Raw genomic sequence first — 55,262 nt, forward strand, 5'->3', positions numbered from 1 at the left:
CCGACGCGGACGAAGAGCAGAGCGAGGACCCGCAGCACGTCGCCACCCGCCTCCTCGCCCGAGCCATGCAGCTGGGGCACGAGAAGGACGACTCGCCGTGGCTGCACAGCTCGACGGTGAAGGGGCAGATGAAGCGGATGGACCCGTCCTTCAGCGAGAAGGCCCTCGGATACCGCTCCTTCAGCGACTTCATCAAGTCGCGGGGCGACCTCGTCGAGCTGGACGACAGCTCGACAGCCCAGATGCTGCGACTCGCACCGACCCGTCCGCGCCGCGCGCGGCACAGCGGCCGGGCGACGGACCCCGTCTCCGCCCGCTGAGGGGCCGGGCCGGCCGGTGAAGCGGCCGGCCGGTGAAGCGGCCGGCCGGTGAAGCGACCGGTCGCTCGGCCTGTGTTGAGCCGGCGCACAGCCTGCGGGAGTTGACTGCGAGCATGGCGAGCCAGAAGACAGCACGACAGTGGCGAGCGACCCGCTGGGGCGGGCCGGAGACGTGGGAGTTCGCGGAGATCGAGCTCCCGGAACCCCGCCAGGGCGAGGTGACGATCGAGGTGCGTGCCGCCGGCGTCAATCCGGCGGACTACAAGCATGTGTCCGCACCGCGGGAGGGCCTCGAACTCCCGGTCCCGATCGGCTACGAGGTGGCCGGCGTCCTCTCCGCCATCGGTCCGGATACCGAGATCGCATCCGGCGGCGGAACCGTCGGCGACGCGGTCGTCGCGTTCCGCATCCAGGGCGGCTATGCCACGTCCGTCACCGTTCCGGCGAAGGACGTCTTCGCCAAACCCGCCCGGCTCGCCGACGAGGAGGCCGCGAACCTCCTGCTCGTCGGCACGACGGCCGCCCAGATGCTCGACGTGACCGGCGTGCGCGCGGGCGAGACCATCCTGGTTCACGGGGCCTCCGGCGCGGTCGGTGTCAGCATCCTGCAGCAGGCGGTCGAGATCGGCGCCCGCGTGATCGGGACGGCGAGCGAGGCCAGCTTCGCCCGGGTGCGGCGCTTCGGCGGCCTGCCGATCGCCTACGGACCGGGACTCGCCGAGCGGGCGACCGAGGCCGCACAGGGCCCGATCGCGGCGGCGCTCGACACGGTCGGCACCGAGGAGGCCGTCGATGTCTCGCTCGAACTCGTCCCCGACCGGAACCGGATCGTGACGATCGTGGCCGCCCGGCGGGCGGAGGAGGAAGGATTCCACGCCGTCTTCGGCGCGCAGCCGGAGAGCCAGGCGTTCCGCGACTCGGTGCGCGGGAGCCTGCTCGAGCTGGCCGGAAGCGGCCGCCTCCAGGTCCCGGTGGCGCGGACCTACCCGCTCGCCGAGGCGCCGAAGGCCCTCGCGTTCCTGAAGGAGGGTCACCCGGGCGGCAAGCTCGCGCTGCTGCCCTGATCGCGGCGGGGCGGTCGATTCAGGCCGTCGGCTCGGCCGGCCGCGCTCAGCCGGCCGGCTTCGTCGCCTTCCCGTCGAGCCACAGCGTCGAGGACTCGTCCCGGTGGACGCCGTCCGTTCCGACGAATTTCGTGTCGATCTCGGGACCCTTGGTGATCACGTGCACCATCGCCATCCCGTGGCCGCGCCCGAGCCCGTAGTCGTCCTTCAGCCAGGCGAGGATCTCGCCCGCCTTCGTGCCCGGCCCGAAGCCGCGCTCCCCCGCCTCCGCGACGAGTTCGCGCGGCGTCTTGCCGGTCTTGTCCTCGACGGCGTCGAGGTATGCCTGGAACGACATGTCAGTCCCCTCTCTCGCTGTGGTCGGCGACCGCCTCGGCCTCCGCCTCGGAGACGATCACCATGCCCCCGGTCCGCTGACTGGTCCGCAACAGGGCGTCCATCCAGCGCTCATTGAGTCGCGGCGGCCGGCTGCCGCTGAACACGAAGGCCAAGGGGATGTCGCGGCTGATCCAGAGGCTCACCCGGCCCCCGCCCAACTCGGCCGGGATCTGCCAGTTCAGCAGGAAGCTCTCGTGGCGCCGCAGCTTCGTGACCACCGCGATCTTGATGTGCGCCAGGGTGCGGTCGTCGAACTCGTACTGCTGGGGGGCGGTGCCGTAGATGAGCCGGCCCACGTCAGGCCCCCTCGCGGCGCTTTCCGTTCCTCGTCCTGCTCGCCCGGTAGGTCCCCTCCGGGACCTCCTCGCGGATCTCCGCGCGCAGATCGTCCTCCAGCATCAGACCGGAGTTGCTGTTGGCCCGCTCGCCGAGCAGGGTCAGCCAGTCGCGGTTCAGCTCCGGCAGCTCCGTGCCGGCGAACACGAACTGCAGCGAGATGGACGGGTCGAGCCAGATCGAGCGGAGCACGCCGTCCGACCCGGCCGTGCGATCCGTCCAGATGAGAAGGAATCCCTCCCGGCGCCGCAGCTTCGTCTGGACGACCGCCTGGAGGTGGGCGAGCACACGGTCGTCGAACGTGAACCCGTCTGCCCCGTCGTAGATCAAGGTTCCCACGCGAGTCCTTCCTCTCGGGATCACTTTCTCCGAACCACCGCGCGCCGTCAAGTCGGGGGTGCGGGAACCGCCGTACAGTCCGGTCATGGACGCACTCACGCGAACCATCAAAGCGGCTCTCCTCTACGAGGACGGCCGGACCCTCGACAGCGTCGTGGTCGTGCCCCTGATCGGCGGATGCCCGCCCGGGGAGATCCGCGTCGCCACCCTGTTCGCCGGAGCCCTCGCCTACGACGTGTACGAGCTGGCCGACGAGGAGCAGTACTCGTCGATGCCCGCCTACCCCTACCGCGCCACCGTCCCCGTGACGACGGACGACCTCGCCGACTGACCGCTCCCGCCGGCGCGGCCGGGTAGCGTGGATGGAGTGACCCCCTCCGACGATTCGGCGCGCCCGCGCCCGCGCCCGCGCACAGGAGCGGCCGTCGCCGCACTCAGCCTCGGCACCCTGCTGAACCCGCTCAACTCGTCGATGATCGCCGTCGCCCTCGTGCCGCTGCAGCACGACTTCGAGGTGGGCGTGACGGCCGTGACCTGGGTCATCACGTCGTTCTATCTGGCCTCGGCCGCCGGCCAACCGCTGATGGGCCGGCTCGGCGACCGGTTCGGCCCGCGCCGCCTGTTCCTGTTCGGGATGCTCGTGGTCGTGCTCGCGTGCGTGCTCACGCCGTTCTCGGGATCCCTCGCCGCGGTCTGCGTCGGCCGGGTGGCGCTGGCGGTGGGGACGGCGACCGCGTTCCCGTCGGCGATCGCCCTGCTGCGGCCCCTCGCGGCCACCTCCGGGGTCGGGACGCCCCGGCTGCTCGGCCGCATCCAGATCGCCAACACCTCGGGCGCCGCCATCGGGCCGGTGCTCGGCGGCGCGCTGATCACGTTCCTCGGCTGGCAGTCGATCTTCTGGGTGAACGTCCCCCTGGCGCTGATCGCGTTCGCCGGCGTGTGGTTCTTCGCCCCGCGCACGGCGGAGAAGCAGGAGCGCACCCCGCTGGCGCGCACCCTGGCCGAGTCCGACATCCCCGGCATCCTGCTGTTCGTCGCCACGCTGACGTCGCTGCTGATCTTCCTCCTCGACCTGCACCCGCAGCCGCTCTGGTGGCTGCTGCCGGTGTGCGCGGTCGCGGCCGTCCTGTTCGTCTGGCGGGAGCTGCGCACGGCGCACCCGTTCCTCGACCTGCGGCTGCTCGCGGCGAACCGGCGGCTGATGCTGGTCTACCTCAGCTTCGCGATCTTCAACGTCGTGTACTACTCCGCCTTCTTCGGGCTCCCGCAGTACCTGCAGACCCACGGCGGCTACAGCGCGGGGGTCGCCGGGCTGCTGATGTTCCCGCTCGCGGCGGTGACGATCGTCGTCACGCCGCTCGCCGCGCGCGCCATCGAGTCCGTGGGCCTGCGGCCGACGCTGATCGCCGGCGCGGTCGCCCTCGTCGTCGGCGCCGCCCTGCTCGCCGTCGCCGCCGCGACCACCGCGCCCTGGGTGGTGCTGCTGCTCACGGCGGCGCTCGGCATCCCCTACTGCGTGGTCAGCATCGGGATGAATCAGGCGCTCTACTCGGCCGCCCGGCCGGAGGACAGCGGTGTCGCCGCCGGGATCTTCCAGACCTCGCGCTACGTCGGCGCGATCGTCGCGACCACGGTGCTCGGGCTGCTGTTCAGCGGAGGTGCGACCGGGAGCAGCTGGCTGGCCGCCGTCGCGGTCGCGACCGCTCTCGCGGTGGTGCACCTGGCGCTGCTGGTGTTCGTGCGACCCGGGAGGACGCGGCCGCAGGGCGCGTCGGAGCCGGCCGCCGGGTGAGGGCGGTCGCCGGCGGCGTCAGGCGACGAGAGCGGTCCCCGGCGGGGCGGCGCGTCGTGGCGTCGCCGTGGCCTTCCGGCACAGCGGATTCCGGCATCCGACCGACACCGTCACCACCGTCCAGGCCCCGCGTGACGTCGGCACCAGCCGTCGTTCCGCGGAGATCGGCTCTCCGCACACTCTGCACACCCGTGAGTCCGCGACCATCGTGATCACCCCATCCGACCCGTGGCACCCGCTTCGCCACTTCCATGGTGCGCCCGGCGACGGGCGGAAACAAGATCCGCCGTGAGCGCCGGAGCCTGTGGATGTGCGTATTTCCGTCCACAGCGCCGGCTCTCGCCCGATTCTCCACAGGTCACGACGCCGGCCGCCCTCCTCGGGCCGGGACGGGTAGCGTCGAGTGCATGCAGATCGACGTCCCCACCACGGTCGGCCCCGGCCGCCTGACCGTCTCCCCGGCCGAGGATCCGGCAGCGGTGCTCTGGCTCGGCCACGGTGCCGGCGGAGGCATCGACGCCGTCGACCTGGGCGCCCTGGCGGCCCGGCTCCCCGCCGAGCGCATCACCGTCGTACGTTACGAACAGCCGTGGCGCGTGGCGGGCAAACGCGTCGCGGCACGGCCGGCGACGCTCGACGTCGCGTGGGAGGAGACCGCGCCGCGGGTTCGCGAGCTCGCCGGCGACCTCCCGCTGGTCGTGGGCGGCAGGAGCGCCGGCGCGCGCGTCGCCTGCCGCACGGCCGCGGCGCTCGACGCACGGGCGGTCGTCTGCCTCGCCTTTCCGCTGCACCCGCCCGGCACGCCGGAGCGGTCGCGGCTCGACGAACTCCTCGCACCGGTCGTCCCCGTGCTCGTCGTGCAAGGCGGAAGCGATCCGTTCGGTTCAGCGTCCGTGATCGCCGCCGAGGTCGGCGCAGCCGAGGTCGGCGCAGCCGAGGTCGGCGCAGCCGAGGTCGGCGCCGCGGAGGTCGGCGCATCCGGGCCGGGCGCCTCCGGCCGCATCCGCGTCGTCGAGGTCCCGGGCGCCGATCACGGTATGCGGGTGCCGAAGGCCTCCGTGATCGGGGCGGCTGGCGTGCGCGACCTCATCGTCTCGACGGTCGCGGAGTTCGTCCGCGCCGTCGTGTGAACGGTCGATATGGCTAGAACTCGCCCTTGATCACGAAATACGAGCCGCGGATCGTGCCGGCTAGGCGCGACTTCTGCCGGGCGAATTTGAAGGACGACAGCTCCTCCGGAACGTCCATCCCGTCCGAGAGCTTGAAGCCCACCGCACGCTTGCCGCCCTCGGCCAGGGTGTACAACACGTTGATCGACAGCCCGGACTCGTAGAAGACGTACGTCATCCGGATCCCGTCGACCTCGAAGTCGGTGGCTTCGAGGGCCGGAGAGGCGATGACGATGCCGCGCTCCTCCTTCAGGACCCGCGCCACCCGATCCACCGCCCCCTTCTCTTCGTCCGCGCTGCCGACGGTGAAGACGTGGTCGTACTTGTTGCGGAAGTAGCGCGCCTCGTTGGCGCGGAGCCCGGCAAGCGCGTCCGCCACCGGCGACGACTCCAGACCAACGGTGGAGACGTTCTCGAAGTCGACGGCGTACGGCATAGGTTCCTCCTGGATGTGCGTGGTCCGAGCCCCACCGTAGCGTGCGCCGTGCCCTGGGCGGGTGCGGGCGTGTCCGCTGCCGCCGAGGGCAGGACCGCGCCAGGATCGTGGAGTGTCCGAGCTGCTGATGCGCATCCACAGTCCCGAGTTCCAGGCGATGTCCGAGCGGGTGCTCGAGGTGACGGCCCTGACCTCCCGCCTCAACGTCCTCCCCTTCGACGACGAGGAGGGGAAGGCCGCACTGTTTGCGCAGATCCTCGGCCGTCCGCTCCCACCGCGGACGACCATCTATCCGCCGTTCTTCACCGATCACGGCCGCAACCTGGAGCTCGCGGAGCGGGTGTTCATCAACCAGAACTGCACGTTCCTCGACTACGCCGGCATCCGCCTCGGCGAGCGCGTCATGGTCGCGCCGAAGGCGACCTTCATCACCGTCGGCCATCCCGTCGACACCGACGACCGTCGCATCTGGCTCACCGGCGGCCCCATCACCGTCGAGGAGAACGTGTGGATCGGCGCGGGCGCCACCATCCTCCCCGGCGTCACCATCGGCCGCGACTCCGTGATCGCCGCGGGCGCCGTGGTCGCGGAGGACGTCCCCGCCCGAACGCTCGTGGCCGGGCCGAAGGCCGCCGTGCTGCGCGGGTGGTGACGGCCACCACGCAGATCAGCGTCAGATCGGCACGAGCTCGGTCGCCTTGCCGAGGAGTTCCAGCTCGAGCGCCCGCTGCACCGCGTCCGACCGCGACGAGACGCCGAATTTCTGGAAGATCGCGCGGATCTGGGTCCGGACGGTGTTGGGCGAGACGTAGAGACGCTCAGCGATCTCCGGTCGGGTCAGGTGCGTCTGCAGGTAGGGAAGCACCCGCTGCTCGGCCGCGGTGAGCGCCACGGATTCGGCGCGCCGCTCCAGCGTCCGCGTGTGCGTGGCGAGCAGATCCCGCGCGGACGCGATCCGCACGTCGAGGGCGTCCCCCGGCACACCCGGCGGAAGGATGTCGTCGATCTCGTCGAGGAGGATCCTCGCCGCGTCCGCATCGCCGACCATCAGCTGTGCGCGAACGAGGAGCAACCGTGTCGGGATGCCGAGGAGCGGCACGGCGCTCCCGCAGCGCTGACGTTCCGACATCGCCCGGGCGAGGTACTGTCCACCCGACAGCCGTCGACCGGCATGGAGCTCCGCACAGGCGGCGGCCGCGTGCGCGTACGCCGACATGACATAGCCTTCGATGCCTCCCGCACGGATGGTGTCCAGGGCTCTCTCGACGTGCGGCGTCGCGCGGTCCCACGCTCCGGCCTCGATCGCGAGGAAGGCGAACTCGGACTCGCAGATCACGATGGAGGCCGGATTGCCGTGGGCGCCGGCGAGGTGGATCGCCTCGCTGAGCACGACCGTCGCGCGCTCCTCGTAGCCGACGTGGAGCAGGGTGCTGCCCAGGATCTGGATGGCGGGGTCCCGCCACGGGCTCTCGAGCGGTTCGACCTCGGCGGCGAACTCGGCGTCCTCGAGGGCCGAGTCGATGCCGTCGCGCATCATGATGGCCCGGATCATGGCCTTCGCCGAAGCGACATTGATCCCGGCGGCGTCGGCGTCATCGGGAACCATCCCCAACAGGGTTCCCCACTTCCGGGCGTCGTCATCGGATCCCGCGAGGACGGCGAACCAGGCGAACACCACGACGGCTGACGGGTTCGCGAGGAGGTTGGCGTCGCCGATCTCGCGCAACCAGCGGCCGAGTGTCGCGCTCTCCCCCGCCTCGTAGGCCGGGAGGCCGGCGGCGGTCACCAGGGCGGTCGCGGTGGGGAAGTCTCCCGCCGCGATCGCATGATCGATCGCCGCCGGGAGCTGGCCGCGCTCCGCGAACCAGCGCGACGCGCGGGCATGCAGCGTCGGCACGAGCGAAGCCGACTCGAGCTGCAGCTGATCCGCCAGGTACTCCTTGAACAGCGGATGCAGACGGTAGGCGCGGCCGTCCGCGTCCGCCGTGACGAAGAGCTGGCGCGATTCGAGGTCGCGCAGGACCCGGATCGAATCGGTGCGATCCAGCACCGCGTCGCACAGGTCCGGGATGTGGGTCCCGAGGATCGAGGTGCGCAGCAGGAATTGCCGGGTGTCCTCGGGGAGGTCGCGCACGCATTCCCGGTAGAGGTAGTCGGCGAGTGCGCTGTTGTCGCTCGTGACGGCGAACGGCCGGCTGCGCGAGAGCAGGGCGTACATGTGCAGCCCGGCCGCCCAGCCATCGCACCGCTCCACCCATTCGGCAAGGATGCCGGGGGCTACACGTGCGCCGGCTTCGGCGGCGATCCTCGCCGCCCCGGCGACGTCGATGCGCAGCTCGGCCGCTCCGACCCTCGACGCGGACATCGCCACCCGCTCCCGGGCCAACGCCGCCACGTGCTGCCGGCTCGCCAGGACCACCTGCGATCCGGCCGGCACCCGAGCCAGGGCGACCTCCAACGCGTCGATGCACCCGACCGTCTTCAGCACGTGGACGTCGTCGATGAACAGGACGAACGGCCGTTCGCACCAGGAGAGCGCGAGCGCCAGCGCCGGCGCCAGCCTGCTCAGCACTCCCGTTTGGGTGGTCGCGATCTGTGTGAAGACCGACTCGGCCTCCGAGGCGAACGCCGTGCACACCCGCGCGAGAAGGCGGATCACGGCGGCCGGGTCGTCATCGTCCTGACGGAGCGTGAGCCACCCCGTCGCCCGGTCCTCGACCTGCTTCCACTCGGCGAGGAGCGACGTCTTCCCGTAGCCTGCGGGCGCCTCGACCGTGACGATCCGGGAGTTGCCGGCGCGGAGCGACCCGATGAGGTCCTGCCGGTGAACGTACGCCGCGTCGAAGAGCGGAGCGGTGGTCTTGCTCTCGAAGAGGAGAGCCTCCACGTCGTCGTTCGCCGAACCCATCCGATACTCCATCGCCGCACCGGCTGAAAGGCTCGTGCGAGCCCGCCAGGACATCATCCCTATTTAGATGCATTTATACCCGGTGCTGCGCAGTCGTGGAGAACGCATCCTGCGATCGTGGACAGAGGACCCGCCCTGCCGGACGCACTCCGGAGCGCTCGAGCCGCGAGACCTCGTCCACGACGTTCGCGTCAGCCGGTCGTGGGGAGGTGAAAGGTAGCCGGATGCGTCACTCGGCGGACCAGAGCTCCTCTGCCTCGATGGTCAGATCGATCAGCTGGCGCAGAAGCCCGCCCATCGATGTCGATCTCAACAGGGTGTACCTGTCGTACTCGCCCAGCGGGGCGATCGCCGCCAGTTGCCATACGGCTGCGACCGGATCGTCCGCCAGCTCGATGTCGGCATCCGCGTCCGGATCCGCGACCCGGGCGATCACACGGCGGACGACCGCTTGTGCCTCAGTCCGCAGGGGTGCGAGCTCTTCGGACCATTCCAGATCCGGCAGCGTCGAGAGCTCGGCCTGGGGATACGGGTCATCGTCGACCCAGCGCTCGACCGTGACCCTCCGGGTCCCCACGGCGATGATGAGCAGGTCGTCGGGGCGCGCGGCGGCGCTCACCAGACGCGCCATCGTCCCGACCGAGGCGCGCTGGTCGCCGCCCCCGGCTTCGGGTCCGCGCTCGATGAGGACGACGCCGAACTCCGGTTCGTCCTCGTCGAGCAGTCGCCCGACCATCGTGAGATACCGCGGCTCGAACACACGCAGCGGTATCGGCACGAAGGGGAACAGCACCGATCCGAGCGGGAACATCGGCGAGGCGGCCATACTCCAGTGAATCACCGCTGACGTAGAGTGAACAGGTGCCCCGACCGCGCCCGGAGATCCCAGGACCGGGACAGGAGTCCGTGTGGGACTACCCGCGGCCGCCGCGCATCGAGCGCGTCGACGCGTCCGTCACGATCCGTCTGGGCGGCCAGCTCATCGTTGAAACCCGAGACGTCGTCCGTGTGCTCGAGACCAGCCATCCGCCGGTCTATTACCTGCCGATAGCGGACTTCGTGACCGGCGCCCTGGCCGACGCGGACGGCTCATCGTTCTGCGAATTCAAGGGAACCGCGCGATATCTGGACGTGCGAGGCGGAGTCGAGGTGCGGTCCGCCAGCGCGTGGAACTACCCGCACCCGTCGCCGGGATTCGAGTCGCTCCGAGACCGCGTCGCCGTCTACGCACAGCAGATGGACGAGTGCACGGTCGACGGCGAGGTCGTCACGCCCCAGCCCGGAGACTTCTACGGCGGCTGGATCACACGTGCCGTCGTCGGGCCCTTCAAGGGGTCCCCCGGCTCACGGAACTGGTGACCGCGGGAGAGGCTCGGGGTCGGTTCCGGCTTCTGATGTGGTCGCTGAGGACGGCGCGCGGCAAAAACCCCAGACCAGCACGTTGAAGCGGAACTCGACCACGCTACGTCAGAGCTAGGCACTTGGATTTGGCGTTTCGGCTTCGCCCGCGGCTTCTAACTCCTGGGTCGCAAGCGGCAGAACTTCCGCCTCGTAGCGTTTGTAACTGCGCCGGAGGACAAAAGCACTGATGAGGAATGCGACGCTCAACATGAGGAAGACCATGGGCTCCCGCGTCGCGCGTAGAGCCCCGACAGCGACGCCAACTACGCCAACAACTAGACAGATCCCGCTCGCAACGACGAGAACTATCCAATTCCATCGCGCAGTTTTCACCGCATCAGTATGCCCGCATCCGTCGGGAGACGAACAGACGATGCCGCTTCGGTGCTTGAATCGAAAGAAACCCCAGATCAGCTACACATTGAAGCGGAACTCCACCACGTCGCCGTCCTGCATGACGTAGTCCTTGCCTTCCATGCGCGCCTTGCCGCGCGAGCGGGCCTCGGCGATGCTTCCGGCATCCATCAGGTCGTCGAAGGAGATGACCTCGGCCTTGATGAAGCCCTTCTCGAAGTCGGTGTGGATGACGCCCGCCGCCTGCGGGGCCTTCCAGCCCTTGTGGATGGTCCAGGCGCGCGCTTCCTTCGGCCCGGCGGTCAGGTAGGTCTGCAGGCCGAGGGTGTCGAAGCCGATGCGGGCGAGCTGGTCGAGGCCGGACTCCTCCTGGCCGGTCGAGGCGAGCAGCTCCGCGGCATCGGCAGCGTCGAGGTCGATCAGCTCCGACTCGAGCTTGGCGTCCAGGAACACCGCCTGAGCCGGCGCGACCAGCGCGGCCAGCTCGGCGCGGCGGGACTCGTCGGTCAGCACGTCCTCGTCCACGTTGAAAACGTAAATGAAGGGCTTCGCGGTGAGGAGGCCCAGCTCGCGGACCGGCTCCAGGTCGATCGACGAGGTCGACAGCGGCTTGCCCGAGTTCAGGTACTCGATCGCGGCGCGCGCGGTCTCCAGCACCACCGGCTCCAGCTTGCGGCCCTTGACCTCCTTCTCGTACCGCTGCTCGGCCTTCTCGAGGGTCTGCAGGTCGGCGAGGATGAGCTCGGTGTTGATGGTCTCCATGTCGCCGGCCGGGTCGGTCTTCCCCGCGACGTGGACGACGTCGGCGTCGCTGAAGCCGCGCACCACCTGGGCGATCGCGTCGGCCTCACGGATGTTCGCCAGGAACTTGTTGCCGAGCCCCTCACCCTCGCTGGCGCCCTTCACGATGCCCGCGATGTCGACGAACGACACCGGGGCCGGGACGATCCGCTCGCTGTGGAACAGCTCGGCCAGGCGGTCCAGCCGCGGGTCGGGCAGGTTCACCACGCCGACGTTCGGCTCGATGGTCGCGAACGGGTAGTTCGCGGCGAGCGCGTCGTTCTTGGTCAGCGCGTTGAACAGGGTGGACTTGCCCACATTGGGCAGCCCGACGATTCCGATAGTGAGAGCCACGGTCGTCCATTCTACGGGGCGGGCCGGACGCGGCCGCCCTGCTCAGCCGTGCAGCGTCGCCCGGTAGCTGCGGGTCACGTACGGCAGCTCGATGATGTCGCGACCGGCGAGGTCGGGATGCTCACGGGCGAGACGCCGCAACGACTGGATCACGGCGGCCTGGGCGTCCGGATCCTTCGTGATGAAGTAGCTGCGCGACCGCGCCAGATCCAGCAGGCCGTCGACCGTCAGGGCCTGCACCCACCGGGTCTCGTGACGCTCCAGCGGACCGAACGGCGGCGGGACGACCGGATCGGCCTCGTCGTCGAAGGCGGCCGAGCCCGCATCCATCAGCTCCCCCAGCTCGCGCACCCAGCCGACGCTCTCGTCCCGCTCGTTCCAGATCAGTCCCAGCCGGCCGCCGGGGCGGAGCACCCGGGCGACCTCGGGCACGGCACGGTCCGCATCCACCCAGTGCCAGGCCTGCGCGACGACCACCAGTCCGAAGGCGTCGTCCGCCGACGGGATGCGCTCGGCAGCGCCTTCGCGCGCGTCCACCCCCGGAAGGCGCTCGCGGAGCACCCGCAGCATCTCCGGGGACGGGTCCACCGCAGCGACCTCGCGGCCCCGTTCGACGATGGCCGCGGTCAGCTTGCCGGTGCCGGCGCCCAGGTCGAGCACCGGCCCTTCCACGCCGTCGAGCAGCCAGCCGACCGCCTCCGCGGGGTAGGTCGGCCGGGAGGCGTCGTAGATGTCGGCCGCACGGTCGAACGAGGCGGCATGGAGGTCGCGCAACTGACGGGATCGCATGCGGCCGATCGTACGCGTCGCGCCCGACACTCGCCCGGCCGGGCAGGTGAGGTGCTCGCAGGTGCGCATCCACTCGGCGTGCCGACCGCGACTGCGAGCACCTCGCGGTGGATGCGGCGGCGCGCGGGCGGGATGCCGGGCGGCGTCGGTGGGCCGTGTCAGCATGACGACGTGACCCTGGACTTCACCGCCATCGACTTCGAGACCGCCAACTCCTCCGCCGCGTCGGCCTGCTCGGTCGGACTCGTCAAGGTCAGGGACGGCAAGGTGGTGGACCGGGCGGGATGGTTCATCCGTCCGCCGCTGGGGCACGACGTCTTCCAGGAGTGGAACGTGCGCATCCACGGCATCCGCCCGGAGGATGTGGCGGATGCGGCGGGCTGGGTCGACCAGCTGGCCGACCTGGTCGAGTTCGCGGAGGACGACCACCTCGTCGCCCACAACGCCGGCTTCGACATGGGCGTGATCCGCGCGGCGTGCGCGGCGACGTTCGTCGCGTGCCCGGAGTACAGCTACCTGTGCAGCCTCCAGGTCGCGCGGAAGACGTACCACCTGGAGTCGTACCGTCTGCCGGTCGCCGCGATGGCGGCCGGGTTCGAGGACTTCGCGCACCACGACGCCCTGGCGGACGCGGAGGCCTGCGCCGCGATCATGATCCACGCGGCCCGGCGCCACGACGCGGCGACGATCGCCGACCTGGCCGAGCTGACCGGAGCCCGGCTCGGGCGCATCGGGATCCCGATCGCCGCCTGATCGAGTCGTGACATCATGCCGCAATCCGCGGCGGATTCCGGCGATTCCTCACGTCTCGACGGGAGAGGACGCGGACTCGCGGGGCGCGCAGACGGCAGTGTCGGCGGCTGCTGACACACTGAGGGCATGGACATCCTCGCCCTGCTCCTCGGCCTCCTGATCGGCCTCGTCGTCGGCGCCATCGGCGCGGGCGTCGCCGTCCTGCGGCTCGTGCGTTCGCGACCGGCGGCAGAGCCCGCGACGCCGCTCGTCGACCCGGCTGTGGTCGCCGCGCAGCACCAGGCCGAGCTCGCCGAGCTGCGCGCTGCCGAGACCGCGGTACAGTCCGAGATCCGTGCCGATCTCGCCGCGGCGCACAGCCGGGTGGATGCGCTGCAGGATCAGCTGCGCGCCGCCCAGGAGCAGTACCGCGAGACGGTGGAGCGGCACCGCGCCGAGGCGGAGGCGCGCACGGAGCGCGAGCGTGCGGAGAGCAAGGTGCTCCAGGCGCTCGCTCCGGTGCGCGAGAGCCTGACCGACATGCAGCGCAAGGTCATCGAGCTCGAGACGCAGCGCAACCAGCAGCACGGGCAGCTCGCCCAGCAGCTGCGGTCGGCGGCGGAGTCCGAGGAGCGGCTGCGCAGCACGGCCGAGGCCCTCGCGTCGGCCCTCCGCTCCAACAGCACGCGCGGCGTCTGGGGCGAGACCCAGCTGCGGAGCGTCGTGGAGGCCGCCGGTCTCATCGAGCGCGTCGACTTCGATGTGCAGTCGAGCATCCACTCGGAGTCCGGCGCCGGCCGCCCCGACATGATCGTGCGGCTCCCCGGCGGCAAGAGCATTGCGCTCGACGCGAAGGTGCCGTTCAACGCCTACCTCGAGGCCAGCCAGATCCCGGCGACGGCGACCGGCCCGGAGGCCGCGCAGCGCGAGGCGCTGCTCAAGCAGCACGTCAAGGCGGTGCGCGACCACATCACCGCGCTGGGCAGCAAGGCGTACTGGACGGGTCTCGAGTCCTCCCCCGAGCTCGTGATCGCATTCATCCCGAGCGAGTCGCTCGTGTCGTCCGCGCTCGAGGCCGATCCGTCGATCATGGAGTTCGCCTTCGGCAAGCGCGTCGCCCTCGCCTCGCCCGTCACGCTGTGGTCGGTGCTCAAGACCGTAGCGTTCAGCTGGCAGCAGGATGTGCTGACGCAGGAGGCCAAGCAGCTCTTCGATCTGAGCCGCACCCTCTACAGCCGGCTCTCGACCACCGCCGGCCACATCGAGAAGCTGGGCCGTTCGCTCGAGCGCACGGTCAAGGACTACAACGGGTTCGTCGGCTCCTTCGAGCGCCAGGTGTTCCCCGCGGCCCGCAAGCTCAACGCGCTCGACGAGTCGAAGGTCATCGGCGTGATCGAAGGCATCGAGGAGGCGCCGCGCGAGCTGACCGCGTTCGAGCTGGTCAGCGAACTGGAGCCGCGGGACATGCACGGGATCGACAAGCTCGCCATCGAGGAGCAGGAGCGCGCCCGCGCCCTCGAGGCCGAGCGCGACACCGGCGCGGCCTGAGCGCCCGAACGCATCGGCAGGGCCCTCCCGGCCCCGCCTCGCCAGTTCAGAGCTGGTCGGGCTCCAGCCACTTCGCGGCGAGGTGGTCGGCCACGACGCGGCGGGCCGTTCCGGACTTCGAGCGCAGCACGATCGACTCCGTGCGGATGATCGGACCCTTTCGGCGCACGCCCTCCACGAGACCGCCGTCGGTCACGCCGGTCGCAACGAAGAACGTGTTGTCGCCCTTCACGAGGTCGTCCGCTCCGTAGATGTTGTCCATGTCGAGTCCCGCGGCCACGCCCTGCGCACGCTCGGCGTCGTCCTTCGGGGCGAGCCGCCCCTGCATGAACCCGCCGAGCGCCTTGATGGCGCACGCCGTGGTGATGCCCTCCGGGCTGCCGCCGATGCCGACGCACATGTCGATCCGCGACTCGTAGCGAGCGGCGTTGATGCCGCCGGCCACATCCCCGTCGAGCAGCAGCCGCGTGCCGGCGCCGGCCGCCCGGATCTCCTCGATCAGCCCCTCGTGCCGCGGGCGGTCGAGCACCGCCACCCGGATCTCGACGACCGGCTTGCCCTTCGCCTTCGCCAGCTCGCGGATGTTGTCGCCGATCGACTGCGACAGGTCCACGACCCCGTGGCCCTCGGGTCCGGTGACGATCTTCGACATGTAGAAGACGGAGGAGGCGTCGAGCATGGTGCCCCGGTCGGAGACCGCGATCACCGACAGCGCGTTCTGCCGTCCGGCCGCGGTCAGCGAGGTGCCGTCGATCGGGTCGACCGCGATGTCCACCGCCGGGCCGCGCCCGTTGCCGACGTGCTCGCCGTTGAACAGCATGGGAGCGTTGTCCTTCTCTCCCTCGCCGATCACGATGACGCCGTCGAAGTTGACCGTCCCGAGGAACTTGCGCATCGCATCCACGGCGGCGCCGTCGGCCGCGTTCTTGTCGCCGCGGCCGATCCACGGGGTCGCCCGGATCGCCGCCGCCTCCGTCGCCCGCACCAGCTCCATCGCCAGGTTCCTGTCCGGGTGCTGGAAGTTCGTGGCGGTGTCGGTCATGCTCATGATGGGTCCTCCCGGACGGATTCGGAACGTCGTCGTCGATGCCGGTGCGGATGCCCGCCGCCGGACGCTGCCAGTGTATCGACCACCCCCTGCCGCGTGAGGGGGTCTGCACGGATGTTCACCCGCGCACGCGCGCACCCGCGCACCCGCCCGCACGCGACCCGCCCCGGGCCGGACCGGAGCGCCTCGGTATGATGAGGGCGTTCGACACCCCGATCCCCAAGGAGCCGCAATGCCCATCGCCACGCCGGACCAGTACGCAGAGATGCTCGACAAAGCGAAGGCCGGCGGCTTCGCCTACCCGGCGTTCAACGTGTCGTCGTCGCAGACGATCAACGCCGTGCTGCAGGGTCTCACCGAGGCGGGGAGCGACGGCATCATCCAGGTCACCACCGGCGGTGCGGACTACTTCGCCGGCCAGACCGTCAAGGCCCGCGCGACCGGAGCGCTCGCGTTCGCGAAGTTCGCGACCGAGGTCGCCAAGAACTACCCCATCACGGTCGCGCTGCACACCGACCACTGCCCGAAGAACGCGCTCGACGACTTCGTGCTGCCCCTCATCGCCGCCTCCGAGGAGGAGGTGAAGGCGGGCCGCAACCCGATCTTCCAGTCGCACATGTGGGACGGCTCGGCCGTGCCCCTCGACGAGAACCTCGAGATCGCTCAGGAGATGCTCAAGCGCACCAAGGCCATCAACGCGATCCTCGAGGTCGAGATCGGCGTCGTCGGCGGCGAGGAGGACGGCGTCCGTCACGAGGGCTCCAACGAGGCGCTCTACACGACCCTCGCCGACGCGGAGAAGGCCGTCGACGCCCTCGGTCTCGGCGAGAACGGCCGCTACATGGCCGCCCTCACCTTCGGCAACGTCCACGGCGTCTACAAGCCCGGCAACGTGAAGCTGCGCCCGGAGCTGCTGAAGGAGATCCAGGACGGCCTCGCCGCGAAGTACGGCCACGGCCCGAAGCCGCTCGACCTCGTCTTCCACGGCGGATCGGGCTCGACCGACGAGGAGATCGCCGAGGCGGTCCGCAACGGCGTCGTGAAGATGAACATCGACACCGACACGCAGTACGCCTTCACCCGCTCGATCGCCGGCTACATGTTCGAGAACTACGACGGCGTGCTCAAGATCGACGGCGAGGTCGGAAACAAGAAGGCCTACGACCCGCGCGCCTGGGGCAAGGTCGCCGAGTCCGCCATGGCCGCCCGCGTCGTCGAGGCGACGAAGCAGCTCGGCTCGGCCGGCCACTCCGGCAAGTAGTATCCGCGGGCGGCGGATGCGTCACGCACCGCCGCCCGCATCACGCGCACCGCGCGCACCAGCAAGGGAGGCGGCCACGATGGCCGAGCAGGAACCGCAGCCGGACGACCGGCCGCGCCCGCAGTACGGGGAGCTCGCGCCTCCCGGCTGGGTGTGGCGTCCGCCCGCCGACGCGGACCGCCTCGACACGTCGCGTCCGCTGGAACGGGAGGACGACGTCCCGGCCGCACCCGCGGCCCCGGTCCTCGGCCAGCGCCCGCCGGAAGGCGTCCCGGCGGCACCCGGCGCCGACGGCCGTCCCGCTCCCACCTGGAACCTCACGCTGACGGTTCTGCTCGGCGTCTTCGGCTTCTTCGGGATGACGTACTCGATCGCGACGCTTCAGGCGATCCCGGCATCCATGCAATTGCTGCACAGCACGAACGGCCTCGGCGAGTACGTTCCAGCGCCGGTGGTGAGCACCCTCGTGCTCATCGGCTCGATCGTCATGGCCGTGATCTGGGTCGTGTCGGCAGGCTTCGCCGCGTGGCTCCTGGTGAAGCGCCGCCTGGCGTTCTGGGTGCCCCTCGTCGCCGGGATCGTCGCGATGGTCGCACTGCTGATCTTCGCCGGAGCGGTGCTCGCGACCGACCCCGTGCTGCTCGGGTTCTACGGCGGGGTCACGCCCCCGACGACGCCGGTCCAGACGCCCTAGCGTCCGGACTCACCCCGGGCGACCGCGTGCGGCTCAGCGGCCGCGACCACCCAGCGCCCGCGCATCCTGCTTGCCCGAGATGTCCTTGCGGAGCTCCTTCGGAAGCGAGAACATGAGGTCCTCCTCCGCCGTCTTGACCTCCTGGACGTCCTGGTAGCCGGCACCGGCGAGGTCGTCGAGCACCTCCTGCACCAGCACCTCCGGCACGGATGCGCCGCTCGTCACGCCGATGGACGCGACGCCGTCGAGCCACTCCTGCTTGATCTCGCTGGCGTAGTCGACGCGGTAGGCGGCCTTCGCGCCGTACTCCAGCGCGACCTCGACGAGGCGCACCGAGTTGGACGAGTTGGCCGAGCCGACCACGATGACCAGCTCCGCCTGCTCGGCGACCTTCTTGATCGCGACCTGGCGGTTCTGGGTCGCGTAGCAGATGTCGTCGCTCGGCGGGTCCTGCAGGTTCGGGAAGCGCTCGCGGAGGCGGCGGACCGTCTCCATCGTCTCGTCCACCGAGAGCGTGGTCTGCGACAGCCAGACGATCTTGTCCGGGTCGTCGACGACGATCGAGTCGACATCGCCCGGGCCGTTGACCAGGGTGACGTGGTCGGGAGCCTCTCCGGCGGTGCCCTCGACCTCCTCGTGGCCTTCGTGGCCGATCAGCAGGATCTGGAAGTCGTCGCGCGAGAACCGGACGGCCTCGCGGTGCACCTTGGTGACCAGCGGGCAGGTGGCGTCGATCGCCTGGAGTCCGCGGGCGGCGGCCGCGTTCACCACGGCCGGTGACACCCCGTGGGCCGAGAACACGACGTGCGCGCCCGGCGGAACCTCGTCGACCTCGTCCACGAAGATCGCGCCCTGCTGCTCCAGCTCGGACACGACGTGCACGTTGTGGACGATCTGCTTGCGCACGTAGACGGGCGCTCCGTACAGGTCGAGCGCCTTCTCGACGGCGACGACGGCGCGGTCGACGCCGGCGCAGTAGCCGCGGGGTGCGGCCAGCAGCACCCGCTTATGTCCGACGACCGGGTTATCCTGAAGCCGTCGCCTGGCGCCGGGAATGCGCGGCATCGGGAGGCTGATGGTTGCGTCGCTCACCCTTCGATCCTACGTGAGCGCGCTGAGCACGGAATGGGAGACGGCGGTGAGCCAGACGACGACGGTCGCCATGCAGGCCGCTCCGCCGACCGTGGACGCCCCGTGGCCCGTCGCGCTGCTCAACAGCAAGATCAAGGGATGGATCGACCGGCTGGGCACCGCCTGGGTCGAAGGCGAGATCACCCAGTGGGGCATCTCGGGCGGAAACGTCTACGGAAAACTCAAAGACCTGAACGAGGACGCGACGATCAGCTTCACGATCTGGTCGTCCGTGAAGGCGCGCATCCCCGCCGACCTGAAGCAGGGCGACCGCGTGGTGGCCGCGATCAAGCCGAACTTCTGGGTCAAGGGCGGCACGCTCACCATGCAGGTCTACGACATGAAGCACGTCGGCCTGGGCGACCTGCTCGAGCGGCTGGAGCGGCTGCGCCAGCAGCTCGCCGCCGAGGGCCTGTTCGCGATCGAGCGCAAGAAGCGCCTCCCGTTCCTCCCCCACACCATCGGCCTCGTGACGGGCAAGGACTCCGACGCCGAGAAGGACGTGCTGCGCAACGCCCAGCTCCGCTGGCCGCAGGTGCGCTTCCGGGTCGTGCACGCGTCCGTCCAGGGCGAGCGCACCGTGACCGAGGTGGTCTCCGCGATCCGCACGCTCGACGCCGACCCCGAGGTCGAGGTCATCATCGTCGCCCGCGGCGGCGGCGACTTCCAGAACCTGCTCGGCTTCAGCGACGAGCGGCTCGTGCGGGCCGCAGCGGCAGCGCTCACGCCGATCGTCAGCGCGATCGGCCACGAGGCCGACCGGCCCCTGCTCGACGAGGTGGCCGACCTCCGCGCCTCCACCCCCACCGACGCGGCCAAGCGGGTGGTGCCGGATGTGGCGGAGGAGCTGGCGCGCGTGCAGCAGGCCCGCGCCCGCATCGGCATCCGCGTCACCCAGCGGATCGCCCACGAGATCGACCGGATCGGCCACCTGCGCACCCGGCCGGTCCTCGCGTCGCCGTCGTGGATCGTCGACGCGCGCGCCGAGGAGCTCACCCGGTACGTCGCCCGCGGGACCGAACTGGTCGCCCGACGCGTCGAGCGTGAGACGACGCGGGTCGCCGAGCTGCGCGGCCAGCTCCGGGCGCTGTCGCCGCAGGGGACGCTCGACCGGGGCTACGCGATCGTGCAGACGCCGGCCGGCCACGTCGTGACCGACCCGGCCGAGGCATCCACCGGCACCGAGCTGCGGGTCACCGTGTCGGGCGGATCGTTCGCCGCGACCGCGGGCGACCGGCTTCCGTCGCCCGCCGGCCACGGCACGGCGGCTGGAGCCGACCACCCGTCGGCCCCAGCGGACCTCCAGCGGGACAAATAGAATGGACGTCATGCCCAGTTCCGAGACCGCCCCCGCGGGTGACCCGCTCAGCGCGCTCAGCTACGAAGAGGCGCGCGACGAGCTGATCCGCGTGGTCGGCGAGCTCGAGCAGGGCTCGGCGACGCTCGAAGAGTCGATCGCCCTGTGGGAGCGCGGAGAGGCGCTCGCCCGTCACTGCGAGGAGTGGCTGATCGGCGCGAAGGCGCGGCTGGATGCGGCGCGCTCGGGCGCGGCAACCGCTCCGCAGTCGTCAGAAGCTGCACAGTCCTCAGAAGCTTCACAGTCCTCAGAAGCCCTGGGCGGATGAGCCCCCGCACCAGCAAGCCGCCCGCGGTCGTCGCCGAGCTCGGCCGCCCGGAGACGCCAGAGGAGACGGCGGCCCGCAAGGCCCAGAACTCGGCGAACCACCGCAACCGGCAGACGATCAACAACCTGATCTACTCGCTCATCGCGACGCTCGCTCTCGTCGCGGTGATCGTGCTCGTCGTGCCGCGCGGCAATCCGACGGCGACGAAGGCGCCCGTCGACTACGCCGCCGTGGCCCAGGAGGCGCAGGGCAGCGAGCCGGACCGCCTGCTCGTGCCGAAACTCCCCTCGACCTGGACGTCGAACAACGCCGAGCTGCGCACCAAGACCGCCGACGGCGTCGACTCCTGGTACATCGGGCTGATCACGCCGAAGAAGCAGTTCATCGGGATCACGCAAGGCTTCGGAGCGAACGACAGCTGGGTGTCGGATCAGGTCGCCAAGTCGAGGATCGCGGGCACCCGCGACATCGACGGCGTCACCTGGGACGTCTACGACAACCGCGCGAGCGGCTCCGGCAACGGCAACGTCGACTACGCCCTGGTGACCAACGCGGGCCACAGCTCCGTCATCGTCTTCGGCACCGCCGTCGACACCGAGTTCCGCACGGTGGCGTCGTCGCTGGCCGATCAGATCCGCTCACTCGGAGGAGGACAATAACCGTGCCGACAACGCGCCCCGGAAAGATCTGGAACGCCATGCTCGAGGGCAACGCTCGCTTCGTCGCGGGCGAGCCGCAGCATCCGCACCAGGATGTGACGCGCCGTGAGGTCGTGGCGGGAGGCCAGGAGCCGGTCGCCGCCATCTTCGGGTGCGCCGACTCCCGCCTCGCCGCCGAGATCATCTTCGACCTCGGGCTGGGCGACGCGTTCGTCGTGCGCAACGCCGGACAGGTCGTCTCCGACTCGGTCGTCGGATCGCTCGAGTACGCGGTCGCCGTGCTGAACGTCCCGCTCATCCTCGTGCTCGGCCACGACAGCTGCGGCGCGGTGGCCTCGGCCATCGCCTCCCAGGCCGCCGACGCCGACCCGCTCCCGCCGCACATCGCCGACCTGATCGCGCCGATCGTCCCCGCCGTGCACCGTATCGCTGGCCCGGGCGCCGTCGACCCGTCCGGGGTCGACGCCTCGGCGGTGGGACGCGAGCACCTGCGCGACACCGTCTCCGACCTGCTCGCGCAGTCGGAGATCATCTCCTCCGCGGTCGCCGAGAATACCCTCGCGATCGTCGGAGCCAACTACCGGCTCGCGGAGGGCCGGGTCGTCCCCGACGTCGTCGTCGGCATGCGCGACTGACACCAGCTCCCGCCAACAGAAAGGAAACACACACCGTGGTGGACACCCCGGCGGACGCCGAGTACCGCATCGAACACGACACGATGGGCGAGGTGCGCGTCCCGAAGGACGCCCTGTACAGCGCGCAGACGCAGCGCGCGGTCGAGAACTTCCCCATCTCGGGCGACGTGCTCGAGCCGGCCCAGATCGCCGCCCTCGCGCGCATCAAGAAGTCGGCCGCCCTCGCGAACGCCCGGCTGGGCGTGCTCGACCAGGACATCGCCGACGCGATCGCCGCCGCGGCCGATGAGGTGGCCTCCGGCGCGCACGACGCCGAGTTCCCGATCGACGTCTACCAGACCGGATCCGGCACGTCGTCGAACATGAACATGAACGAGGTGCTGGCGACGCTCGCGTCGCGCCGCCTGGGCCGCCCGGTGCACCCGAACGACCACGTGAACGCCTCGCAGTCCTCCAACGACGTCTTCCCGACCTCGGTGCACATCGCGGTGACGGGTGCGCTCATCGACGAGCTCATCCCGGCGCTCGACCACCTCGCCGTCTCGCTCGAAGCCAAGGCGGAGCGGTGGGCGGAGGCCGTGAAGAGCGGGCGTACGCACCTCATGGATGCGACCCCGGTCACCCTGGGCCAGGAGTTCGGCGGGTACGCCGCGCAGATCCGCTACGGCATCGAGCGCATCCGCGCCGCCCTCCCCCGCGTCGCCGAGGTCCCGCTCGGCGGGACGGCCGTCGGCACCGGCATCAACACCCCGCTCGGCTTCCCGCAGCTCGTCATCGAGCTGCTGACGGAGGAGACCGAGCTGCCGATCACCGAGGCGCGCAACCACTTCGAGGCGCAGGCCAACCGCGATGCACTGGTGGAGGCGTCCGGCGCCCTCCGCACGATCGCCGTCTCGCTGACGAAGATCTCGAACGACCTCCGCTGGATGGGCTCCGGCCCGAACACCGGACTCGGCGAGCTGCACATCCCGGACCTCCAGCCCGGCTCCTCGATCATGCCCGGCAAGGTGAACCCGGTCATCCCGGAGGCCGTGCTCATGGTGGCGTCGCGGGTCGTCGGCAACGACGCGACCATCGCCTGGAGCGGCGCGTCGGGCCTGTTCGAGCTGAACGTCGCCATCCCGGTCATGGGCACCGCGCTGCTGGAGTCGATCCGTCTGCTCACCCAGGCAAGCCGCGTGCTCGCCGACAAGACGATCGACGGCCTCGAGGCCAACCTGGAGCGCGCCCGCGCCTTCGCCGAGTCGAGCCCGTCGATCGTGACGCCGCTCAACCGCGTGATCGGGTACGAGGCCGCCGCGAAGGTCGCCAAGCACGCCGTGGCCAAGGGAATCACCGTGCGCGAGGCCGTCATCGACCTGGGCTTCGTCGAGCGCGGCGAGGTCACCCTCGACCAGCTGGACGCCGCCCTCGACGTCCTCTCGATGACGCACCCCGGCTGACCCTCCCCCGTCGAGTACGCACAAACTGCACGCAGAATCGGCATTCTGCGTGCAGTTTTTGCGTACTCGACGGGGGCACGGAATTAGAGTCGGGGGGTGCTGTCGTATGCGGATGCGCTGCCGGAGAGGCCGCGGCGGGTGCTCGTCGCGGGGGTGTCGGGCAGCGGCAAGACGACGCTTGCCGGGCGCATCGCGCAGCTGACCGGCGGACCGCACACCGAGATCGATGGACTCTTCCACGGGCCGGGATGGGAGCCGCGGCCGGAGTTCGCGGACGACGTGCGCGCTTTCACCGCGGCCGACGCGTGGACGACCGAGTGGCAGTACTCCGCGGTGCGCGACCTTCTGGCCCAGCGCGCCGACCTCCTGGTCTGGCTCGATCTGCCGTTCGTCCGGGTGACGCTGCCGCGGGTCGTTCACCGCACGCTCCGACGCCGCATCCACGGCAAGGAGCTCTGGAACGGCAATCGCGAACCGCCGCTCCGGACGATCTTCCGCGACCCGGAGCACATCATCCGTTGGTCGATCTCGACCCGGAACGCCTACGCCGAGCGCGTTCCCGCCGCCGAGCGGGCCTATCCGCACCTCACCGTCGTTCGCCTGCGCTCCACGCGCGAGGTCGAGCGCTGGCTGGCAGGCCCCCTGCGCGCGGCCACCGCGGCAAACAGCTCCTGAGTTTTTCGCTCGAAACGCCGTCTTTCGTGCGAAAAACTCAGGAGCGGATTGCGTGGGTCGCGTTAGAAGAAGCGGTCGGCGGGGGCGTCGTCGGTGAGCGGGAGGAATGAGGCGCACTGCCAGCGCTGCGTCGCCGCCGCCTGCGGGCTGTTCGCTGCGGACCAGGGCGGATAGACCCGGAAGCCGCGCTTGCCCCCCACACCGTCGACCGAGACGACACCACGCGATGCGAGCGTCTCGCTCGGGAACACGAACGCCCCGACGTCGCTCCCCTCGCGCGCGACGACCACCAGCCGACGCTGATCGCCCACGCCGAACGGCTCGGTGCCGCCGTCGGACGCACGACGCCAGACGGCGACGAACAGACCCGACTTGCGTGGCGTCACCCGCGCCGACCGGAACCGCACCAGGCCGCCCGGAGTCTCGCACGCGGCAGCGTCGTATCCGCCGTTGTCGGCCTCTGGAAGCAGCTCTCCGCGCGGGACGCCCAGCGCATCCATCACGCTCAGCACCCGCTGGATGTCGGCAGCAGTCATGCGCCCTCCCCCGTCATCGACGAAGACGAGGGAGGGCGATGATTCATGACGGGCGACGGGCGACGGGCGACGGGCTACGCGAGCTCGTTCGCCTCCAGCATCTCGGTGACCAGGGCGGCGATCGCGGAGCGCTCCGAGCGGCTCAGCGTGACGTGCGCGAACAGCGGGTGACCCTTCAGCGTCTCGATCACGCTGGCGACGCCGTCGTGGCGCCCGACCCGGAGGTTGTCGCGCTGCGCGACGTCGTGCGTGAGCACGACGCGCGAGTTCTGACCGATCCGGCTGAGCACCGTCAGCAGCACGTTGCGCTCCAGCGACTGGGCCTCATCCACGATCACGAACGCGTCGTGCAGCGACCGGCCGCGGATGTGCGTGAGCGGCAACACCTCGAGGATGCCGCGGTCGAGCACCTCGTCGAGCACGTTCTGCGAGACCAGTGCTCCGAGCGTGTCGAAGACCGCCTGGCCCCACGGGTTCATCTTCTCGCCCGCGTCGCCGGGCAGGTAGCCGAGCTCTTGGCCGCCGACCGCGTACAGCGGGCGGAACACCATGATCTTCTTGTGCTGCCTGCGCTCCAGCACCGCTTCGAGGCCGGCGCAGAGCGCGAGCGCCGACTTGCCCGTGCCGGCACGGCCGCCGAGCGAGAGAATTCCGATCTCCGGATCGAGGAGCAGGTCGATCGCGAGCCGCTGCTCGGCCGAGCGCCCGTGCAGCCCGAAGACGTCGCGGTCGCCGCGGACCAGCTTCACCTCGCCCTCGGCGACGACACGGCCCAGGGCGGAGCCGCGGTCCGAGTGGATGACGAGGCCGGTGTTGATCGGGAGGTCGGCGGCCAGCTCCGTCCGCATCCACTCGTCCTCGTACAGCGCGGCCATCTGGTCGCTGCCCAGCGAGATGTCGGCGAGGCCTGTCCAGCCGGAGTCGACCACCTGCTCGTGCCGGTACTCCTCCGCGGCGAGGCCGATCGAGGCGGCCTTGACGCGCAGGGGAAGGTCTTTGGAGACGACGGTCACGTCGAGCCCGTCGTTCGACAGGTTGAGCGCGACCGCGAGGATGCGCGAGTCGTTGTCGCCGAGCTGCATTCCGCTCGGCAGAACCGACATGTTCGAGTGGTTGAGCTCCACCCGCAGCGAGCCGCCGTCCCCCACGGGGATCGGGAAGTCGAGCCGCTCGTGCTCGACCCGCAGGTCGTCGAGGTTGCGCAGCGCCTGCCGCGCGAAGTACCCCAGCTCGGGGTCGTTGCGCTTGCCCTCGAGCTCGCTGACGACGACGACGGGGATGACGACAGCATGCTCCGCGAAACGGAAGATGGCCTTCGGATCGGAGAGGAGGACGGACGTGTCGAGCACATACGTGCGCTCACTCGTCTTCGCCGCTCCCGCTGCCTCGCCGTTCGACCGGGTTGCTGCCTGTCGGGTTGCTGATTCCGCCACGACCACTCCCACCCCGCCGCTCCCTCGGGAGCCGGCGGATCTCACTGACGAGACGGCCGCTTGGTTTCGAGACGAACTTTTGTGGCCGTCTCGATCGGGCGCGGTGCCCGATGCGACGAACCTACGCCCGGCCGCCGACACCCGTCCGACCGCGGGACAGCGTGTCGTGTTTCGTTCAGGTGAACATTCACCCCCCGTTCTGGGAGGGTGGCGCGGGAGGCCGCGGAGCGCCCGATCAGGCGGCGGACGCGTACGAGGTGAACGCCGCCCGCAGCATATCGAGCGTCTCGGCCGTGGTGCCCGCGTGGACGCTGATGCGCACGTTCGTCGCCCGCACCGAGGCGGAGACGCCGTGATTGTGCAGGGAGGCGCCCAGCACGGTCAGCTGCTCGGGCAGCGGCTCCAGCACGATCATCCCCGCCCGCTCCGCCGGGCTCCGCGAGGAGCTGACCGGCACCGCGAACTCGTCCGCGAGCTGCAGCACGCGCTCGACGTTGTCGGAGATCGCCGCGGAGATCGCGCTCACGCCGACCGAGGCCACCTCCTCCAGGGCCGCGGCGAAGCGCGCCTGCGCCACCCGGTCCGGGTTGGAGACGGAGAAGGCGCCAGCACCGCGCACCGGCTCGAGCACTTCGTCCCACGGCTGCTGCGGCCCGGACCCGGTCCAGCCGCTGAAGACGGGGGTGAGGTGGTCGACCGCGCGCTCGCTGAGCGCGAGGAATCCCGTGCCCCAGCCCGCGCGCATCCACTTCTGGCCGCCGGACACGACGACGTCGGCGACCTCCCACGGCGCGTCGACGACGCCGAAGCCCTGGATGGCGTCGACGATCAGCAGGCGGTCGCCGATGACCTGGCGGATGCCGTCGATGTCGGCGAGGTAGCCGGTCCGGGAGTCGACGAGGCTCACCATCACGGCCGACGTGCTGTCGGTCAGCTGCTCGCGGATGCGCGCAGGCGTCACGCGGCCGCCGTCCGTCTCCAGCCAGGTCGGCGTGATGACGCGCAGTGCCCGCGCCGCGCGCTCGGCCGCGTAGGTGAGAGAGGGGAACTCGGCCAGCGACAGGAGCACGTCGCCGCCGGTCAGCCCGAACGCCGCGTGCAGCAGCCCGCTCGACGCGTTCGGCTGGAACGCCACCTGGTCGGCGGGGAACCCGGTCAGGGCGCTGACCGCGTCCCGCACCCGTTCGTCCTCCGCGCCCATCCGGTCGATGGTGCCGAAGCGCGCCTTGGAGAGGATCTCGTACTGCCCGATCGCCTCCGCCCGCACGGTGGCGGACAGCGGACCGACCCGTCCGTAATCCAGATATCCGGGCTCTTCGCCGAACCCGCGGGCATACTCCTCGACCGTTGTCACCCTCCGATTCTGGCCGAGCCGACCGGCTAGCCGGAAATCGGGGACGAAACGGAACAGGGGGCGCCGCGTGCCGCGCTCAGCCGCCGAAACGGCGATTGCGGCGCGAGTAGTCGCGCACCGCGCGCAGGAAGTCGACCTCGCGGAGGTCCGGTCCGAGCGCCTCCACGAAGTAGAACTCGCTGTGCGCGCTCTGCCACAGCATGAAGTCGCTGAGGCGCTGCTCCCCCGAGGTCCGGATGACGAGGTCGGGATCGGGCTGGCCTCCGGTGTAGAGGTGCTCGCCGATCAGGTCGGGCGTGAGGAGGTCGGCGAGCGTCTCCAGGCTGCCGCCCTCCGCGTGGTGCGCCGCCACGATGCTGCGCATGGCGTCGGTGATCTCTTTGCGGCCGCCGTAGCCCACCGCGAGGTTGATGTGCATCCCGGTGTTCGCGGCGGTGCGCTTCTCCGCATCCGCCAGCGCCTCGAGCAACCGGGGAGGGAGGCCGGTCGCCGACCCGACGTGCTTGACACGCCAGTCGCGGTAGTGCGAGAGGTCGTCGGCCAGCTGGGCGATGATGTCGATGAGGTCGCCGAGCTCGCCGCTCTCGCGGTTGGTGAGGTTGTCCGACGACAGCAGGTAGAGCGTGACGACCTGGATGCCCAGCTCGTCGCACCACTCCAGGAACTCGTGCATCTTGGCGGCGCCCGCACGATGGCCGTGCGCGACGGTCGTCATGCCGGCCTGCCGCGCCCACCGGCGGTTGCCGTCGATGATCATGGCGACGTGCTTCGGGAGCGACTCGCGATTGAGGTCACGGCGGAGGCGCTTCTGGTAGAGCCCGTAGAGCAGCCCGCTGGCCTCCAGCCGGCCCATCCCCGGCGTTCCGCGTCTGCTCACGCTGCTACGTTAGCGCGGTCGACCGGGGCCGGCTCACAGCATCCGGCCACCCGTCCTCCCCTACTCTTGGTCTATGTCGCCCCGAGAGAGTCAGAACACCGGTACGACCGGCGACCGCGCGGCCGACGAGGACGTCGCCGAGCTGCTGGCGGAGCCTGCCGCCGACCTGAGCACCTCCGACGCGGCCGTCCAGGCGGACGAGCGCGAGGCGCGCGACGGCGGCCCGGAACTGCCGAACATCCCGCTGCTGGATGCCTCCCCGGCCTTCCCCGGCGAGGTCAAGCCGACCTGGCGCGGCTGGATCCACGCTGCGACGTTCCCGGTCGCCATCGCGGCGGGCATCGTCCTCATCAGCCTCGCCCAGGGCGCACCGGCCAAGTGGGCGTCCGCCGTGTTCATGCTCACGTCGATGCTGCTCTTCGGCAACTCGGCGCTGTACCACCGCTTCAACTGGCGCCCGCGCACCAAGATCATCCTGAAGCGCATCGACCACGCCAACATCTTCCTGCTGATCGCGGGGACGTACACGCCGCTCGCGGTGCTGGCGCTCCCACCCGAGAAGGGCATCCTGCTGCTCTCGCTGGTGTGGGCCGGCGCCCTCATCGGCATCGGCTTCCGGGTGTTCTGGATCAGCGCGCCGCGCTGGCTGTACGTGCCGATCTACGTCGCTCTCGGCTGGGCGGCGATGATGTACATCGTCGACCTGGTCGACGCCAACGTCGCGATGATGGTGCTCGTGCTCGTCGGCGGCCTGATGTACACCGCCGGTGCGGTGATCTACGGCATGAAGCGGCCGAACCCGTTCCCCGGGCGCTTCGGCTTCCACGAGATCTTCCACACGCTGACCGTGCTGGCGTTCCTCTGCCACTGGACGGCGACACTGCTGATCGCGCTGCACCCCGCCTACAACGCCGGCTGACCCGCGACCCGCTTGAGTGGAGACGGGTCAGGTCGGCAGCGCCCTCCGGCCGGTCACCTGCTTCATGACCAGGGTCGACGACAGCTTGCGGACGCCGGGCAGCGCCCCCAGCGGCCCATCGAACAGCTGCTGGTATCCCGTGAGGTCGGCGGTCAGCACGCGGAGCATGTAGTCCGGGTCGCCGAACAGCCGCTCGGCCTGCACGATGTTCGGGATGGCGAGCACCCCCTCCTCGAACGCCCCGACGGTCTCCGGGTCGGTCCGGTCGATGGTGACGAACACGATCGCCTCGAAGTCGAGCCCGACCGCCGCGGGAGAGACCACGGCGCGGTACTGCTCGATCACGCCGGCGTTCTCCAGCTCGCGCACGCGACGGTGGCACGGCGACAGCGTCAACCCGACGCGCGCGGCGAGGTCGGTGAGGCTGAGCCGGCCGTCTTCCTGCAGTGCAGCGAGAATCTCCCTGTCGATCGCATCCATGCGGCAGATTCTTCCACGAATACGCACCGCATGCACGAAAGTGGCAAGCACTTTCGGCCTCCTACGCCATAGCTTTCCAGTGCACCGCAGAGCGCGGGCGAAGGGAGGACGGCGATGGATCCGGCACTGGTCTTCGGCTTCTGGGGCGTCGCGGCCCTCCTCGTCTGCACGCCGGGCGCCGACTGGGCGTACGCGGTCACCGCCGGGCTCGGCGGCCGGACGCTGCTGCCCTCGATCGGCGGAATCCTGTTCGGGTACCTCGTGGTGGTCGTCGCGGTCGCGGTCGGACTGGGCGCGCTCGTCGCCGCCAATCCCGTGCTTCTCGACGTGCTCACCGTCGGCGGCGCCCTCTACCTGCTGTGGCTCGGGATCAGCGGGCTGGCGAGGTCGGCCGCACCGATCGCCGCGCAGACGGGTGCGGACGGTACCGGCGGCGCGTCGTCCGTCGCGTCCTTCCTGCGCGGAGCCGGCGTCAGCGGGTTCAACCCGAAGGGGCTGCTCGTGCTGGTCGCGCTCGTGCCGCAGTTCACCTCGGCGCACGGAGGCTGGGCCCCCGCGGCGCAGATGCTGATGCTCGGCGGGCTGTTCGTCGCGACCTGCGCGGTCGTCTACCTCACCGTCGCGGTTCTCGCCCGGCGGCTGCTGGCTGCACGCCCGCGCGGCACGGTCGTCATGGCACGCGTCTCGGCGATCGCCATGACCCTGATCGGCGTCGCGCTGCTCGCCGAGCGGGTGGCGCAGGCGTTCTGACCCGGACGACCCGCGAGGGGACGGCCGCTACGGCTGCTCGGGCCCGTCGCCCCGGCGCTCGGCCTCTTCCGCATCCAGCTTCTCGGCGATCTCGGCGCGGTAGCGCACGCGCCGGATCCTGCGCACCATGTCGATCACCAGCAGGACGACGACCACGGCCAGCAGGAAGGTGATGACGAAGCCGATCACGCCGGGGGTGACCGAATCGTCGTCGGGCGTCCCGGATGGCGTTGGCGTCGGGGTGGCGGCCAGCAGGACGGAGGCGCGCAGCAGAGCGTCGGCGATCACGCACGCACCTCGGCGACGAGGTCGATCTCGGGCATCCAGGTCTCCACTTTCGAGTCGATGAGCGGCGACTCCTCCGTCGGCCGGGCGGCCCGCAGGATGTCGGTGGGCCAGGAGGCGCCAGCATTCACAGCTTTCTCTCCTAGTCTGGTATCAGCCTACCGTCGCCCGGCGGGAGGCTCCTGAGCGGAAGGCGGGACTGGACGGCATGGCGGTGCACGCATGACGGCGACCCCGACTCCCCCGGTTCCCACGCCATCGGCCTCCGCGCCCTCGGCTGCGACGCCGCGCGTCCCCACGCTCGACACCCGCTACGGCCGCACCCCCCAGCGGAAGCGGCGCGACCGCTGGCTGCTCATCGGCGGAGCGGTCGCCCTCGTCGCGATCGTCACCGGGTGGGTCTTCTGGGCCGGCTGGGACAACAACCAGGCGAACCTCGAGACGACCGACACCGCCTACACGATCCCCGACGACCATCACGTCGACATCTCGTTCACGATCAATGCGCCGCCGGGCACGCCCGTGACCTGTGCCCTCCAGGCGCTCAACGAGGACTTCGCGATCGTCGGCTGGCGCATCGTCGAGTACCCCGGTTCGGAGACGCGCGTGACCTCCCACACCGAGTCGATCCGAACGATCATGACGCCCAACACGGGTTTGATCAACACCTGCTGGCTGACCTAGTATTGTGCGGATACGCCCCGGCCGTGGCCGGGGCGTCGACTTTAGCACCGGTACCGAACCGGACCATCTGCTCGCGTGCTGGCCGCCCCGTGGCGGCAGCCGCAGGCGCGAAGGAGTTCATCATGTCTCAGGAGTCTCAGGTCACGTTTCTGACCCAGGACGCGTACGACCGTCTCGCGGCCGAGCTCGAGGAGCTCAGCGTCAACGGCCGCAACGAGATCGCGAAGCGCATCGAGGCGGCCCGCGAGGAGGGCGACCTCAAGGAGAACGGCGGCTACCACGCGGCCAAGGACGAGCAGGGCAAGATCGAGGCCCGCATCGTCCAGCTGACCAACCTCCTGCGCAACGCGACGGTGGGCGCGGCGCCGGAGAGCCACGGCGTCGTCGAGCCCGGCACCGTCGTCACCGCGACGATCGCGGGCGACGAGAGCGTGTTCCTCATCGGCAACCGCGAGATGGCGGCCGGGACCGACCTCCCCGTCTACAGCGAGCAGAGCCCGCTCGGCGCGGCCATCCTCGGCCTGAACGTCGGCGACACGACCGAGTACACCGCCCCGAACGGCCGTCAGATCGCCGTCGAGGTCACCAAGGTCGAGACCTACACCGGCCAGTAACGCCCCGCCGCACCCCGGCACCCACGCGAACAGCTCCTGAGTTTTTCCGCCGTTTCTCCGCGAAACGAGCGAAAAACTCAGGAGCTGTCGGCGTTATTCGTCGTCGACGACGGGGTCGTAGCCCGCGGCGCGGAGCGCGTCGATGACCTGGCGGCGGTGGTCGGTGCCGCGCGTCTCGACGCTGACGTCGAGCTCCACCTGGCTGAGCTGCATCCCGCGCCCGTGCCGGGTGTGCAGCACCTCGACCACGTTGGCGTTGACACCGGCGAGGATCTCGGCGATGCGCGCCAGCTGGCCCGGGCGGTCCGGAAGCATGATGGTCAGCTTGAGGTACCGGTCGGAGGCGGCGAGACCCTGGCTGATGACGCGCTGCATGAGCAGGGGGTCGATGTTGCCGCCCGAGAGGATGGCCACGGTCTTTCCATCGGCTGTCACCGATCCGGCGAGGATCGCGGCGACACCCGCGGCGCCGGCCGGCTCCACCACGAGCTTGGCGCGCTCCAGGAGCAGGACCATCGCGCGGGCCATGTCGTCCTCGGAGACGGTGACGATCTCATCCACCGCCTCGCGGACGATCTCGAAGTTGAGCGCGCCGGGGCGGCGCACGGCGATGCCGTCGGCGATCGTGCCGGTGAGCGAGATCTCCGTCGGCGCCCCCGCCGCGAGCGACGGAGGGTAGGCGGCCGCGTTCGCCGCCTGCACGCCGATGATCCGCACCGTTCGCCCGGAGAGCGCCGCGCGCTGCTTGATCGCGCTGGCGACGCCCGAGATGAGGCCGCCCCCGCCGATCGGGACGATCACGGTCGCGACGTCGGGCACCTCGTCGAGGATCTCGAGGCCCAGCGTGCCCTGGCCGGCGATCACGTCCGGGTGGTCGAACGGCGGGATGAGCACGGCGCCGGTCTCGGCCGCGAAGTCGGCAGCGGCCTCGAGGGTCTCGTCGACGACGCTGCCGCTGAGCACCACATCCGCCCCGTAGGCGCGCGTGGCCTGGAACTTGGGGATGGCGACGCCGACGGGCATGAAGATCGTCGCGTGAATGCCGAGCTCGCGGGCGGCGAAGGCGACGCCCTGCGCGTGGTTGCCCGCGGAGGCGGCGACGACGCCGCGTGCGCGCTCCTCCGCGCTCAGCTTCGACAACCGGTTGTATGCTCCGCGGATCTTGTAGGAGCCGGTGCGCTGCAGGTTCTCGCACTTGAGGATCACGGGGGCGCCGAAGACGTCGCTCAGGAAGCGCGAGGTCTCCATCGGCGTCGGCTGGGCGACGTGGGCGACGATGGCGCGCGCAGCCTCGAACTCGTCCAGGCTGGGGCCTGCGAACGGGGTGCGCGTGTGATCGGTCGCGATTGCCACCCGCTCAGCCTAGCGGCGCTCGTATGCCGGCGACTGTATGCATATCGGCGCTACGGCCGCGCGGGCGGGCGCCGCACCGGCCGCGGCACCGTCTCCCAGATCGCGCGTTCTGGCGGCGTGTAGTCGGACGGTGCAGCGTTCCGCCAGACGCCGCTCGCCACGTAGTGCACCATCACGTTGAGGACCGCCACGAACGGCACGGCGAACAGCGCGCCCGGGATGCCGGCCAGCAGCGATCCCGCCGCCACGGCGAGCACCACGGCGAGCGGGTGCACCTTCACGGCGCTGCCCATGATGAGCGGCTGGAGGATGTGTCCCTCGATCTGCTGCACCAGCAGGACGACGCCGAGCATGATCAGCGCGAACACCCAGCCCTTGAAGACGAGCGCGATGAAGATCGCGAGCGCCCCGGTGACGACCGCGCCGACCACCGGGATGAACGATCCGAGGAACACCAGGACCGAGATCGGGATCACCAGCGGCAGCCCGAGGAAGAACGCGCCGAGGCCGATGCCGAGCGCGTCGATCGAGGCGACGAGCACCTGCACCTTGGCGAAGTTCCGGAGCGTGACCCAGCCGGCCTTGCCCGCCCCGTCGATCGCCGCACGCGACCGCTTGGGGAAGACGCGGACGATCCAGCCCCAGATGCTCTTGCCGTCGATGAGGATGAAGATCGTGCTGAACAGGGTCAGCAGAGCGCCGGCGAAGACATGCCCGAGGGTCGAGCCGACCGACAGCGCGCCGGAGAGGAAGACCTGGCCGTCCTGCTGGATCGACTTCCCGATCGACGCGAACGCGTTGCTGATCTGGTCGGGGCTGAGCCCGAGCGGTCCGCTGGTCAGCCACGCCTGCAGGTCGTTGAACGAGGCGACCGACTGCTTCTGCAGCTCGCCGCTCTGCCGCGTCACCTGCCAGATGGCCAGATAGAGCAGGCCGCCGACCACGATGACGAGGGTGATCAGCACGACGACGATCGCCAGCCATTTCGGCCAGCGGTGCCGCACGAGGAAGTCCTTGAACGGCACGAGCAGACCCGAGAGCAGCACAGCGATGAGCACCGGGATGACGATGAGCTTGAGCTGGATGATCAGGAAGATGACGACGGCGAGGACCGCGCCGATCACCAGCAGCCGCCACGACCAGGCCCCGGCGATGCGCATCCCGCGCGGGACGGTCTCGTCGGCGTCCTCGATCGGCTCGCCGAGCTCTTGCCGGCGGCGCTGGAACCAGGCGCGGGCGGGGGCGCGGTTGGCCTCCTGGCCGGCTCCGGGCGCAGTCGTGGGCGACGGGACGGGGCGGTCGGTGTCGGACATGACCGTCAGTGTAGGCCGCGGCCGTGTCCCTTCGGAGAAACGCGGCCGCGGCTCTCGGCCCCTTGACAGCGAGCCCGGTCAGAGCTGCAGGATCAGGGGCGGGTACTCGATGACCGTCCGGTACCACTGCCAGCCGGCCCCTCCGGTCTGCTGGATGGAGGCGTACGTCACCTGCGTCGGCGGGACGTGCTTCAGCCCGACGACGACGGCGACGTTCCCGTTCACCGTCCGTGCGCCGAGCCCGGTGGGCGTCGTGCCGCCCGCGAAGCCGCCGACGGTGAGGTTCACGCTGCCGTTCGTCGCGATGACGAAGGTGACGACGTAGTCGCCCACCGCCGTCGCTCCGTAGTCGCCCGGCGTGAAGTGCACGGACACCCCCGGGCCGCCGGACGGTGTCGGGCGGTACGTGAACGACGCGTAGGGCGTGCCGGTCGTGTCCGTCTGCATGATGTCGGACGCGATGAGGGTCAGGTTGGTCCGCCCCTTCCCCACCGTGTGGGTGGGGCTGATGGTGTCGATGGGACGGAACCACGGGAAGGTGATGACATCGTGCACCGAGATGCGGTGTGCGATGTCCGTGAGGGACTGGGTCTTCTCGAACGTTGCGGGATCGATCTGCACAGCGACTTCGGCGTCTTCCCCCGCACGTCCACCCCGATTCGGAGTCTCGCTGGACATGCGCGGACTCTACTCCGCGGTCAGCGCGCCGGGACTGCCCCATTTCCCGCGTCGCGCGGCGCGACGGTGACCGGCGATCCGGTCAGTCCGACGGCCACCCGCTCGCCCGGTTCGGGCCGCTCGCGGGCGCCGTGCTGCAGCGACAGCTCGGTGCCGTCCTCCAGCCGGACGCGCGTGCGCCGGAGGGCTCCGAGGAAGCTCGTCGTCAGCACGACGCCGGGGATGCCTCCGGCGGTGAGGACGACGTCCTCCGGCCGCAGGTAGGCGGTCACGGGACCCTCCGCCGCGTCGGAGGCCAGCGGCACCTCGTGCCCGAGGACCGTGAGCCGCCCACCCGCGACGACTCCGTCCACCCGGTTCGTCAGGCCGACGAACTCCGCGACGAACGCCGTCGCCGGGCGGTGGTAGAGCTCCTCGGGGCTGCCGATCTGCTCGATCCGGCCCGAGCGCATCACCGCGACCCGGTCGGCGACGGCGAGCGCCTCCTCCTGATCGTGGGTAACGAAGAACGTCGTGATGCCGAGCTCGGTCTGGATGCGGCGGATCTCGTCCCGCAGCTGCACCCTGACCTTCGCGTCGAGCGCCGACAGCGGTTCGTCGAGCAGCAGGACGCGCGGCTCGGTGACCAGGGCGCGGGCAAGGGCGACGCGCTGCTGCTGACCGCCGGAGAGCTGGTGCGCGTACCGGCCGGCGTGGTGGTCGAGGCCCACCAGTTCGAGGGCTTCCGCCGCGCGGCGGCGGCGGTCCGCCGGGGCGACCTTGCGCATCCGCAGACCGAACTCCACGTTCTGCCCGGCGGTGAGGTGCGGGAAGAGCGAGTACGACTGGAACACCATCCCGAGGTCGCGGCGGCTGGTCGGCTCGTCGGTGACGTCGCGGCCGTCGATGAGGATGCTGCCGCTGTCCACCCGCTCCAGCCCGGCCAGGGAGCGGAGCGCGGTCGTCTTGCCGCAGCCGCTCGGGCCGAGGAGCGCGATCAGCTCCCCCGGCGCCGCCTCCAGGTCGAAGCCGGACAGCCCGACGCCGCCGCCGAAGTCGCGGACGAGGTCGCGCAGCTCGACGGTGGAGCCGGTGCGGGAGGAGAGGAGCGGGGTCTCGAGGGCGGTCATGTCAGCCTTTCGCGGTGCGACGGCGCCGGACGCTCACGAGGCGGTCGACGACGACGAGGAGGATGAACGCGAACACCAGCGCGAGGAGCGCGAAGATGACCGCGACGAAGGGGTCGGACTGCGACACCAGCAGCAGGGAGGTCTGCAGGTTGACGCGGGAGAGCAGCGAGGCGATCGTGAACTCGCCCAGCACGACGGCGACGGAGAGAGCGGAGGCGGCGAGGATGCCGCGGCGCAGGTTCGGAACGAGGACGCGCCAGAACACCGTCCACCAGCCGGCGCCGAGCGAACGGGCGGCCTCGCTGAGGGTGATCATGTCGACGGCGGCGACGTTGCTCTGGATCGCCCGGTAGGCGTACGGCAGGACCGTGATGCCGTACGCGAAGGCGAGGGTCCAGGCACCGGACCCGAAGATCTGGGTCACCACCGCGTAGGTCGGAGCGAGTCCGACGACCATCACGATCGCGGGGATCATGATCGGCAGCAGGCAGATCGCCTCCAGCAGCCGCCGCAGCTTCGGGAAGCGCAGCTCGACGAGCACGATCGTCGGCAGCAGCACGAGGAGGACGATCGCGACCGTCACGACCGCGAGCACGAGCGAGTTGCCGAGCCCCTGGTAGACGCGGTCGTACCGGGTCGTCTCCCCCGAGAAGACGGCCACCCACCGGTCGAGGTTGTAGACGCCGGGCTTCGCGGTGCGCAGGGTGAACTCGACCATGGAGAACAGCGGGATGAGGAAGAACAGCCCGAGAAGCGTCCAGATCACCGCGCGGACGACGGGACCGGGGCCGAGCCGGAGCTCGTGCGCGCGGCGCCGGGCCGGGCGGGCCTCGACGGCGCGGCTCACCGCTGCCACCTGGCCGTCCGTCGCACCAGCGCGGAGTAGCCGAGCATGACGACGACCATCACCAGGAGCATCCCGAGCGCCATCGCGCCGGCCAGGTTCGCCCGGCCGAGCACGGTCTCGCTGATCAGCGCCTGCCGGATCTGCAGCGAGACGATGTTGTTGGCCTGCCCGACGAGGGCGGCGGCCGTCGCGTACGACGAGAACGCGTTGGCGAAGAGCAGCAGCAGACTGCCGAGGAACGACGGGAGGAGGATGGGGCCGCCCACGCGCGTCCAGTACGTCCAGCGGCTCCCACCGAGGGTCGCGGTCGCCTCCAGCCACTGCGGGCGGAGTCCCTCCAGGGCCGGCATGAAGGTGATGACCATCAGCGGGATCTGGAAGTAGAGGTACGGGAGGATGAGGCCGGGCACCGTGTACAGCCACACGCCGTGCTCGTAGATGTTGATGTGCGCGACGTTCCGCAGCAGCACGGTCACCAGCCCCTGCGCGCCGATCGTGGCGATGAACGCGAAGGCGAGCATGACGCCGCCGAACTGGGCGAGGACGCTGCTGGCCGAATCCACCAGGGAGCGGGTCACGCCGCCGGACCGCGAACGGAGGAGGGCGAAGCAGAGGGCCGCCCCCGCGATCGCGCCGACGACGGCGGTCACGGCGGAGAGCCAGAACGCGCCGAAGAAGGAGCCGGCGATGGCCGGCTCGGCGAGCCCGGTCAGGTTCGCCCAGGTGAAGCGGCCGGCGTCGTCGAGGAATCCGCTGCCCACCGCGACGACGGTCGGGACGGCGAGGAACACGATGACGTAGAACGCGAACGGGGTCAGCCCCAGCACGGCGGCCGCGCCGCCCCTGCGGCGTCGTCCCGGCCGCTCGGCCGCGGCCCGGGCCGACGACGGCCGCCGCCGGATCTCCGTCTCGGAGATTCCGGCGGCGGCGCGTCCGACCGCAGGCGCCGCGGCGCCTGTGACGGTCTCGGTCATCAGCCGACCGCGTTCGCCCACTTGGCGTTCAGGAGGGTGCCGGCGTCGGTGGCCTGCTTGTCGTTCATGACAGCCACCTTCTCCAGCTTGCCCGGGAACTCGGCCTTGTCGAGCGTCCCGGCCTTCTCCATCGCGTCGACGCGCGCCGGGTAGGCGCCGCCCTTCAGCCATGCGTTCTGGGCGGCGTCGCTGTAGAGGTACTCCTCCCAGAGGCGCGCGGCCGCGGGGTGCGGGGCGTCCTTGTTCACGGCCTGGTTGTAGTAGCCGACGTACGCGGTGCCCGGGAGCACGACGTACTTCCAGTTCACGCCGCCGCCCTTGATCGTGTCGGAGGTGGCGTAGCCCTTCTGGTTGAACGACCAGTCGAGCAGCACCGGGGTCTCGCCCGAGGCGATGGTGTTCGGCTTGCCGTCGGCGGCGTTCCAGTTGCCGGCCTTCTTCAGCTTGGTGAACCAGTCGATGCCCGGGGTGAGGTCGTCGAGCGTCCCGCCGTTCTGCAGGGTGGCGTAGGCGACCGCTCCGGCCGCGGCGGCCGCCTGGGTCGGGTTGCCGTTGAGCGCGACGGCGCCCGCGAACTCCGGCTTCAGCAGGTCGTCGAACGACTTCGGCGGCGTCTTGATCTTGTTGGCGTCGTAGCCGACCGCCATGACGCCGTAGTAGCCGACCTTCCAGAGGCCGGTCTTCTCCTTCTGGCTGTCGGGGATGTCGTCCCAGCCGGTCGGCTTGTACGGCGCGAAGTACTCGGTGTTCGCGAGCGCGACCGAGGAGCCGATGTCGAAGGTGTCCGGAGCGGTGTCCTGCCCCTTGAGCTTCTTGGCAGCGTCGATCTCCTCCTGGCTGGAGGCGCTGTCCTGGCTCGGGTTGATCGTGATGCCGTACTTCTTGGTGAAGCCGTCGAAGATCTCCTGGTAGTTCGCCCAGTCGCCCGGGGTCGCGATGATGTTGAGGCTGCCCTCCTTCTTCGCGGCCGCGACCAGCGCGTCCATCCCGCCGGCGGACGCGACGTCGGTGGCGGTGCTGATCTTCGCGGTGTCTGCGGTGCTGGCGCTCGCGCCACCGGAGCAGGCGGAGAGCGAGAGTGCGACGACGGCGGCCGCGGCGGCGAAGCCGGCGACACGTGCGCGCTTGTTGATCACGGGTTTCCTCCAGTGCAAGGTGTCGACCGGGCGGAGCGCCCGGACGTCGTCACGGTAGGAAGGTCAGGCGTCCGGGCGGTCGCGTATCGGTGACGCGGCGGTGAACGTCCGGTGTCCGGGGTTGTCGATAGGGTCGTCGCGTGGTCGAACAGGTCTCCCCCGCACTCGCACGTCGCATCGCCCTGGCCGCGCAGGGCTTCGGCCGGCCGCATCCCGAGACCGTGGGGACGCGCCAGCTCAACGGCCTGATGGACCGCCTGCGGCTGTTGCAGATCGACTCGGTCAACGTGTTCGAGCGCAGCCACTACCTTCCCGCGTTCGCGCGGCTCGGCGCCTACGACCGCACCCTGCTCGACCGGCTGACCTTCGACGCCCGCGGCCCGTACACCGAGTACTGGCCGCACGAGGCCGCCTTCCTGCGCACGGAGGACTGGCCGCTGTTCGCCTGGCGGATGCGCGCCTATCGCGCCCGGTACGGCGGACCGGGGAGCTGGTTCGAGGTCAACGAGAGCACCGTGGAGTGGCTGCGCGGCGAGCTCGCCGCGAACGGTCCGCTGGTCGCTGGCGAGATCGAGCACGACGCGAATCACCGCACCGGCCCGTGGTGGGGCTGGTCGGAGGTGAAGCGCGCCCTGGAGCGGATGTTCCTGTTCGGCGAGGTGGCCATCGCCGGGCGCACCCGGTTCCAGCGGCGGTACGGACTCGCCGCCGACGTGCTGCCCGCGAGCGCGCTGGAGCAGACCGTGAGCGACGAGGACGCGATCCGCGAGCTCCTGCGCCGGGCGGCGGTCGCCTACGGGATCGGCACGGCGCGCGACTTCGCCGACTACTACCGCATCAAGGGCCCGCGCGTCGCGACCGCCCTGCAGGAGCTGGAGGACGCGGGTGAGCTCGTGCCCGTCCAGGTGCCGGGGTGGGAGAGCGCCGGGCGGCCGCTGCGCGCGTGGATGCACCGCGACGCGCGCAAGCCCCGCCGGGTCGAGGCGGCCGCGCTGCTGTCGCCGTTCGACCCGGTGGTCTGGTACCGCGACCGGGCCATGAGGATGTTCGGCTTCCACTACCGCATCGAGATCTACACGCCGGCGCCGAAGCGCGTGTACGGCTACTACTCGCTGCCGATCCTGCTCGACGACGCCCTGGTCGGGCGCATCGACCTCAAGAGCGACCGGCAGGCGGGCGTTCTGCGCGTGCAGTCGGCCTGGACGGAGCCGGGTGCTCCCCCCGCGACGATCGACCGGCTCCTCCCGCTGCTGGAGACGACGGCCGCGTGGCAGGGGCTGGAGCGGGTCGAGGTGGCCGAGGGCGCGCGCGGCGACCTCGCGCCGCTGCTCGCGGACGCGCTGCGGCCCGGGGTAAGGTTCGGGGCATGACGACGTCACCGCTGGACTACCTGGATCAGGACGGGGCCGACGAGGCCGACTACGAGACGCCGATGCGCGAGCTGTACGCCTACCGCGACGGCGACACCTGGCTCGACGGGATCGTGACCGGCGTCAAGCCGCACGCGGCCGCCGACGGCGGCACGCTGGTGCAGTTCGACGAGCGGCTGTGGGTGCCGGCGCGCGAGGTCCGGGAGTCGGACCACTACATCGCCGTTCTGCTGAACCCGGACTCCGAGGTCTACGCCGAGGTCATCCAGTCGTTCGTCGACGGGAAGCCGAAGGACGTCATCCGCGACGTCTCGATCATCGGCGACGGCGACAACGTCGGCACCGAGTGGCACCTCCTGGACGAGCCCGCCACCGGCACGCGCGTCCGCTACCGCTACACGGGCACCGCGGAGCTGCCCGAGCCCGACGAGGACGCGACCGCCACCGTCTAATCCGCCGGGCCGCGAGTGCGGGGGTCCCAGGCGGGGGTTATGTGGTGCGGCGCTGCAGGGTGAGGGCGCCGAAGACGACGGCGGCGACCGCGAACGCCCCGATGATGAGGAGCTGGCCTCCCACGTAGGCGGCGTCGTGGGAGTCGGTGGCCACGGCGTTGAGCGCATCCACCGCGTGCGACAGGGGCAGCCAGTCGCTCAGCTCCTGCAGCCCGGCGGGGAGCTGGTCGCGCGGGAGGAAGATCCCGCCGAGCAGGATCTGCGGGAACACGAGCAGCGGCATGAACTGCACGACCTGGAACTCGGTGCGCGCGAACGCGCTCGCGAAGAGCCCGAGCGTGCTGCCGAGCACGGCGTCCGTCACCGCGACGGCGACGAGCAGCCACGGGTCGCCGGCGACGTCGAGCCCGCACACCCAGAGCGCGTACCCCGAAGCGATCAGAGCCTGCACCACCGCGAGAACGCCGAAGGCGAGCGTATAGCCGAGGATGAAGTCGCTGCGCCCGAGCGGCATCGACAGCAGGCGTTCCAGGGTGCCCGTCCTCCGTTCCCGCAGGGTGGTGATGGAGGTCACCAGGAACATCACGATGAACGGGAACAGCGCAAGGATGGCCGGGCCGATCGTCTGGAACACCGGTGTGTCCGTGAAGATCCACGCGACGAGGCCGATGAGGAGCGCGGGCACCACCAGGAGGAGCACCACGGTGCGCGGGTCGTGGCGGATCTGGGTGAGCACGCGACCCGCGGTCGCGAGCGTGCGCGTGGGGTTCACGGCGCATCCACCTCCGTCCCGGGCTCCGGCTCCGCGTCCGGTTCCGCATCCGGCAGCGCGTGCCGGGCGCGGTGTCGCCGCAGCAGGGCGAGGAACGCGCCCTCCGCATCGTCGGCCCCCGTCTCGGCGAGCAGCTCGGCCGGCGTCGCATCCGCGAGCACGGCGCCGTCGCGCATCAGGATGAGACGGTCGCACCGGCTGGCCTCATCCATCACGTGACTGGAGACCAGGAGGCTGGTTCCGGCCTCGGCGAGCCGGTGGAACAGGGTCCACAGCTCGACGCGGAGCACCGGGTCGAGCCCGACCGTCGGCTCGTCGAGCACCAGCAGGTCGGGCGAGCCGAGCAGGGCGGCGGCGAGCGAGACGCGGCTGCGCTGGCCGCCGGACAGGGTCGACACCAGCCGGCCGGCGTGCTCGTCGAGGTCGGTCGCCGCGATGGCACGGTCGACGTCGGCGCGGCTCGCGCCGAGCACCCGGCGGAAGTACTCGAGGTTCTGGCGGATGGTCAGATCGTCGTACACGCTGGCCGCCTGCGTGACGTAACCGACGCGGTGGCGGAGCGCTGCCGTCCCCGCCGGCTCGCCGAGCACCGTCACGGTGCCCGACTTCACCTTCTGCACCCCGACGACCGCGCGCATCAGCGTGGTCTTGCCGCATCCGCTCGGCCCGAGCAGGCCGACGACCTGACCGCGCGGGATGCTGAGGTCGAGTCCGTGCAGGACGTCGGTGCGCCCGCGTCGCACCCGCAGCCCCGCGATGACGATCGCATCGGTGAGGGCGTCGTCGCCCGTGTCCGCGGACGCTCGCCGCGAATTCATCATGCGATGAATTATTCGCCTGGAGCACCCTCTGCGTCAAGAGGGTCGTCCGCGTCACGAGGGTCGTCCGCGTCACGAGGCTTGTCCGCGTCACGGGGCTCGTCCGCATCGGCGGGAGCGGCCGCCGGCTGGCCGCCCACCGTTCCGAACAGGTGCCACTGCACGACCGCGCCGACCCGGCGCGCGAGCTCGTCGCGGGGTGCGCCGGCGATCGGCTCGACCCGGAGGGCGTACCGCGTCATCATCAGGCCCACCAGTTGGCTGGCGGCGAGCTCGGCGCGCAGTTCCGCATCCTCTCCCCCGACCAGACCCGCCAGCTTCGAGAGGACCTCGCGCAGCAGGAACTCGCGCACCATCCGCGTGCCGGGGCCCGAGCTGAGGGCCGTGCGCAGGATGACGACCATGCGGCGGCTGGACCTCTCGTCGTCCAGCCGCTCCAGCAGGTAGCCGACCAGGCGTTCGCCGACGTCGTCGCGGGAGCCGGCGAGGATGACGTCCAGCGCACGGTCGGGTCGCAGCGGCGCCTCCAGGGTCGCGGTGAACAGATCCGCCTTGTCGTCGAAGTAGTGGTGGACGAGCGCCGGGTCGACGCCCGCACGACGCGCCACCGCCCGCAGCGACGCCGCCTCGTACCCGCGCTCGGCGAACTCCTCCGCCGCCGCCCGCATGATCGACGAGCGCGCGGACGCCTCTCCGCGTTCTTTCCGCGGCCGTCCGGGACGACGCCGCGTCACTGCTTCGCTCACGGCCCCATTCTGCCCTCCGCGAGCCCGCGCGAGGATGCTGTCCACAGCCGATGCGCTTGCTTCGAGTGTGATGAGAACGCAGTGAGAGCGCGCTCCGCCGAAGCTAGGATGAGGTCTGCGCACCTGCTCGTCCCGGCGCCTGGCACACAAGGAGTTCTGCGAACATGGAATGGCTCATTCCGGTCATCATCGTCGTCGTGATCGTCGCGATCATCGGGATCTACCTGTGGGCCACCTACAATTCGCTGGTCACCCTCAAGGTCCGCGTCGACGAGGCGTGGAGCGACATCACGGTGCAGCTGAAGCGCCGCGCCGACCTCATCCCGAACCTCATCGAGACGGTCAAGGGATACGCCGCGCACGAGCGCGGCGTCTTCGAGTCGGTGACGAAGGCCCGCGCCGAGACGCTGTCCGCGCAGACGCCGGGTGAGGCGTCCGTCGCCGAGAACCACATGCAGACCGCGCTGAAGAGCATCTTCGCCGTGGCTGAGGCCTACCCGCAGCTGCAGGCGAGCCAGAACTTCCTGCGCCTGCAGGCCGACCTGGTCGACACCGAGGACAAGATCCAGGCGTCCCGCCGGTTCTACAACGGCGGAGTGCGCGAGTTCAACACCAAGATCAAGGTGTTCCCCAACAACCTGTTCGCCCGACGCCTGGGCTTCACGGAGCGCGAGTTCTTCGAGGTCGAGAACCTCGCCGCGATCGCCGAGCCTCCGCGCGTCCAGTTCTAGGGCCTAGATGTACAGGGCGATCGCCAGGAACAAGCGCAACACCGTCTTCATCATCCTGCTGTTCCTGGTCCTCATCGGTGCGCTCGGATGGCTGGCGTCGTACATCTATCAGAGCTACACGATCCTCGTGGTCGTGCTCATCGGGGCGGTGCTCTACGCGCTGTTCCAGTACTACCTGGCGAGCAGTCAGGCGCTGAGCATGTCGGGCGCGATCCCGATCCAGAAGGCCGACAATCCGCGGCTCTGGAACGTGGTCGAGAACCTGTCCATCACGACGGGGACGCCGATGCCGGCCGTCTACATCGTCAACGACCCGGCCCCCAACGCGTTCGCGACCGGCCGCGACCCGGAGCACGCCTCCGTCGCCGCGACCACGGGGCTGCTCGACATCATGACGGACGCCGAGCTCGAGGGCGTCATGGCGCATGAGCTGGGGCACGTGCGCAACTACGACATCCGGCTCGGGATGATCGTGTTCGGCCTGACCGTCGCGATCGGTTTCATCGCCGACATCTTCCTGCGCATGGCGTTCTTCGGCGGCAACCGGAACAACAACAACGGCGGAGGCAACCCGGTCGTGCTGGTGTTCGGCCTGATCGCTGCGATCGTCGCTCCCCTGGTGGCGACCCTCGTGCAGCTGGCCGTGTCGCGCCAGCGCGAGTACCTCGCCGACGCGACCGGCGCGATGACGACCCGTCACCCGGATGCGCTGGCGAGCGCGCTGCTCAAGCTGGAGGCGTACGGCCGTCCGATGCAGAAGCAGAACTCGTCCATGGCCCACCTGTGGATCAACGACCCGCTGAAGCCGGGCCTCATGGCGCGCCTGTTCTCGACGCACCCGCCCATCCCGCAGCGCGTCGAGCGCCTCCAGGAGATGGGCGGCAGCTTCTAACGCCGCCCCTCCGGCGGCCCGTCGCCGTCGAGACGTGAGTCGTTGTCGCTTCCGGCGTCCGTTTTGCAGCATCAAGTCACCACTCGGCGGAGGGCCGGGACGAGGTCAGGGGCCGAGGACTCGGCGGAGGTAGGCGTTCTCGAAGCGGCGGTCCGGGTCGAGACGGTCGCGGACCGCGAGGAAGTCGTCGAAGCGCGGGTAGGTCGCGCGCAGCGACTCCGCATCCCTGCCGTGCAGCTTGCCCCAGTGGGGGCGTCCGTCGTGGGCGACCATGATCTCCTCGACCGCCGCGAAGTACTCGCGCTGATCCTCCCGGTAGTAGCGGTGCACGGCGATGTAGCCGGTTTCGCGCCCGTACGCCGTCGACAGCCAGTTGTCGTCGGCCGCCGCACTCCGCACCTCGATCGGGAACGAGATGCGCCATCCCCGTCGCTCGATGAGCGCCTTCACCTCGCCGAAGGCCTCCGGAACCGCCTCCCGCGGCAGCGCGTACTCCATCTCGCGGAAGCGCACCGTGCGGTTGGTGACGTACACCCGCGGCGCGTGGTCGGTGAAGTCGCGGTTGCCGGTCAGGCGCTGCGCGAGCCGGCTGAACGGCGGGATGACGGCGGGCGCCGCCGTCCCGAGCGCGCACACTCCCCGGTACAGGCCGTTGGCGAGCAGTTCGTCGTCGACCCAGCGGCCGGCGCGCGGAAGCGGCTTGCGCTCGGCCGTCAGCGGCAGCCGGGTGTTGGTCTTGGTGAGCGCCGTCTCGGTGTGCGGGAACCAGTAGAACTCGAAGTGGTCCTCCCCCGCCGAGCGCTCGAGGTACGACTCCACCGTGGCCTGCAGCGGTTCCGGTCGCTCGACCGCCTGCAGCAGGTAGGCCGGAACGCACTGCAGGGTGATGTCGACGATGACGCCGAGCGCCCCGAGCCCGAGGCGCGCGGCGGGCAGCAGCTCGGCGTTCTCCGTCTCGTCGATGTGCAGCAGCTCGCCCGTCCCGGTCACGAGCGTGAGGCCGACGATCTGGGTCGCCAGGCCGCCGAACGATCCGCCGGTGCCGTGCGTGCCGGTGGATGTCGCTCCTGCGATCGTCTGCCGGTCGATGTCGCCCATGTTCTCCAGCCCCAGGCCGTGGGGGCGCAGCAGCCGCGGCAGCTGGTGGAGGTGCGTGCCGGCGAGCAGCGTCACCCGACCGCGTTCGAGGTCGACGTCGCGGATGCCGTTCAGGTCTTCGAGGTCGAGCTGCACGCCGGGCGCCACGGCGATGCCGGTGAAGCTGTGTCCCGCGCCGACCGCCTTGACGCGCATCCCGGTCCGGTTCGCCGCCTGCACGGCCCGCTGCACGGCGTCGATGCTCGCCGGCCGCTCCACGCGCTGCGGGCGCACCGCCTCCGTCCGCCCCCACGTGCGCCAGAGGCCGCCGACCGCCGTCACAGGAAGACCTTCCCGTCGCCGCGGTAGGTGGCGGCCTCCCCGACGACGCGGGCCCGCCCGTCCACCGTGTCCACCAGCTGGAAGCCGTCGACGTGCTCGCTCAGCTCCCCCGACTTGGTGTGCCGCAGCCAGACCCGGTCGCCGATGCGGAGCACGCCGGCCGCCGCCCCGGTGAGCGGGGTCTGCACCTCGCCGGCCATCTCGCGGGCGACCATGCTCAGCCCGGTCGGCCACTCGACCTTCGGCATGCGGTCGGGACCGGGAGGGCCGGAGGCGATCCAGCCGCCCCCGAGCAGGGTCGCCGTCCCGGCGTTCGGCCGGCGCACCACCGACAGCGCGAAGGAGGCGGCGGGCGCGGGATGGAACGCCCGGTAGGTGTCGAACAGGTGGCCGCCGAACAGTCCGCTGCCCGCCGCGATCTCGGTCACCGACTCGTCGGAGGCCGTGAACTCGATGGAGCCCGTGCCTCCGCCGTTCACGAACTCGAGGTCCGCGATCCGGCGAACGGCGGCGACCGCTTCTCCGCGGCGGCCGAGGAGCTCGTCGCGGGAGTTCTTCTGCATCCACCGCAGCGTCGCACCCCAGGCCGGCTTGCCGGGCGGGTTGTCGCCCTGGCCGGCGATCTGGGCCTCGTAGCCCATCATCCCGACGAGGGCGAAGCCCGGACGCCGCGCGATCTCCTCCGCGACCGTCCGCACCGCCGCGGCCGAGTGCAGCGGCGATCGGAACACGCCCACGTGCCCGAGCACCGGAGCGAACCAGGAGGAGTCGAGCTCGAGGCACAGCCGGATGGTCTCGCGCTGCGCCGGCGGAACCACTGCGTCGATGAAGTCGAGGTGTGCGACCGAGTCGACCATGAGCGTCACGCGGGCGGCGAGCTCCGGAGAGGCGGCGAGCCGGGCGATCGCGGCACGGTCGGCCGTCGGGTAACCGACGACGACGTCCTCGATCGGCGGGTGCTCCGCGTCACCCTCCGCGAGCCAGAGCGCCTCCGGGAGGGTGTACGCGAGGACGCCTGCGTACCCGGGAAGGGCGAGCACGGCATCCATCACCGCGCGCACGCGCACCGACTTGGAGGCGACCCGGATGGCCTTCGTCGGCCGGTCCGTCCCGGCGGCCCCGGCCGCGCGGCGCAGCAGGTCGTGCGCGTTGTGCCGCAGCGCCGGCAGGTGCAGGACCGCGAGCGGAGGATCGAGCCGGGCGGTCGCCGCGGACAGCGACGGCCAGAACACGTCGGGCGTCGTCCAGGTCCGCTCGGCCGGGGCCGGTGGCGTGGACAGGTCGAGGTCGCTCATCAGCGCACCGCTTTCACTCGGGCGACCGCGAGCGCTCCCGCGAACGCGAACACGGCCGACAGGACGAACAGGCCGGCGAAGCCGCCCAGCGCCGCCACGATCATCGCGCCGAACAGCGGAGCGACCGCCTGCGGAACGGCGAGGGCGATGTTCATGATGCCGAGGTCCTTTCCGCGGCTCTCCGGGTCGGGCAGCACCTGGGTGGCGAGCGCCTGATCCACCGACAGGAAGCAGCCGTAGCCGATGCCGAGCAGCGCGGCGGCGACGATCGCGACAGACAGCTGCGGGACGAACGCGAGCAGCAGCGCGGCGACGCCCTGCACGGCGGAGGAGGCGAAGACGAACGCCTTGCGCCGGCCGAGGCGGTCGGAGAGGCGGCCGAGCACGAGCGACGCCACGATCACGAACACCATGTACACGAGGATGAGGATGAGCAGGTCGTCGTCGGCGTTCGGGTCGCGCAGCCCGAACTCGAGGAAGTACAGCAGCAGCGACGTGCCGAACGCGTTGCCGAAGTTGACGAGCACGCGGCTGAGCAGCGTCCAGCCGAAGTCGGGATGCTCGCGCGGACTGATCCACAGCCCCTCGATCACGCCGCGGAACGACATCCGCTCCCGCAGCTCCGCCGGAAGAACCGCGTCGGGCAGGAACAGGAACGGCAGGACGAGAACCACGAGGAGCACGGCCATCGCCGTGTATCCGACGAACGCTCCGACGAAGACGTAGGTGACCAGGGCGACGCCGAGGATGATCCCGATCGCCTGCGGGGCGCTGATCCAGCCGCTGACGTACCCGCGCTGGTCGACCGGCACCTGGTCGCTGATCGTGGCGGTGAGCGCGGCGGTGAGGATGCAGAAGCCGGTCAGCGCGAGCGACCAGAACACGCCCATCCCGACCATGGTCGTCTGCAGCCCGAGCAGCACCAGCGACACCGCGAAGACGACCGCCCCGGCGGCGATCCACGGGCGGCGGCGGCCGAACCGGCTCGTTGTGCGGTCGGACAGCGCGCCGGTCAGCGGGTAGGCGACGATGGCGCACACGCCGGAGATGCCCGAGATGACCCCGAAGGCGATGACGTTGTCCACCCACGAGTCGGAGTGCAGCTGCGCCTGCACCTGGTCGGGAAGCAGCTTCTGGATGGGCGCCAGCTGCGCCATCCACACGCCCAGCCAGGCGACGGCGAAGGCGGCGATCCACCGCCCGGGGACCTTGCGCACCGGCTCGGCGAAGACCGCCGGCGTCGTCGTGTTCGTCATCGTGTACCTGCGTTCGTCGAGGGGGCGGGGGTGTGGTGCGTCGTGCGGTGGTGCGGGGCGTCGGCGGCGGGGGTGTCGGCGCGGGAGCCGGCGCCCGACGGGACGGCGAGGGCGGCGAGGGCATCGGCCGCCACATCCATCACGGCGGCCGCCGCCGCGTCGTCGCCGGTGACCAGCCAGCCGACGGTGAGCCCGTCGGTGAAGGAGACGAGGATGCGGGCGATCTCGTCGAGGGGACGCGTCCACTCGTGTCCGGCGAGCCGGGCGGTCTCCGCGGCGGCCTGCGCGGCGACCTCGTGATAGCTCGCGTACTGGCGCCGGGCGAGCGGTTCGAAACCCGGTTCGCGGAGCGCCCACTGGGTCAGCTCGAGCATCGCCTTCTCGCGGCCGGGATCGGCGCGCACCCCGTCGAAGTAGTGCTGGAGGCCGGCGCGGATGGCGTCGCGCATCCCCCCGTGCGCCGCGTCGACGGAGAGCGCGGGGGCGACATCGGTCTGCTCGCTGCCGACGGCGGTCTCGATCAGCTCGGCCATCAGCTCGTCGCGGGAGGCGAAGACGTAGTGGAAGCTGGCCAGCGGCATCCGGGCCTCCGCGACGATCCGGCGCGTCGTCGCCGCGGCGACACCGTCGCGGGCGATCACGCGGAGGGCAGCCTGGACGAGGGCGGTGCGACGGTCTGCGACCGGGATGCGCGTCATCCGGACTCCTCGGGCTCCGCCCGCGCGCCGTCGCGCGGGAGAAAGTGGGACATTTGACCCAGATCACAGTATGCCGTAAATACGGCGATTTGTTTGACACGTCATACCGCCACCCCCTGGAATGGGGAGGAATGCGGGGATTTACGAGCGACGTGTCACCACCAGTCCGGCCACGGGGGTCGAGCCGACTGGTGCGCACCGCTGCCAATGCCGCGCTCGCCGTCCTCCTCCTCAGCGCGGCCGGCCTGATCGACACCGCTCCCCCGGCCGCCGCGTCACCACCGCCACCCGGCACATCGACGTCCGCCGTCGCAGCATCCGGCTCCACCGCAGCATCCGGCACCACCGCAGTCGTCTCCACCACCGCAGCCCTGTCCGCTGCAGCCTCCCTCCTCACCGGCACCGGCCTCGCGCCGGGGTCCGCTTCCGCGCGCCCGGCCGTCGCGCCCACGCCGCCCGCCGCCGCACCGACAGACACGGGGACGCCGTCGGGCACGCCGACGCCGCCCCCCACGCCGCGCCCGGTGAGCATCGACCGGCTTCCCGACCTGGTCCGCAGCTTCCCTCTGGCCGTCTCGGGCACAGCGACCCCGCAGGACACCGTCTCCGTCTCCGCGGGCTCCTCCCCCGGCTCGGCGGAGAGCTGCACGGCGACGGCGGACGACGACGGCGATTGGCGCTGCTCGCTCGCCTCGCTTCCCGACGGTGAGGGCGTCCCCGTCCGCGCCGAATCCACCGCAAGCGGTTCCGACAGCACACGGGTGGATGTGCTCCACCCGCCGGTGATCGCCGGAACCGGCGTCGTCGCGACCAGCGGGAGCATCCGCGGCACCGCGTACCCGGGCGCGAGCGTCACCGTGACGGCCGAAACGGGTGCGAGCTGCACGTTCCCGGCCGACGCGAACGGGGCCTGGGCATGCGTGCTCAGCGGCTCGCTCCCCGACGGACAGCACACCGTGAGCGCGACGCAGACGGCGCCGTTCTCCTCCCGGTCGTCCGCCGTCAGCGACCGGGTCACCATCGACGTCGACCGCACGGCGCCCGCTGCTCCCGGCATCACCTCGCCGCCGAGCGGCGCCTCGGCCCGCGCGGGTGAGACCGTCGCGTTCGGGGGGACCGGAGAGTCCGGCGCGCACGTGACCCTCTACGCGACGACCTCCCAGGGCACGACGGTGGTGTGCACGGCGGATGTCGCCGCGGGTGCGTGGTCGTGCCAGGGCGCCCTCCCCGCCGGCGCGTACACGCTCTCCGCCCTGCAACGGGATGACGCGGGCAACGTCAGCGGCGGCAGCAACGCCGTCGCGCTCAGCGTCGCCGGCGCGACCACTCCGTCGAAGCCGTCGCCGACGCGCACGCCGAGCCCGACGCCGACCCCCGCGGCACCCGCCCCGCCTGCCGCGGGCGGCGGATCCGGAACCGGACCGCTCCATCCCGACACCCGCGGCTGGATCGCGACTCCGTTCTCGAACGCCTCGGCGCCGGTCGTGACGGCGGCCTCCCTGCCCGGGTGGATGCGCTCCGCCGGCCTGGCCATCGCCGCGCTGCTCCTGCTGGTCCTGCCGGCACGGCTGCTCACCGCCGCCCTCGCCCGCGGCCGAGCCGACCGCGCAGAGCGGGAGCGCCGCCGCGGCGTGTCCGTCTTCGGCCGCAACCGGCCGCGATCGGACGTCTCGGAGGCGTCCGCCCTGTTCGGCGCGGCCGCTCGATCGGAGCGCGCGTCGGGCTCTGCACGGTCGGGAGCGGGGGCCGACACCACGACGACGTCATCCGGTGCCCCGCAGCCGCGCTGGCTCGCACCCGTGGTCGGCGCCGCCGCTGCCGTGCTGGTGACCCTCTCCACTCCGCTCTCCGACCCGGGCGCCTACGTGCGGGTGCTGCTCGCGATCGGGATCGCCGTCACCGCCGTGAACGCCGTATGGGTGCTCGCCGGGCGCGGCATCGCACCGCACCTCGGCCTCCCGGCCCCGCGGATCGTCGTGCGGCCGGAACTGCTCGTGGTGGTCGCGGTCGCGGCCTTCGGCTCGCGCCTGCTCGGCCTGTCGCCTGCGCTGCTGTTCGCGCTCGTGCTCGGGCTGTCGATGGCGCCGCACGCCGGGCGCGCGCGGCGCGGGCGGATCGCCGCGGTGCAGATCTCGGCCGTCGCGGCCCTGGGCGTGCTCGCCTGGCTCGCCGTCGGGCTGCTCGAGACTCCTACCGGGGCGTTCAGCGCCTTCCTGGTCGAGCTGGTCAACGCGATCGCCCTCATCGGCATCGGCTCGGCCGCGGTCATGCTGCTGCCCCTCGGGGGCCTCGCGGGGCGCGCGGTCGCGCAGTGGTCGCGCTGGCTCTGGGGCGGACTGAGCCTGGTCGTGTACACCGTCCTCTTCGCGCTGCTGCTGCCGGTCGCCTCCCTCGTCGAGCGGGGCGTCGGCGTGATCGCGATCGTGGGAGTCGCTGCCGGGTTCGCGGCGGCGAGCGTCGCGGTGTGGCTGTGGGAGCGCTACGTCGCGCCCGCGCTCGACCGGACGGTGCCGTAGCGCGCTCTGCCGCGACCCGGTCTCAGGACCCGCTCAGCGCATCCACGTAGAACCAGTCGCGGCCCTCTCGCTCGAACCGGGAGACCTCGTGCAGGCTCCCGCGTTCGGTGCCCTTGTAGTGCGCGACGAACTCGACGACGCCGTCCCGGTCGAAGGGGCCGCCGCGCTCCGTCCGCTCGATGTCGAGGCGGTACCACCGGAGGCCCGGGTCGAGCTCCAGCGTCGCGGGCCGCGTGGAGGGATGCCAGCTGCGCAGCAGGTAGGCGTCGTCGCCGAGGGCGAACGCGCTGAAGCGGGACCGCATCAGCCGCTCCGCGGTCGGGGCCGGCTCGCCGCGGTGCAGGGGACCGCAGCAGGCGTCGTACGTCTCGCCGCTCAGGCAGGGGCACCGGGTGGTCACGCGTCGAGCCTAACCGGGGTCGGACATCCACTCGCCATCGCACGTGTGCGTGGTGGAGGCCCGGCCAGCGCCCGCGTCGGGGGATCCCGGGCACCGGCCGGACCGGGGACACCTCACCAGAAAGGGTGTCTGCGAGCAGTGTGCCGCGGAAGCTTGGAGAACGGCTCCGGAACTGCTGAAGGAGTTCGCAGAAGCGGCACGCGGCGGCGACGGTGTAGCGTTGACGGCATGGAAGGTCTGCTCATCGGATTCATCTGGCTCGTCGTGATCGTCGGCGGCGGGATCGCCACAGCCGCGATCGTCCAGATGGTCAAGTCGCCGTACCGCGACCGCTAGACCCGTCCGGCGGCCGCCCGGTCGCCGCCCGCCGCACCATCGGCCCCCATAGCCCAATCGGTAGAGGCAGGCGACTTAAACTCGCCCGAGTGTGGGTTCGAGTCCCACTGGGGGTACTCGCCCGGCTCCCGCTTGCGAACGGGCGCGCGCAGCGATGTTCGGATCCGGTTACGAGACCGTCAGGGGCCGGCATACGACTCGCCCCACACCGCGACCACATTTCTTCCAGTCCGCAGACAGTCCGCAGGAATCTCGATGCCGTGGCACGGATACTGCCAATCGTCGTCGCCGTCATCTGCGCGGTCGGGATGGCGACTGCCGTCGCACCTTAGACTGCTGCAATGCGTATCCGCTCATCTGTCCTCGCTGCGGGCGTCGCCCTCTTGGCATTGTCCGGCTGCACAACGACCGAGTCGCCGGCACCGACAGTGTCGGCTGCGCCATCGGCAACGTCGTCAGCTTCACCCGCGACTCCGAGGGCTACGGCGCCGATCGAGACCAGCGATGAGGCGACCACCACGTGCTGGAACGCCTACGCCGCCCAGCGGTCGGCAGCGCCCGATCGTCGCGCGCTGGCGAAGTCGGACTTCAGCCCCACGGCCGACGGCTTCGATGTGACGCTCACTATTCAGAGCGGCGAGACGCAGAACGCCGACGGCAGCACGTCGCCGATCTTCGACATCGCCTCCTGCTCACTGAACCGCGATGGAACTCTCGGCAAGGTCTCGGTCAAAGTCGGCAGCTGAGGCGGTGGATCTTTGTCGTTCATTCGACGTCCTTCGCCCGCACATCGTCCGTGCTCTAGAGATCAAACGTGTCGCCTGAAATCGAAACTCCTCGTAGTCCCGCGGATTTGGCAGGACCTTAGGCGCCGCAAGGGGACACAATCGGGTTCGAGTCCCGCTGGGGGGACTCGCCAAGGCGCACGACGAAGGCCCGGCCCCCTCGGGGGCCGGGCCTTCGCGGTGTTCGCTCCGCGACTACTTCGCGGTGACCTCCGCCGGCTGCTTCTCGGCAGCGGGCTTCTTGCGGGCGGGAGCCTTCTTCGCCGGCTCCTCCGGAGCGGCCTCGACGGCCGGCTTCGGGCGGGCGGCGAACTCCTCGAAACCGGCGCGCGGGTGCTGCACGGCCTCGAGCGACACGATGTCGCGTCCGAGCCAGAAGTTGTTCCACCAGCCCCAGATGACGCGCCACTTGCGCTCCCACGACGGCATGGCCAGGCCGTGGTAGCCGCGGTGGGCGAGCCAGCCGATGACGCCCTTCATGGCGATCTTGCCGGACTGCAGCACGCCGACGCCGACGCCGAGGCCGGCGACCGCGCCGAGGCTCTTGTGGTAGTACTGGCGCGGCAGCTCGCCGCGCAGCGACGCCACGATGTTCTTCGCGAGCAGCTTGCCCTGGCGCACGGCGTGCTGGGCGTTCGGCACGCAGTAGCCGCCGACGCCGGCACCGGTCAGGTCGGGGACGGCCGAGACATCTCCGGCGCCCCAGGCGTCCTCGATGATCTCCTCGTCGGTGCCGACACGGAGGTCGGCGCGGACGCGGAGGCGGCCGCGCTCCTCGATCGGCAGGTCGGTGTGACGCACGATCGTGGGGTTCGCCATGACACCGGCGGTCCAGACGATGAGGTCGGTCTCGAAGCTCTCGCCGGTCGACAGCTGGATGACGCCGTCCACCGCGCTGGTGAGCTGGGTCTCCAGGTGGATCTGAGCCCCGCGCTCCGCGAGGTTCTTGATCACCCAGTGGCTGGTCTTGAGCGACACCTCCGGCATGATCCGGCCCATGGCCTCGATCAGGTGGAAGTGCGTGTCCTCGAACGACAGCTCCGGGTACCGCTTCAGCAGCGAGCTGGCGAAGGAGCGCAGCTCGGCGAAGATCTCGATGCCGGCGAAGCCGCCGCCGACGACCACGACCGTGAGGAGGCGGTCGCGCTCCGGGCCGGCGGGCAGCCCGGCGGCCTTGTCGAAGTTGGTGAGGAGCTGGTCGCGGATGTACACGGCCTCCTCGATGTTCTTGAGGCCCACGGCCTGGTCGGCGACACCCGGGATCGGGAACGTGCGCGAGACGGCGCCGGCCGTGACCACGACGATGTCGTACTCGAACTCGTACGCCTCGCCGACGGGCGGCTGGATCGTCGCCACCTTGCGGGCGTGGTCGACGTACGTGACCTTGCCGGTGATGATGTTGGTGGTCTTGAGGTGACGGCGGTGCGCGACGACCGCGTGACGCGGCTCGATCGAGCCGGCAGCGACCTCCGGCAGGAACGGCTGGTACGTCATGTACGGCAGCGGGTCGACCATGGTGACCTCGGCCTCGCCCGGGCGGAGCTGCTTCTCGAGCTTCCACGCG

The 55,262-nt window shown here is 70.8% G+C and carries 60 protein-coding genes and 1 tRNA gene (2 of these 61 running past the window's edge); 28 read left to right on the forward strand and 33 right to left on the reverse strand.

Translation table 11 applies throughout. The features are described from left to right. Both BJ963_RS07620 and BJ963_RS07625 read left to right on the forward strand, forming a co-directional pair. Window positions 1–320 carry the 3' portion of an NYN domain-containing protein gene (locus BJ963_RS07620; RefSeq protein ID WP_179455687.1) on the forward strand. It extends 802 nt beyond the left edge of the window, so 320 of the gene's 1,122 nt are visible here — the last part of the coding sequence; its start codon lies off the left edge, out of view; it ends in the stop codon at window positions 318–320. Window positions 321–433: 113 nt separating this feature from the next. Further along, a complete protein-coding gene (locus tag BJ963_RS07625) occupies window positions 434–1,384 on the forward strand; it encodes an NADP-dependent oxidoreductase (protein ID WP_179455689.1) in 951 nt (316 codons plus the stop codon). A gap of 46 nt (window positions 1,385–1,430) precedes the next feature. On the opposite strand, the gene BJ963_RS07630 is transcribed toward BJ963_RS07625, so the two are convergent. The 3 genes from BJ963_RS07630 to BJ963_RS07640 are packed head-to-tail and all read right to left on the reverse strand — an operon-like array spanning window position 1,431 to window position 2,437. Beyond that, window positions 1,431–1,721, reverse strand: coding sequence for a DUF4287 domain-containing protein (locus tag BJ963_RS07630; RefSeq protein WP_179455691.1), 291 nt, complete (start codon window positions 1,719–1,721; stop codon window positions 1,431–1,433). A 1-nt stretch (window position 1,722) separates the two neighbouring features. Next, complete coding sequence (locus BJ963_RS07635; RefSeq protein WP_089909646.1) at window positions 1,723–2,058, reverse strand: DUF7882 family protein; 336 nt, start codon at window positions 2,056–2,058, stop codon at window positions 1,723–1,725. 1 nt (window position 2,059) lies between these two features. After that, window positions 2,060–2,437, reverse strand: coding sequence for a DUF7882 family protein (locus BJ963_RS07640; RefSeq protein WP_089909643.1), 378 nt, complete (start codon window positions 2,435–2,437; stop codon window positions 2,060–2,062). 85 nt (window positions 2,438–2,522) lie between these two features. Here BJ963_RS07640 and BJ963_RS07645 point away from each other — a divergent pair, with 85 nt between their 5' ends. The 3 genes from BJ963_RS07645 (at window position 2,523) to BJ963_RS07655 (ending at window position 5,359) form a co-directional block, all read left to right on the forward strand. Beyond that, window positions 2,523–2,768, forward strand: coding sequence for a hypothetical protein (locus tag BJ963_RS07645; RefSeq protein ID WP_179455693.1), 246 nt, complete (start codon window positions 2,523–2,525; stop codon window positions 2,766–2,768). A 36-nt stretch (window positions 2,769–2,804) separates the two neighbouring features. Continuing rightward, window positions 2,805–4,229 carry an MFS transporter gene (locus BJ963_RS07650; protein ID WP_179455695.1) on the forward strand — a complete coding sequence of 475 codons (1,425 nt, stop codon included), beginning with the start codon at window positions 2,805–2,807 and terminating at the stop codon, window positions 4,227–4,229. A 407-nt stretch (window positions 4,230–4,636) separates the two neighbouring features. Then, window positions 4,637–5,359: an alpha/beta hydrolase family protein gene (locus BJ963_RS07655; RefSeq protein ID WP_179455697.1), complete on the forward strand. Its 723-nt coding sequence runs from the start codon at window positions 4,637–4,639 to the stop codon at window positions 5,357–5,359. Window positions 5,360–5,372: 13 nt separating this feature from the next. On the opposite strand, the gene BJ963_RS07660 is transcribed toward BJ963_RS07655, so the two are convergent. Continuing rightward, window positions 5,373–5,834, reverse strand: a complete 462-nt coding sequence (locus tag BJ963_RS07660; RefSeq protein WP_179455699.1) for a phage tail protein — start codon at window positions 5,832–5,834, stop codon at window positions 5,373–5,375. Window positions 5,835–5,946: 112 nt separating this feature from the next. On the opposite strand from BJ963_RS07660, the gene BJ963_RS07665 reads away from it, so the two are divergent. After that, window positions 5,947–6,486, forward strand: coding sequence for a sugar O-acetyltransferase (locus tag BJ963_RS07665; protein WP_343037241.1), 540 nt, complete (start codon window positions 5,947–5,949; stop codon window positions 6,484–6,486). 21 nt (window positions 6,487–6,507) lie between these two features. On the opposite strand, the gene BJ963_RS07670 is transcribed toward BJ963_RS07665, so the two are convergent. Together BJ963_RS07670 and BJ963_RS07675 are read right to left on the reverse strand one after the other, a co-directional pair. After that, window positions 6,508–8,742, reverse strand: coding sequence for a LuxR family transcriptional regulator (locus tag BJ963_RS07670; RefSeq protein WP_179455701.1), 2,235 nt, complete (start codon window positions 8,740–8,742; stop codon window positions 6,508–6,510). Between the two features lie 229 nt (window positions 8,743–8,971). Beyond that, on the reverse strand, window positions 8,972–9,568 hold the full coding sequence (locus BJ963_RS07675) for an LON peptidase substrate-binding domain-containing protein (protein ID WP_179455703.1): 597 nt from the start codon (window positions 9,566–9,568) through the stop codon (window positions 8,972–8,974). Between the two features lie 35 nt (window positions 9,569–9,603). On the opposite strand from BJ963_RS07675, the gene BJ963_RS07680 reads away from it, so the two are divergent. After that, window positions 9,604–10,101 carry a DUF427 domain-containing protein gene (locus tag BJ963_RS07680; protein WP_179455705.1) on the forward strand — a complete coding sequence of 166 codons (498 nt, stop codon included), beginning with the start codon at window positions 9,604–9,606 and terminating at the stop codon, window positions 10,099–10,101. 456 nt (window positions 10,102–10,557) lie between these two features. Here the strand turns inward: BJ963_RS07680 and ychF are convergent, their stop codons facing one another. Both ychF and BJ963_RS07690 read right to left on the reverse strand, forming a co-directional pair. After that, on the reverse strand, window positions 10,558–11,631 hold the full coding sequence (gene ychF / locus BJ963_RS07685) for a redox-regulated ATPase YchF (protein WP_179455707.1): 1,074 nt from the start codon (window positions 11,629–11,631) through the stop codon (window positions 10,558–10,560). A gap of 42 nt (window positions 11,632–11,673) precedes the next feature. Beyond that, a complete protein-coding gene (locus BJ963_RS07690) occupies window positions 11,674–12,420 on the reverse strand; it encodes a class I SAM-dependent methyltransferase (RefSeq protein WP_246298007.1) in 747 nt (248 codons plus the stop codon). Between the two features lie 171 nt (window positions 12,421–12,591). On the opposite strand from BJ963_RS07690, the gene BJ963_RS07695 reads away from it, so the two are divergent. Then, window positions 12,592–13,173, forward strand: coding sequence for an exonuclease domain-containing protein (locus BJ963_RS07695; protein WP_231947090.1), 582 nt, complete (start codon window positions 12,592–12,594; stop codon window positions 13,171–13,173). A gap of 126 nt (window positions 13,174–13,299) precedes the next feature. Beyond that, window positions 13,300–14,700 carry a DNA recombination protein RmuC gene (locus BJ963_RS07700; protein WP_089909594.1) on the forward strand — a complete coding sequence of 467 codons (1,401 nt, stop codon included), beginning with the start codon at window positions 13,300–13,302 and terminating at the stop codon, window positions 14,698–14,700. A gap of 46 nt (window positions 14,701–14,746) precedes the next feature. On the opposite strand, the gene glpX is transcribed toward BJ963_RS07700, so the two are convergent. Beyond that, window positions 14,747–15,748 (reverse strand): class II fructose-bisphosphatase, encoded by a 1,002-nt coding sequence (gene glpX / locus BJ963_RS07705; RefSeq protein ID WP_179455711.1) that lies wholly within the window; start codon window positions 15,746–15,748, stop codon window positions 14,747–14,749. A gap of 232 nt (window positions 15,749–15,980) precedes the next feature. Here glpX and fbaA point away from each other — a divergent pair, with 232 nt between their 5' ends. Next, window positions 15,981–17,009, forward strand: coding sequence for a class II fructose-bisphosphate aldolase (fbaA, locus tag BJ963_RS07710; protein WP_089909588.1), 1,029 nt, complete (start codon window positions 15,981–15,983; stop codon window positions 17,007–17,009). Window positions 17,010–17,088: 79 nt separating this feature from the next. Continuing rightward, the gene (locus BJ963_RS07715) at window positions 17,089–17,703 is read left to right on the forward strand and encodes a DUF6264 family protein (RefSeq protein ID WP_179455713.1); all 615 of its coding nucleotides are present in this window, start codon (window positions 17,089–17,091) and stop codon (window positions 17,701–17,703) included. A gap of 33 nt (window positions 17,704–17,736) precedes the next feature. Here the strand turns inward: BJ963_RS07715 and BJ963_RS07720 are convergent, their stop codons facing one another. Next, window positions 17,737–18,768 carry a 4-hydroxy-3-methylbut-2-enyl diphosphate reductase gene (locus BJ963_RS07720; RefSeq protein WP_179458069.1) on the reverse strand — a complete coding sequence of 344 codons (1,032 nt, stop codon included), beginning with the start codon at window positions 18,766–18,768 and terminating at the stop codon, window positions 17,737–17,739. A 73-nt stretch (window positions 18,769–18,841) separates the two neighbouring features. Between BJ963_RS07720 and xseA the strand changes: the two genes are divergently transcribed. From xseA to BJ963_RS07750, 6 genes are all read left to right on the forward strand, one after another. Continuing rightward, window positions 18,842–20,152, forward strand: a complete 1,311-nt coding sequence (gene xseA, locus BJ963_RS07725; protein ID WP_343037328.1) for an exodeoxyribonuclease VII large subunit — start codon at window positions 18,842–18,844, stop codon at window positions 20,150–20,152. A gap of 10 nt (window positions 20,153–20,162) precedes the next feature. Then, on the forward strand, window positions 20,163–20,459 hold the full coding sequence (locus BJ963_RS07730) for an exodeoxyribonuclease VII small subunit (RefSeq protein ID WP_425484715.1): 297 nt from the start codon (window positions 20,163–20,165) through the stop codon (window positions 20,457–20,459). Then, the gene (locus BJ963_RS07735; RefSeq protein WP_179455717.1) at window positions 20,456–21,118 is read left to right on the forward strand and encodes a DUF4245 domain-containing protein; all 663 of its coding nucleotides are present in this window, start codon (window positions 20,456–20,458) and stop codon (window positions 21,116–21,118) included. The genes BJ963_RS07730 and BJ963_RS07735 overlap by 4 nt, the downstream gene beginning before the upstream one ends. A gap of 38 nt (window positions 21,119–21,156) precedes the next feature. Continuing rightward, window positions 21,157–21,753, forward strand: coding sequence for a carbonic anhydrase (locus BJ963_RS07740; protein WP_172824291.1), 597 nt, complete (start codon window positions 21,157–21,159; stop codon window positions 21,751–21,753). Between the two features lie 35 nt (window positions 21,754–21,788). Next, a complete protein-coding gene (locus tag BJ963_RS07745) occupies window positions 21,789–23,195 on the forward strand; it encodes an aspartate ammonia-lyase (protein ID WP_179455719.1) in 1,407 nt (468 codons plus the stop codon). A gap of 96 nt (window positions 23,196–23,291) precedes the next feature. Continuing rightward, window positions 23,292–23,870, forward strand: a complete 579-nt coding sequence (locus BJ963_RS07750) for a P-loop NTPase family protein (protein ID WP_343037242.1) — start codon at window positions 23,292–23,294, stop codon at window positions 23,868–23,870. A 62-nt stretch (window positions 23,871–23,932) separates the two neighbouring features. Here the strand turns inward: BJ963_RS07750 and BJ963_RS07755 are convergent, their stop codons facing one another. The 4 genes from BJ963_RS07755 to BJ963_RS07770 all read right to left on the reverse strand — a co-directional run bounded on the left by BJ963_RS07755 (window position 23,933) and on the right by BJ963_RS07770 (window position 28,046). After that, window positions 23,933–24,406: a MepB family protein gene (locus BJ963_RS07755; RefSeq protein ID WP_179455721.1), complete on the reverse strand. Its 474-nt coding sequence runs from the start codon at window positions 24,404–24,406 to the stop codon at window positions 23,933–23,935. Window positions 24,407–24,480: 74 nt separating this feature from the next. Beyond that, complete coding sequence (gene phoH2, locus BJ963_RS07760) at window positions 24,481–25,845, reverse strand: RNA 5'-3' helicase PhoH2 (protein WP_343037329.1); 1,365 nt, start codon at window positions 25,843–25,845, stop codon at window positions 24,481–24,483. Between the two features lie 229 nt (window positions 25,846–26,074). Continuing rightward, the gene (locus BJ963_RS07765; RefSeq protein ID WP_089909560.1) at window positions 26,075–27,193 is read right to left on the reverse strand and encodes an aminotransferase class V-fold PLP-dependent enzyme; all 1,119 of its coding nucleotides are present in this window, start codon (window positions 27,191–27,193) and stop codon (window positions 26,075–26,077) included. A 76-nt stretch (window positions 27,194–27,269) separates the two neighbouring features. Continuing rightward, window positions 27,270–28,046 (reverse strand): isoprenyl transferase, encoded by a 777-nt coding sequence (locus tag BJ963_RS07770; RefSeq protein WP_179458072.1) that lies wholly within the window; start codon window positions 28,044–28,046, stop codon window positions 27,270–27,272. Between the two features lie 97 nt (window positions 28,047–28,143). Between BJ963_RS07770 and trhA the strand changes: the two genes are divergently transcribed. Next, window positions 28,144–28,989, forward strand: coding sequence for a PAQR family membrane homeostasis protein TrhA (gene trhA / locus BJ963_RS07775; RefSeq protein WP_089909554.1), 846 nt, complete (start codon window positions 28,144–28,146; stop codon window positions 28,987–28,989). 27 nt (window positions 28,990–29,016) lie between these two features. On the opposite strand, the gene BJ963_RS07780 is transcribed toward trhA, so the two are convergent. Continuing rightward, entirely contained in the window at window positions 29,017–29,469 is a 453-nt protein-coding gene (locus BJ963_RS07780; RefSeq protein WP_089909551.1) for an Lrp/AsnC family transcriptional regulator, read from the reverse strand. A gap of 114 nt (window positions 29,470–29,583) precedes the next feature. Between BJ963_RS07780 and BJ963_RS07785 the strand changes: the two genes are divergently transcribed. Then, entirely contained in the window at window positions 29,584–30,219 is a 636-nt protein-coding gene (locus BJ963_RS07785; protein WP_179455723.1) for a LysE family translocator, read from the forward strand. A 27-nt stretch (window positions 30,220–30,246) separates the two neighbouring features. Here the strand turns inward: BJ963_RS07785 and BJ963_RS07790 are convergent, their stop codons facing one another. Both BJ963_RS07790 and BJ963_RS19370 read right to left on the reverse strand, forming a co-directional pair. Beyond that, the gene (locus BJ963_RS07790) at window positions 30,247–30,507 is read right to left on the reverse strand and encodes a hypothetical protein (protein WP_179455725.1); all 261 of its coding nucleotides are present in this window, start codon (window positions 30,505–30,507) and stop codon (window positions 30,247–30,249) included. After that, the gene (locus BJ963_RS19370) at window positions 30,504–30,635 is read right to left on the reverse strand and encodes a hypothetical protein (RefSeq protein WP_269457906.1); all 132 of its coding nucleotides are present in this window, start codon (window positions 30,633–30,635) and stop codon (window positions 30,504–30,506) included. The genes BJ963_RS07790 and BJ963_RS19370 overlap by 4 nt, the downstream gene beginning before the upstream one ends. A gap of 91 nt (window positions 30,636–30,726) precedes the next feature. Here BJ963_RS19370 and BJ963_RS07795 point away from each other — a divergent pair, with 91 nt between their 5' ends. Together BJ963_RS07795 and greA are read left to right on the forward strand one after the other, a co-directional pair. Next, window positions 30,727–31,188, forward strand: a complete 462-nt coding sequence (locus BJ963_RS07795; protein WP_089909544.1) for a DUF4307 domain-containing protein — start codon at window positions 30,727–30,729, stop codon at window positions 31,186–31,188. 122 nt (window positions 31,189–31,310) lie between these two features. Further along, complete coding sequence (gene greA, locus BJ963_RS07800; RefSeq protein ID WP_089916643.1) at window positions 31,311–31,802, forward strand: transcription elongation factor GreA; 492 nt, start codon at window positions 31,311–31,313, stop codon at window positions 31,800–31,802. Between the two features lie 93 nt (window positions 31,803–31,895). Here greA and ilvA read toward each other — a convergent pair whose 3' ends face one another. The 7 genes from ilvA to BJ963_RS07835 form a co-directional block, all read right to left on the reverse strand. Next, window positions 31,896–33,155, reverse strand: coding sequence for a threonine ammonia-lyase (gene ilvA, locus BJ963_RS07805; RefSeq protein WP_089909541.1), 1,260 nt, complete (start codon window positions 33,153–33,155; stop codon window positions 31,896–31,898). Between the two features lie 50 nt (window positions 33,156–33,205). Next, entirely contained in the window at window positions 33,206–34,468 is a 1,263-nt protein-coding gene (locus tag BJ963_RS07810) for an AI-2E family transporter (RefSeq protein WP_179455727.1), read from the reverse strand. 78 nt (window positions 34,469–34,546) lie between these two features. Then, on the reverse strand, window positions 34,547–35,146 hold the full coding sequence (locus tag BJ963_RS07815) for a hypothetical protein (protein ID WP_218857039.1): 600 nt from the start codon (window positions 35,144–35,146) through the stop codon (window positions 34,547–34,549). Between the two features lie 20 nt (window positions 35,147–35,166). Beyond that, window positions 35,167–36,255, reverse strand: coding sequence for an ABC transporter ATP-binding protein (locus tag BJ963_RS07820; protein ID WP_179455729.1), 1,089 nt, complete (start codon window positions 36,253–36,255; stop codon window positions 35,167–35,169). Between the two features lies 1 nt (window position 36,256). After that, on the reverse strand, window positions 36,257–37,111 hold the full coding sequence (locus tag BJ963_RS07825; RefSeq protein ID WP_179455731.1) for an ABC transporter permease subunit: 855 nt from the start codon (window positions 37,109–37,111) through the stop codon (window positions 36,257–36,259). Continuing rightward, window positions 37,099–38,097, reverse strand: coding sequence for an ABC transporter permease (locus tag BJ963_RS07830; RefSeq protein WP_179455733.1), 999 nt, complete (start codon window positions 38,095–38,097; stop codon window positions 37,099–37,101). Before BJ963_RS07830 ends, BJ963_RS07825 begins: the two co-directional genes overlap by 13 nt. Then, window positions 38,076–39,212 (reverse strand): ABC transporter substrate-binding protein, encoded by a 1,137-nt coding sequence (locus BJ963_RS07835; protein WP_089909524.1) that lies wholly within the window; start codon window positions 39,210–39,212, stop codon window positions 38,076–38,078. The genes BJ963_RS07830 and BJ963_RS07835 overlap by 22 nt, the downstream gene beginning before the upstream one ends. 140 nt (window positions 39,213–39,352) lie before the next feature. Between BJ963_RS07835 and BJ963_RS07840 the strand changes: the two genes are divergently transcribed. Then, on the forward strand, window positions 39,353–40,582 hold the full coding sequence (locus tag BJ963_RS07840; RefSeq protein WP_179455735.1) for a DNA glycosylase AlkZ-like family protein: 1,230 nt from the start codon (window positions 39,353–39,355) through the stop codon (window positions 40,580–40,582). Continuing rightward, the gene (locus BJ963_RS07845; protein ID WP_179455737.1) at window positions 40,579–41,034 is read left to right on the forward strand and encodes a hypothetical protein; all 456 of its coding nucleotides are present in this window, start codon (window positions 40,579–40,581) and stop codon (window positions 41,032–41,034) included. Before BJ963_RS07840 ends, BJ963_RS07845 begins: the two co-directional genes overlap by 4 nt. 37 nt (window positions 41,035–41,071) lie before the next feature. Here the strand turns inward: BJ963_RS07845 and BJ963_RS07850 are convergent, their stop codons facing one another. From BJ963_RS07850 to BJ963_RS07860, 3 genes are read right to left on the reverse strand one after another with little or no spacing between them, the layout of a single operon-like run. Further along, window positions 41,072–41,806 (reverse strand): ABC transporter permease, encoded by a 735-nt coding sequence (locus BJ963_RS07850; RefSeq protein ID WP_089909515.1) that lies wholly within the window; start codon window positions 41,804–41,806, stop codon window positions 41,072–41,074. Beyond that, a complete protein-coding gene (locus BJ963_RS19625) occupies window positions 41,803–42,627 on the reverse strand; it encodes an ABC transporter ATP-binding protein (RefSeq protein ID WP_089909512.1) in 825 nt (274 codons plus the stop codon). Before BJ963_RS19625 ends, BJ963_RS07850 begins: the two co-directional genes overlap by 4 nt. 8 nt (window positions 42,628–42,635) lie before the next feature. After that, window positions 42,636–43,370 (reverse strand): TetR/AcrR family transcriptional regulator, encoded by a 735-nt coding sequence (locus tag BJ963_RS07860; RefSeq protein ID WP_343037243.1) that lies wholly within the window; start codon window positions 43,368–43,370, stop codon window positions 42,636–42,638. Window positions 43,371–43,534: 164 nt separating this feature from the next. On the opposite strand from BJ963_RS07860, the gene BJ963_RS07865 reads away from it, so the two are divergent. After that, window positions 43,535–44,101 (forward strand): LemA family protein, encoded by a 567-nt coding sequence (locus BJ963_RS07865; protein ID WP_089909508.1) that lies wholly within the window; start codon window positions 43,535–43,537, stop codon window positions 44,099–44,101. Between the two features lie 7 nt (window positions 44,102–44,108). Continuing rightward, window positions 44,109–44,993, forward strand: a complete 885-nt coding sequence (locus BJ963_RS07870) for a M48 family metalloprotease (RefSeq protein WP_179455739.1) — start codon at window positions 44,109–44,111, stop codon at window positions 44,991–44,993. Between the two features lie 105 nt (window positions 44,994–45,098). Here the strand turns inward: BJ963_RS07870 and BJ963_RS07875 are convergent, their stop codons facing one another. The 4 genes from BJ963_RS07875 to BJ963_RS07890 are packed head-to-tail and all read right to left on the reverse strand — an operon-like array spanning window position 45,099 to window position 49,661. After that, window positions 45,099–46,412, reverse strand: a complete 1,314-nt coding sequence (locus BJ963_RS07875; RefSeq protein WP_089909503.1) for a D-arabinono-1,4-lactone oxidase — start codon at window positions 46,410–46,412, stop codon at window positions 45,099–45,101. After that, window positions 46,409–47,707, reverse strand: coding sequence for a type III PLP-dependent enzyme domain-containing protein (locus tag BJ963_RS07880; protein WP_179455741.1), 1,299 nt, complete (start codon window positions 47,705–47,707; stop codon window positions 46,409–46,411). The genes BJ963_RS07875 and BJ963_RS07880 overlap by 4 nt, the downstream gene beginning before the upstream one ends. Continuing rightward, window positions 47,707–48,963: an MFS transporter gene (locus BJ963_RS07885; RefSeq protein ID WP_179455743.1), complete on the reverse strand. Its 1,257-nt coding sequence runs from the start codon at window positions 48,961–48,963 to the stop codon at window positions 47,707–47,709. Before BJ963_RS07885 ends, BJ963_RS07880 begins: the two co-directional genes overlap by 1 nt. Next, window positions 48,960–49,661: a TetR/AcrR family transcriptional regulator gene (locus BJ963_RS07890; RefSeq protein ID WP_179455745.1), complete on the reverse strand. Its 702-nt coding sequence runs from the start codon at window positions 49,659–49,661 to the stop codon at window positions 48,960–48,962. Before BJ963_RS07890 ends, BJ963_RS07885 begins: the two co-directional genes overlap by 4 nt. A 191-nt stretch (window positions 49,662–49,852) precedes the next feature. On the opposite strand from BJ963_RS07890, the gene BJ963_RS07895 reads away from it, so the two are divergent. Further along, on the forward strand, window positions 49,853–52,177 hold the full coding sequence (locus tag BJ963_RS07895; protein ID WP_179455747.1) for an Ig-like domain-containing protein: 2,325 nt from the start codon (window positions 49,853–49,855) through the stop codon (window positions 52,175–52,177). Window positions 52,178–52,199: 22 nt separating this feature from the next. On the opposite strand, the gene BJ963_RS07900 is transcribed toward BJ963_RS07895, so the two are convergent. Then, window positions 52,200–52,577 carry a YchJ family metal-binding protein gene (locus BJ963_RS07900; protein WP_179455749.1) on the reverse strand — a complete coding sequence of 126 codons (378 nt, stop codon included), beginning with the start codon at window positions 52,575–52,577 and terminating at the stop codon, window positions 52,200–52,202. 378 nt (window positions 52,578–52,955) lie between these two features. Here BJ963_RS07900 and BJ963_RS07905 point away from each other — a divergent pair. Together BJ963_RS07905 and BJ963_RS07910 are read left to right on the forward strand one after the other, a co-directional pair. Beyond that, window positions 52,956–53,029: transfer RNA gene (locus BJ963_RS07905), tRNA-Leu, on the forward strand. A 225-nt stretch (window positions 53,030–53,254) separates the two neighbouring features. Further along, window positions 53,255–53,659: a hypothetical protein gene (locus BJ963_RS07910; protein WP_179455751.1), complete on the forward strand. Its 405-nt coding sequence runs from the start codon at window positions 53,255–53,257 to the stop codon at window positions 53,657–53,659. A 234-nt stretch (window positions 53,660–53,893) separates the two neighbouring features. On the opposite strand, the gene BJ963_RS07915 is transcribed toward BJ963_RS07910, so the two are convergent. Further along, on the reverse strand, window positions 53,894–55,262 hold the 3' portion of the coding sequence (locus BJ963_RS07915) for an NAD(P)/FAD-dependent oxidoreductase (RefSeq protein ID WP_089909486.1). The gene runs 47 nt beyond the window's last position; 1,369 of the gene's 1,416 nt are visible here — the last part of the coding sequence; its start codon lies beyond the right edge, outside the window; it ends in the stop codon at window positions 53,894–53,896.

It is taken from the genome of Leifsonia soli (assembly GCF_013408745.1).
Classification (GTDB): Bacteria; Actinomycetota; Actinomycetes; order Actinomycetales; family Microbacteriaceae; genus Leifsonia; species Leifsonia soli.

Coding starts and splice junctions, on each gene's coding strand:
- BJ963_RS07625 (WP_179455689.1), top strand. CDS start 434: ATGGCGAGCCAGAAGACAGCACGACAGTGGCGAGCGACCCGCTGGGGC.
- BJ963_RS07630 (WP_179455691.1), bottom strand. CDS start 1,721: ATGTCGTTCCAGGCATACCTCGACGCCGTCGAGGACAAGACCGGCAAG.
- BJ963_RS07645 (WP_179455693.1), top strand. CDS start 2,523: ATGGACGCACTCACGCGAACCATCAAAGCGGCTCTCCTCTACGAGGAC.
- BJ963_RS07655 (WP_179455697.1), top strand. CDS start 4,637: ATGCAGATCGACGTCCCCACCACGGTCGGCCCCGGCCGCCTGACCGTC.
- BJ963_RS07660 (WP_179455699.1), bottom strand. CDS start 5,834: ATGCCGTACGCCGTCGACTTCGAGAACGTCTCCACCGTTGGTCTGGAG.
- BJ963_RS07670 (WP_179455701.1), bottom strand. CDS start 8,742: ATGGGTTCGGCGAACGACGACGTGGAGGCTCTCCTCTTCGAGAGCAAG.
- BJ963_RS07675 (WP_179455703.1), bottom strand. CDS start 9,568: ATGGCCGCCTCGCCGATGTTCCCGCTCGGATCGGTGCTGTTCCCCTTC.
- BJ963_RS07690 (WP_246298007.1), bottom strand. CDS start 12,420: ATGCGATCCCGTCAGTTGCGCGACCTCCATGCCGCCTCGTTCGACCGT.
- BJ963_RS07700 (WP_089909594.1), top strand. CDS start 13,300: ATGGACATCCTCGCCCTGCTCCTCGGCCTCCTGATCGGCCTCGTCGTC.
- glpX (WP_179455711.1), bottom strand. CDS start 15,748: ATGAGCATGACCGACACCGCCACGAACTTCCAGCACCCGGACAGGAAC.
- fbaA (WP_089909588.1), top strand. CDS start 15,981: ATGCCCATCGCCACGCCGGACCAGTACGCAGAGATGCTCGACAAAGCG.
- BJ963_RS07715 (WP_179455713.1), top strand. CDS start 17,089: ATGGCCGAGCAGGAACCGCAGCCGGACGACCGGCCGCGCCCGCAGTAC.
- BJ963_RS07720 (WP_179458069.1), bottom strand. CDS start 18,768: ATGCCGCGCATTCCCGGCGCCAGGCGACGGCTTCAGGATAACCCGGTC.
- BJ963_RS07730 (WP_425484715.1), top strand. CDS start 20,163: ATGCCCAGTTCCGAGACCGCCCCCGCGGGTGACCCGCTCAGCGCGCTC.
- BJ963_RS07735 (WP_179455717.1), top strand. CDS start 20,456: ATGAGCCCCCGCACCAGCAAGCCGCCCGCGGTCGTCGCCGAGCTCGGC.
- BJ963_RS07740 (WP_172824291.1), top strand. CDS start 21,157: ATGCTCGAGGGCAACGCTCGCTTCGTCGCGGGCGAGCCGCAGCATCCG.
- BJ963_RS07755 (WP_179455721.1), bottom strand. CDS start 24,406: ATGACTGCTGCCGACATCCAGCGGGTGCTGAGCGTGATGGATGCGCTG.
- BJ963_RS07770 (WP_179458072.1), bottom strand. CDS start 28,046: ATGGGCCGGCTGGAGGCCAGCGGGCTGCTCTACGGGCTCTACCAGAAG.
- trhA (WP_089909554.1), top strand. CDS start 28,144: ATGTCGCCCCGAGAGAGTCAGAACACCGGTACGACCGGCGACCGCGCG.
- BJ963_RS07780 (WP_089909551.1), bottom strand. CDS start 29,469: ATGGATGCGATCGACAGGGAGATTCTCGCTGCACTGCAGGAAGACGGC.
- BJ963_RS07785 (WP_179455723.1), top strand. CDS start 29,584: ATGGATCCGGCACTGGTCTTCGGCTTCTGGGGCGTCGCGGCCCTCCTC.
- BJ963_RS07795 (WP_089909544.1), top strand. CDS start 30,727: ATGACGGCGACCCCGACTCCCCCGGTTCCCACGCCATCGGCCTCCGCG.
- greA (WP_089916643.1), top strand. CDS start 31,311: ATGTCTCAGGAGTCTCAGGTCACGTTTCTGACCCAGGACGCGTACGAC.
- BJ963_RS07810 (WP_179455727.1), bottom strand. CDS start 34,468: ATGTCCGACACCGACCGCCCCGTCCCGTCGCCCACGACTGCGCCCGGA.
- BJ963_RS07815 (WP_218857039.1), bottom strand. CDS start 35,146: ATGTCCAGCGAGACTCCGAATCGGGGTGGACGTGCGGGGGAAGACGCC.
- BJ963_RS07820 (WP_179455729.1), bottom strand. CDS start 36,255: ATGACCGCCCTCGAGACCCCGCTCCTCTCCTCCCGCACCGGCTCCACC.
- BJ963_RS07845 (WP_179455737.1), top strand. CDS start 40,579: ATGACGACGTCACCGCTGGACTACCTGGATCAGGACGGGGCCGACGAG.
- BJ963_RS19625 (WP_089909512.1), bottom strand. CDS start 42,627: ATGATGAATTCGCGGCGAGCGTCCGCGGACACGGGCGACGACGCCCTC.
- BJ963_RS07865 (WP_089909508.1), top strand. CDS start 43,535: ATGGAATGGCTCATTCCGGTCATCATCGTCGTCGTGATCGTCGCGATC.
- BJ963_RS07870 (WP_179455739.1), top strand. CDS start 44,109: ATGTACAGGGCGATCGCCAGGAACAAGCGCAACACCGTCTTCATCATC.
- BJ963_RS07880 (WP_179455741.1), bottom strand. CDS start 47,707: ATGAGCGACCTCGACCTGTCCACGCCACCGGCCCCGGCCGAGCGGACC.
- BJ963_RS07885 (WP_179455743.1), bottom strand. CDS start 48,963: ATGACGAACACGACGACGCCGGCGGTCTTCGCCGAGCCGGTGCGCAAG.
- BJ963_RS07890 (WP_179455745.1), bottom strand. CDS start 49,661: ATGACGCGCATCCCGGTCGCAGACCGTCGCACCGCCCTCGTCCAGGCT.
- BJ963_RS07910 (WP_179455751.1), top strand. CDS start 53,255: ATGCGTATCCGCTCATCTGTCCTCGCTGCGGGCGTCGCCCTCTTGGCA.